The sequence below is a fragment of the Allobranchiibius sp. CTAmp26 genome, from assembly GCF_017565405.1.
Taxonomy (GTDB): domain Bacteria; phylum Actinomycetota; class Actinomycetes; order Actinomycetales; family Dermatophilaceae; genus Allobranchiibius.
Genome location: NZ_JAGEKR010000023.1, coordinates 1 through 47833, shown reverse-complemented (window position 1 = coordinate 47833; position 47833 = coordinate 1). Strand labels below are relative to the sequence as shown.

General features: G+C 69.6%; 42 protein-coding genes. 20 read left to right on the top strand and 22 right to left on the bottom strand.

The window, feature by feature from the left end; genetic code table 11:
* Positions 1-102 precede the first annotated feature (102 nt).
* Complete coding sequence (gene thrS, locus J4030_RS16225; protein ID WP_208050282.1) at positions 103-2085, bottom strand: threonine--tRNA ligase; 1983 nt, start codon at positions 2083-2085, stop codon at positions 103-105.
* Between the two features lie 151 nt (positions 2086-2236).
* On the opposite strand from thrS, the gene J4030_RS18600 reads away from it, so the two are divergent.
* The 5 genes from J4030_RS18600 to J4030_RS16200 all read left to right on the top strand — a co-directional run bounded on the left by J4030_RS18600 (position 2237) and on the right by J4030_RS16200 (position 6673).
* Positions 2237-3415 carry an alpha/beta fold hydrolase gene (locus J4030_RS18600; protein WP_307864746.1) on the top strand — a complete coding sequence of 393 codons (1179 nt, stop codon included), beginning with the start codon at positions 2237-2239 and terminating at the stop codon, positions 3413-3415.
* Between the two features lie 164 nt (positions 3416-3579).
* Positions 3580-4083, top strand: coding sequence for a hypothetical protein (locus J4030_RS16215; protein ID WP_208050280.1), 504 nt, complete (start codon positions 3580-3582; stop codon positions 4081-4083).
* 42 nt (positions 4084-4125) lie between these two features.
* Positions 4126-5304, top strand: a complete 1179-nt coding sequence (xylA, locus tag J4030_RS16210) for a xylose isomerase (RefSeq protein WP_208050279.1) — start codon at positions 4126-4128, stop codon at positions 5302-5304.
* Positions 5305-5359: 55 nt separating this feature from the next.
* Positions 5360-5782: a hypothetical protein gene (locus tag J4030_RS16205; protein ID WP_208050278.1), complete on the top strand. Its 423-nt coding sequence runs from the start codon at positions 5360-5362 to the stop codon at positions 5780-5782.
* A 60-nt stretch (positions 5783-5842) separates the two neighbouring features.
* Complete coding sequence (locus J4030_RS16200) at positions 5843-6673, top strand: SDR family oxidoreductase (protein ID WP_307864745.1); 831 nt, start codon at positions 5843-5845, stop codon at positions 6671-6673.
* 70 nt (positions 6674-6743) lie between these two features.
* On the opposite strand, the gene J4030_RS16195 is transcribed toward J4030_RS16200, so the two are convergent.
* Positions 6744-7109, bottom strand: coding sequence for an antitoxin (locus J4030_RS16195; RefSeq protein WP_243763484.1), 366 nt, complete (start codon positions 7107-7109; stop codon positions 6744-6746).
* 164 nt (positions 7110-7273) lie between these two features.
* Here J4030_RS16195 and J4030_RS16190 point away from each other — a divergent pair, with 164 nt between their 5' ends.
* From J4030_RS16190 to J4030_RS16175, 4 genes are all read left to right on the top strand, one after another.
* The gene (locus J4030_RS16190) at positions 7274-7546 is read left to right on the top strand and encodes a Rho termination factor N-terminal domain-containing protein (RefSeq protein ID WP_208050276.1); all 273 of its coding nucleotides are present in this window, start codon (positions 7274-7276) and stop codon (positions 7544-7546) included.
* Positions 7547-7550: 4 nt separating this feature from the next.
* Positions 7551-8165 (top strand): endonuclease, encoded by a 615-nt coding sequence (locus J4030_RS16185; protein ID WP_208050275.1) that lies wholly within the window; start codon positions 7551-7553, stop codon positions 8163-8165.
* Positions 8166-8205: 40 nt separating this feature from the next.
* Positions 8206-9000, top strand: a complete 795-nt coding sequence (locus tag J4030_RS16180; RefSeq protein WP_208050274.1) for a polysaccharide deacetylase family protein — start codon at positions 8206-8208, stop codon at positions 8998-9000.
* Between the two features lie 71 nt (positions 9001-9071).
* On the top strand, positions 9072-10013 hold the full coding sequence (locus J4030_RS16175) for an NYN domain-containing protein (RefSeq protein WP_208050273.1): 942 nt from the start codon (positions 9072-9074) through the stop codon (positions 10011-10013).
* Between the two features lie 107 nt (positions 10014-10120).
* On the opposite strand, the gene J4030_RS16170 is transcribed toward J4030_RS16175, so the two are convergent.
* Positions 10121-11413 carry a hypothetical protein gene (locus J4030_RS16170; RefSeq protein ID WP_208050272.1) on the bottom strand — a complete coding sequence of 431 codons (1293 nt, stop codon included), beginning with the start codon at positions 11411-11413 and terminating at the stop codon, positions 10121-10123.
* 161 nt (positions 11414-11574) lie between these two features.
* Between J4030_RS16170 and J4030_RS16165 the strand changes: the two genes are divergently transcribed.
* Positions 11575-15354 carry a helix-turn-helix domain-containing protein gene (locus J4030_RS16165; protein ID WP_208050271.1) on the top strand — a complete coding sequence of 1260 codons (3780 nt, stop codon included), beginning with the start codon at positions 11575-11577 and terminating at the stop codon, positions 15352-15354.
* 2 nt (positions 15355-15356) lie between these two features.
* Here the strand turns inward: J4030_RS16165 and J4030_RS16160 are convergent, their stop codons facing one another.
* A complete protein-coding gene (locus J4030_RS16160; RefSeq protein WP_208050270.1) occupies positions 15357-16220 on the bottom strand; it encodes an endo alpha-1,4 polygalactosaminidase in 864 nt (287 codons plus the stop codon).
* A gap of 93 nt (positions 16221-16313) precedes the next feature.
* On the opposite strand from J4030_RS16160, the gene J4030_RS16155 reads away from it, so the two are divergent.
* Complete coding sequence (locus J4030_RS16155) at positions 16314-16775, top strand: cupin domain-containing protein (RefSeq protein WP_208050269.1); 462 nt, start codon at positions 16314-16316, stop codon at positions 16773-16775.
* A 5-nt stretch (positions 16776-16780) separates the two neighbouring features.
* Here J4030_RS16155 and J4030_RS16150 read toward each other — a convergent pair whose 3' ends face one another.
* A complete protein-coding gene (locus tag J4030_RS16150) occupies positions 16781-17533 on the bottom strand; it encodes a YqjF family protein (protein WP_243763483.1) in 753 nt (250 codons plus the stop codon).
* Between the two features lie 68 nt (positions 17534-17601).
* Here J4030_RS16150 and J4030_RS16145 point away from each other — a divergent pair, with 68 nt between their 5' ends.
* Positions 17602-18054, top strand: coding sequence for a TspO/MBR family protein (locus J4030_RS16145; protein ID WP_208050268.1), 453 nt, complete (start codon positions 17602-17604; stop codon positions 18052-18054).
* A 32-nt stretch (positions 18055-18086) separates the two neighbouring features.
* Here the strand turns inward: J4030_RS16145 and ygiD are convergent, their stop codons facing one another.
* From ygiD to J4030_RS16130, 3 genes are all read right to left on the bottom strand, one after another.
* Positions 18087-18965, bottom strand: a complete 879-nt coding sequence (ygiD, locus tag J4030_RS16140) for a 4,5-DOPA dioxygenase extradiol (RefSeq protein WP_208050267.1) — start codon at positions 18963-18965, stop codon at positions 18087-18089.
* Between the two features lie 95 nt (positions 18966-19060).
* Positions 19061-20521 (bottom strand): benzaldehyde dehydrogenase, encoded by a 1461-nt coding sequence (locus J4030_RS16135; RefSeq protein ID WP_208050266.1) that lies wholly within the window; start codon positions 20519-20521, stop codon positions 19061-19063.
* A 65-nt stretch (positions 20522-20586) separates the two neighbouring features.
* Entirely contained in the window at positions 20587-21318 is a 732-nt protein-coding gene (locus J4030_RS16130) for an SDR family oxidoreductase (protein WP_208050265.1), read from the bottom strand.
* Positions 21319-21751: 433 nt separating this feature from the next.
* Between J4030_RS16130 and J4030_RS16125 the strand changes: the two genes are divergently transcribed.
* Complete coding sequence (locus J4030_RS16125) at positions 21752-23503, top strand: hypothetical protein (RefSeq protein WP_208050264.1); 1752 nt, start codon at positions 21752-21754, stop codon at positions 23501-23503.
* 102 nt (positions 23504-23605) lie between these two features.
* On the opposite strand, the gene J4030_RS16120 is transcribed toward J4030_RS16125, so the two are convergent.
* From J4030_RS16120 to J4030_RS16110, 4 genes are read right to left on the bottom strand one after another with little or no spacing between them, the layout of a single operon-like run.
* Positions 23606-24511 carry an NAD(P)-dependent oxidoreductase gene (locus J4030_RS16120; protein ID WP_208050263.1) on the bottom strand — a complete coding sequence of 302 codons (906 nt, stop codon included), beginning with the start codon at positions 24509-24511 and terminating at the stop codon, positions 23606-23608.
* 42 nt (positions 24512-24553) lie between these two features.
* Positions 24554-25240 carry a response regulator transcription factor gene (locus J4030_RS16115; protein WP_208050262.1) on the bottom strand — a complete coding sequence of 229 codons (687 nt, stop codon included), beginning with the start codon at positions 25238-25240 and terminating at the stop codon, positions 24554-24556.
* Positions 25228-25428, bottom strand: coding sequence for an ATP-binding protein (locus tag J4030_RS18695; protein WP_374222006.1), 201 nt, complete (start codon positions 25426-25428; stop codon positions 25228-25230). Before J4030_RS18695 ends, J4030_RS16115 begins: the two co-directional genes overlap by 13 nt.
* Before the next feature lie 32 nt (positions 25429-25460).
* A complete protein-coding gene (locus J4030_RS16110) occupies positions 25461-26516 on the bottom strand; it encodes a sensor domain-containing protein (protein WP_208050261.1) in 1056 nt (351 codons plus the stop codon).
* Positions 26517-26695: 179 nt separating this feature from the next.
* On the opposite strand from J4030_RS16110, the gene J4030_RS16105 reads away from it, so the two are divergent.
* On the top strand, positions 26696-28021 hold the full coding sequence (locus tag J4030_RS16105; protein WP_208050260.1) for a serine hydrolase: 1326 nt from the start codon (positions 26696-26698) through the stop codon (positions 28019-28021).
* A 110-nt stretch (positions 28022-28131) separates the two neighbouring features.
* Here J4030_RS16105 and J4030_RS16100 read toward each other — a convergent pair whose 3' ends face one another.
* The 4 genes from J4030_RS16100 to J4030_RS16085 all read right to left on the bottom strand — a co-directional run bounded on the left by J4030_RS16100 (position 28132) and on the right by J4030_RS16085 (position 32022).
* On the bottom strand, positions 28132-28728 hold the full coding sequence (locus tag J4030_RS16100) for a cation transporter (protein WP_307864744.1): 597 nt from the start codon (positions 28726-28728) through the stop codon (positions 28132-28134).
* A 25-nt stretch (positions 28729-28753) separates the two neighbouring features.
* Positions 28754-30211: an HNH endonuclease signature motif containing protein gene (locus J4030_RS16095; RefSeq protein ID WP_208050258.1), complete on the bottom strand. Its 1458-nt coding sequence runs from the start codon at positions 30209-30211 to the stop codon at positions 28754-28756.
* A 274-nt stretch (positions 30212-30485) separates the two neighbouring features.
* A complete protein-coding gene (locus J4030_RS16090; RefSeq protein ID WP_208050257.1) occupies positions 30486-31028 on the bottom strand; it encodes an NADPH-dependent F420 reductase in 543 nt (180 codons plus the stop codon).
* Positions 31029-31089: 61 nt separating this feature from the next.
* Positions 31090-32022 carry an NAD(P)-dependent oxidoreductase gene (locus J4030_RS16085; RefSeq protein ID WP_208050256.1) on the bottom strand — a complete coding sequence of 311 codons (933 nt, stop codon included), beginning with the start codon at positions 32020-32022 and terminating at the stop codon, positions 31090-31092.
* Positions 32023-32152: 130 nt separating this feature from the next.
* Between J4030_RS16085 and J4030_RS16080 the strand changes: the two genes are divergently transcribed.
* Positions 32153-33073, top strand: coding sequence for a LysR family transcriptional regulator (locus J4030_RS16080; RefSeq protein WP_208050255.1), 921 nt, complete (start codon positions 32153-32155; stop codon positions 33071-33073).
* A 43-nt stretch (positions 33074-33116) separates the two neighbouring features.
* On the opposite strand, the gene J4030_RS16075 is transcribed toward J4030_RS16080, so the two are convergent.
* On the bottom strand, positions 33117-33920 hold the full coding sequence (locus J4030_RS16075; RefSeq protein ID WP_208050254.1) for a thioesterase family protein: 804 nt from the start codon (positions 33918-33920) through the stop codon (positions 33117-33119).
* Positions 33917-35377 carry an MFS transporter gene (locus tag J4030_RS16070; protein WP_208050253.1) on the bottom strand — a complete coding sequence of 487 codons (1461 nt, stop codon included), beginning with the start codon at positions 35375-35377 and terminating at the stop codon, positions 33917-33919. The genes J4030_RS16075 and J4030_RS16070 overlap by 4 nt, the downstream gene beginning before the upstream one ends.
* A 54-nt stretch (positions 35378-35431) precedes the next feature.
* On the opposite strand from J4030_RS16070, the gene J4030_RS16065 reads away from it, so the two are divergent.
* From J4030_RS16065 to J4030_RS18360, 4 genes are all read left to right on the top strand, one after another.
* Positions 35432-35893 (top strand): helix-turn-helix domain-containing protein, encoded by a 462-nt coding sequence (locus J4030_RS16065; RefSeq protein WP_208050252.1) that lies wholly within the window; start codon positions 35432-35434, stop codon positions 35891-35893.
* A 95-nt stretch (positions 35894-35988) separates the two neighbouring features.
* Entirely contained in the window at positions 35989-36699 is a 711-nt protein-coding gene (locus tag J4030_RS16060; RefSeq protein ID WP_208050251.1) for a spermidine synthase, read from the top strand.
* 85 nt (positions 36700-36784) lie between these two features.
* Positions 36785-38224, top strand: coding sequence for a sugar porter family MFS transporter (locus tag J4030_RS16055; RefSeq protein WP_208050250.1), 1440 nt, complete (start codon positions 36785-36787; stop codon positions 38222-38224).
* Between the two features lie 91 nt (positions 38225-38315).
* Positions 38316-38720 carry a universal stress protein gene (locus tag J4030_RS18360; protein ID WP_208050249.1) on the top strand — a complete coding sequence of 135 codons (405 nt, stop codon included), beginning with the start codon at positions 38316-38318 and terminating at the stop codon, positions 38718-38720.
* Between the two features lie 135 nt (positions 38721-38855).
* Here the strand turns inward: J4030_RS18360 and J4030_RS16045 are convergent, their stop codons facing one another.
* The 4 genes from J4030_RS16045 to J4030_RS16030 form a co-directional block, all read right to left on the bottom strand.
* Positions 38856-42269, bottom strand: coding sequence for a hypothetical protein (locus tag J4030_RS16045; protein ID WP_208050248.1), 3414 nt, complete (start codon positions 42267-42269; stop codon positions 38856-38858).
* 148 nt (positions 42270-42417) lie between these two features.
* On the bottom strand, positions 42418-43089 hold the full coding sequence (locus J4030_RS18595; protein WP_307864743.1) for a response regulator transcription factor: 672 nt from the start codon (positions 43087-43089) through the stop codon (positions 42418-42420).
* Entirely contained in the window at positions 43086-44327 is a 1242-nt protein-coding gene (locus J4030_RS16035) for a hypothetical protein (protein WP_208050247.1), read from the bottom strand. Before J4030_RS16035 ends, J4030_RS18595 begins: the two co-directional genes overlap by 4 nt.
* Entirely contained in the window at positions 44324-46450 is a 2127-nt protein-coding gene (locus J4030_RS16030) for a hypothetical protein (RefSeq protein ID WP_208050246.1), read from the bottom strand. Before J4030_RS16030 ends, J4030_RS16035 begins: the two co-directional genes overlap by 4 nt.
* Positions 46451-46774: 324 nt before the next feature.
* Here J4030_RS16030 and J4030_RS16025 point away from each other — a divergent pair, with 324 nt between their 5' ends.
* The gene (locus tag J4030_RS16025) at positions 46775-47614 is read left to right on the top strand and encodes a hypothetical protein (protein WP_208050245.1); all 840 of its coding nucleotides are present in this window, start codon (positions 46775-46777) and stop codon (positions 47612-47614) included.
* Positions 47615-47833 lie beyond the last annotated feature (219 nt).

The window sequence follows — 47833 nt, the reverse complement described above, 5'->3', positions numbered from 1 at the left end:
GCTGTGGACAAGGCCCTCGTCAATCAAGGGGTGTGGACGGGGCCAAAGAATTGGACATGCACACCGGGGCAAATTTGCCCCGGTGTGCATGTCCAAATTCGGTTAGACCTGGGCGCGGTCGGTGATCGCCTGCTGCACCAGCTCGATCGCCTCGTCGACCGGGACGCCGTTCTTCTGCGACCCGTCGCGGTAGCGGAACGACACCGCGCCCGCGGCCCGGTCCTCGTCCCCCGCGATCAGGGTGAAGGGCACCTTGGACTTCGACGCGTTGCGGATCTTCTTCGGGAAGCGGTCGTCCGACACGTCGAGCTCGGTGCGGATCCCCTTCTCCTTCATACGATCCAAAACGCCGCGCAGGTAGTCGTCGTACTCGGCGGCGACGGGCACCCCGAGCACCTGCACCGGCGAGAGCCACACCGGGAACGCGCCGGCGTAGTGCTCGACGAGCACCCCGAGGAAACGCTCGATCGAGCCGAACTTGGCCGAGTGAATCATCACCGGCTGCTGACGGGTGCCGTCGGCCGCCTGGTACTCCAGCCCGAAGCGCTCCGGCTGGTTGAAGTCGTACTGGATCGTCGACATCTGCCAGGTGCGACCGATGGCGTCGCGTGCCTGCACCGAGATCTTGGGCCCGTAGTACGCCGCGCCGCCGGGGTCGGCAACCAGCTCCAGCCCCGACTCGGTCGCGACCTGCTCCAGGATCGCGGTGGCCTCGTCCCACTGCTCGTCGGACCCGATGAACTTGTCCTTCTTCTCGCCCTCGGTCTCGCGGGTGGACAGCTCCAAGTAGAAGTCGTCCAGCCCGAAGTCGCGGAAGAGCCCGAGGCAGAAGTTCAGCAGGTGCTTGATCTCAGCGGGCGCCTGCTCACGGGTGACGTACGAGTGCGAGTCGTCCTGCGCGAACCCGCGCACCCGGGTCAGACCGTGCACAACACCCGACTTCTCGTTGCGGTAGACGTGGCCGAATTCGAAGAGCCGCAGCGGCAGTTCGCGATACGACCGGCCGCGCGACTTGAAGACGAGGTTGTGCATCGGGCAGTTCATCGCCTTGAGGCGATAATCGACCCCGTCGAGGTCGAACGAGGGGAACATGCTCTCCGCGTAGTACGGCAGGTGCCCGGAGGTGTGGAAGAGCGCCTCCTTGGAGATGTGCGGCGTCCCGACGTACTCGAAGCCCTCCTCGATGTGGCGACGGCGTACGTAGTCCTCCATCTCCCGCTTGATCACACCGCCCTTGGGGTGGAAGACGGGCAGACCCGAGCCCAGCTCCTCGGGAAAGGAGAAGAGGTCGAGCTCGGCGCCGAGCTTGCGGTGGTCGCGCTTCTCGGCCTCCGCGAGCCGGTCGGTGTACGCGCGCAGCTCCTCCTTGCTCGGCCACGCGGTGCCGTAGATGCGCTGCAGCTGAGGGTTCTTCTCGCTCCCCCGCCAGTACGCCGCCGCCGACCGCATGATTTTGTACGCGTTGCCGATCAGCTTGGTCGACGGCAGGTGCGGGCCACGGCACAGGTCACCCCAGGCGACCGAGCCGTCGCGCCGTACGTTGTCGTAGATCGTCAGCTCACCCGCGCCGATCTCCGCCTCGGCGCCGTCCGCGGCCTCTGCCGCGCCGCCCTTGAGGCCGATCAGCTCCAGCTTGAACGGCTCGTGGGCGAGCTCGGCACGGGCCTCGTCGTCGCTCACGACGCGGCGGGAGAAGGTCTGACCCTCGTTGACGATGCGTTGCATCGCCTTCTCCAGGGCCTTCAGGTCCTCCGGGGTGAAGGGGGTCTCGACGTCGAAGTCGTAGTAGAAGCCGTCGGTGATCGGCGGGCCGATGCCGAGCTTCGCAGCGGGGTTGACCTGCTGGACCGCCTGGGCCAGCACGTGCGCGGTGGAGTGCCGCAGCACGTTGAGGCCGTCGGGTGAGCCGATGTCGACCGGCTCCACAGCGGCGCCGTCCGGGACCTCGCGGAAGAGGTCGCGCAGCTGCCCGTCGACCCGCATGGCGACGACGCGCCGGTCCTCGCCGAACAGATCGGTGCCCGTCGTCCCCTGCTGCACCGATCGCTCGTCTCCGGCGACATGGATGCTGAGCTGGGCAGACACGGGGATCTCCTCGGGGGTTGCGCGCCGGCGGGCTGCCGACGACTGCGTCAGCAAGGCTAGTGGGCCGCCGCGGCGTGTTTCACCCGCGTTTACCGCTGTACGGCGCGACCGCCATGCTGCACTGACCCCGACCTACCGTGAGGACGCACCCGTGACCGCTCCCGACATCTCCGCCGTCCGCCTCGGCGGCTCCCCCTCGCTGCCCCTCCTTGTGCTCGGGCCGTCGCTCGGCACCAGCGCCCGTGCCCTGTGGTCCCGATGCGCCGCGGGGCTCGGTGACCGCTTCGAGGTGCTCGCGTGGGATCTGCCTGGTCACGGTTCGAACACCGAGGTTTCTCAGCCCTTCTCGATCGCCGACCTGGCGGCCGGGGTGCGCACCCTCGTCGACGACGTACTCACCGACCGCGGCGAGCCGGGTGGGTCCTTCAGCTACGCCGGTGACTCCGTGGGCGGTGCGGTCGGGCTGCAACTCCTACTGGACCTGCCGGCCCGGGTCGACCGCGCCGTCCTGGTGTGCACCGGCGCCGTCATCGGCACTCCGCAGTCGTGGCACGAGCGGGCCGCGCTGGTGCGGGCCTCCGGCACCGTGGCGATGGTCGAGCGGGCCACCCGTACGTGGTTCGCCCCCGGTTTCCCGCACCTCGAGCCGGCGGTGGCCACCGATCTGCTGCAGTCGCTGCGGGATGCCGACGACGAGGGCTACGCCCAGGTGTGCGAGGCACTGGCCGGGTTCGACGTGCGCGACCGGCTGTCCGGCATCAGGACGCCGGTGGTCGCGGTGGCCGGCTCGATCGACCCGGCGACCCCGGTCGCCGGCCTGCAGGAGATCGCCTCCGGCGTCCGGAACGGCCGCCTGGTCGTGCTCGACGACGTGGCGCACCTGGCGCCCGCAGAGATGCCCGACCGGATCGCGCGCATCATCCGGGATGATCCCGAGACCACGAGCACCGTTGCCGCGGAACCGCGTTCGCCCGGAATGACCGTTCGGCGCGAGGTGCTCGGCGATGCGTACGTCGACCGCGCGATCGCCGGCTCCACCGACCTGACCCGCGATTTCCAGGACTTCGTGACGGACTACGCGTGGGGCGGCGTGTGGACGCGGCCCGGCCTGGACCGCCGCAGCAGGTCGATCGTCGCGCTGACCGCCGCGGTCGCCGGCGGCCATCACCAGGAACTCGCCGTGCACGTCCGCGGCGCGCTCACCAACGGGCTCACCCGTAACGAGCTCAGCGAGGTGCTGCTGCAGACCGCCGTCTACTGCGGCGTGCCCGCGGCCCAGTCCGCGTTCCGGGTCGCGCAGCAGGTCTTGGACGAGATCGACGAGGAGTGAGTCAGCTCGAAAGCCGTTGACGCGAGCGCTGATCGGTCGGTCCGACGCGAACCCGCACGCCCGGCCCGACGTCGCCGTACGATCCGACCGTGGACGACCGCCTCCGATACTTCCCCCGGGAGGACAGATCGAGGCTGGCGACGGCGGTGCAGTGCGCCGGGGTCTTGTTCTTCGGGTGGTGGGTCGTCGCCGCGATCGTCCACCCTTCAAGCGACGAGATCTTGCGGGGTCTGATCGGCCTTGTCTTTCTCACCAAAGTGGTGCTCGACGAGGCGCGCGGCATCGTCGTCGACCGGGTCGGTGTGCGGCGACCTCTGCAGCGGGTCATCCGTTGGGAGACGGTCGAGGGTGTCTACACCGGCGACGTCTGGCTGTCGCTGCGTTGCACCGACCGCAACTACAAGCACGCGCGATTGCCGACCCGCTACGCCGCCGACGTGGCGCGCGTCGGCGACAAGCCTCTCGAGACCCATTTCTCGCCGAAACCATCGCAACCCCTGCGGCGACAAGAGATTCGCGCCACCTGGCAGCAGGAACAGGACGCCTTCGCGACTCGCAGCGAACGCGTACGCGCGAGAAACGCTGAGCTCTTGGGTGACACCGAGACGGGCGAGGCGGGTCAAGTATCGAAGGCACCTGACCTGCACGAGCCGCGCGCGGGCGAGTAGACATACCTGGCAACCGATTCGACCATCGACGTAAGGACACCCATGGATCTGACGCCCCGCCCCGAGCACAAGTTCTCCTTCGGCCTCTGGACCGTGGGCTGGCCCGGCGTCGACCCGTTCGGGATCGCGACCCGCCCGATGCTGGATCCGTGGGAGTACGCCGAGCGGCTGGCCGAACTGGGCGCCTGGGGCATCACCTTCCACGACAACGACGTCTTCGCCTTCGATGCCACCGACGCGCAGCGTGAGCAGTCGACCCGCCGGCTGAAGCAGGCGGCCGACGACGCCGGGCTGGTCATCGAGATGGTCACCACCAACACCTTCACCCATCCGGCGTTCAAGGACGGTGGCCTCACCAGCAATGACCGCGGCGTACGCCGTTTCGGGCTGCGCAAGATCATCCGCGCGGTCGACATGGCCGCCGAGATGGGCGCGAGCACCTTCGTGATGTGGGGCGGGCGCGAGGGCGCCGAGTACGACGGTTCGAAGGACCTCTACGGGGCGTTCGAGCGCTACAAGGAGGGCCTGGACACCGTCGCGGGCTACATCAAGTCCAAGGGCTACGACCTGCGCATCGGGCTGGAGCCCAAGCCGAACGAACCCCGCGGCGACATCTTCCTGCCGACGGTCGGCCATGCGCTGGCCTTCATCGCGCAGCTCGAGCACGGCGACATCGTCGGCGTGAACCCCGAGACCGGGCACGAGCAGATGGCCAACCTGAACTACACCCACCAGCTCGCCCAGGCCCTCTGGAGCGGCAAGCTCTTCCACATCGACCTCAACGGTCAGCGGGGCCTCAAGTACGACCAGGACCTGGTCTTCGGGCACGGCGACCTGGCCTCGGCGTTCTTCACGGTGGACCTGCTGGAGAACGGCTTCCCGGGCCAGCCGGACGCGCCCCGGTACGACGGTCCGCGGCACTTCGACTACAAGCCCTCCCGCACCGAGCACCTCCTCGGTGTCTGGGAGTCGGCGAAGGCCTGCATGCAGTCCTACCTGCTGCTCGCCGAGAAGGCCCGGGCATTCCGCGCCGACCCACAGGTGCAGGAGGCCATGGAGTACGCCGGCGTGTCGAACCTGCGGGTGCCGACCATCGCGGCCGACGAGACCCTCGAGCAGTTCCTGGCCGGCGACGACGGCTTCGACCCCGACGAGGCGGGTCGGCGCGACTACGGGTTCGTGAAGCTGCAGCAGCTCGCCATCCAGCACCTCGTCGGCTGACCCGTTCGACATGCGCGCGGCGCGGGATCACGATGACCCGAAAGACAGTTTGATCGTGGTCCCGCGCCGACCGCGGCGGTGGGTGCAGATCGCTGTCGGCACGGTGTTCGTCGTCTTCGTGCTGGGTTCGGTCCTGGACGTCATCTCGAACTTCAGGTGGGATTCCCCTCTTCGATTCTTCACCCCCGTCTACCTGTGCGTCTTTGCTTGGATCCACTTCCGGACGCTGCGTGCCGACCGCGACGGCATCACCCGACGGGACACGTTGCGAGCGACGCCGTGGAGTCAGGTCGACGCACTCATCGAGCCCGGTCGGTGGGACACCACCGTCCACCTGCGGATGTCGGGCGGGAAGGACTCCCCCACGGGGTACCCGGCCGAACACCTGGAGCGACTGGTCGAACTCAGCGGCAAGCCGGTGGAACGACGTCCGTCGACATCATCGACGGCAGAGGTCGGGTCGTCGCGCCGGGAATGAATGACGCGACGCCTAGTTGAACGATGTAACCGACTTTTCACAACCGTCCGAGGAGGACACGTGGCTTCGAAGGTTTGGTTCATCACCGGCGCATCCAAGGGCTTCGGCCGCGAGTGGGCGATCGCCGCGCTCGAGCGCGGGGACAAGGTCGCCGCCACCGCGCGCAAGACCGACACCCTGGATGACCTGGTGCAGAAGTACGGCGACGCGATCCTGCCGCTGCAGCTCGACGTGAACGACCACGACGCGGACTTCGCGGCGGTCAAGGCGGCCCACGACAACTTCGGCCGCCTCGACGTCGTGGTCAACAACGCCGGCTACGGGCACTTCGGCATGGTCGAGGAGCTCAGCGAGCAGGAGCTGCGCGACCAGCTCGAGACCAACCTGTTCGGCGCGATCTGGGTGACCCAGGCGGCGCTGCCCTACCTGCGCGAGCAGGGGTCCGGGCACATCCTGCAGGTCTCCTCGATCGGCGGCATCAGCGCCTTCCCGATCGTCGGCGCCTACCACGCGTCGAAGTGGGCCCTCGAGGGCATCAGCCAGGCCCTGGCGCAGGAGGTCGCCGGCTTCGGCGTCCACGTGACGCTGATCGAGCCGGGCGGATTCTCCACCGATTGGTCCGGCCCGTCGTCCAAGCACTCCACCGAGCTCAGCGCGTACGACGAGACGCGCAAGAAGGTCATGGAGCAGCGTCAGCAGCGCAACGCCGAACCGGGCGACCCCACGGCCAGCGCCACCGCCGTCCTGAAGCTGGTCGACTCCGACGAGCCGCCCCTGCGGGCGTTCTTCGGCAGTGGCCCGATCCAGATCGCCAAGGCCGACTACGAGTCGCGCATCGCCAACTGGGAGAAGTGGCAGCCGCTGGCCGAAGAGGCACAGGGCTCCAAGTAGACCCCTGCACCACACGAACAGGCCCTCCCACCATGTCGGTGGGAGGGCCTGTTGGCGGCGGGCGATCGGCTCAGATGCCGCCGGATCCCGGAGTCTGCGGGTTGCCGGTCGACGGCGGGTCGTCGAGCGGGCTCGCCGCCGGGTTGAACGGCGCCTCAGGATCCTTCTGCGGTGCGGAGTCGAACGCCGACTTGGTCTCGGCCGTCGTGCCACCCGCCTGCTTCTGGATCGTCTGCTCGGCCTTGTCGCTGGCAGTCTTGATCTTGTCGGCGTACTTGCCCTTGGTGGCGTTGTTCACGGCCCCACCGACCTTGTCGATACCGCCGCGGACCTTGTCGGGGTGGTCGGCGGCGGCCTTCTTGGCCTTGCCGATGTTCTCCTCGGCGGCCTTGGTCGCCTTGTCGAGGGCTTCCTTCGCCTTGTCCATGAAGCTCATCGTGTGCTCCTTCGTTCGAGGTAGTCCTTCATCCTGCACCAACGACCCGGTGTCCCGAAACCTCCCCACGGGGGGTCTGCCCCACCGCTTCGCAGGGGCCGCGCGCAGTCGCGTCGTCGCGCTAGCGTCGCAAGGAGCGCACCACATCGACAGGAGCACCTGACATGGCACCACGTAAGGATCCCGGACCGTCCGTCAAGGACGACGAGCTGTACGAGAAGCTGCGCGACGAGGGCAACAGCAAGGAGAAGTCTGCGCGCATCGCGAACGCCGCCGCCAACTCCTCCCGCTCGAAGGTCGGCCGCAAGGGCGGCTCGCACCCGCCGTACGACGAGTGGACCAAGGCCGACCTGCTGGCCCGCGCCCGCGAGATCGGCGTCGATGGACGCTCGAGGATGTCCAAGGGCGAGCTGATCGAAGCCCTACGCGACCACTGACCGGATGAGTCCGACACAGCAGCAGCGGGTCCGCGATCTCCTGGACGCGCGTGGCCGCACGTTCGCCGACGAAGCCGGGATCACGTTGCGGGACAAGCCCGCTGCGCTCTACCAGTTGCTCACCCTCACCACGCTCTTCTCGGTGCCGATCTCGGCGGGGGTGGCGGTGTCAGCGGCGCGTGAGCTCTTCGCGGCCGGGTGGCGCACCCCGGCACGTCTGCTGGAGTCGACGTGGCAACAGCGCGTCGACGCCCTCGGCCGCGGCCATTACCGCCGCTACGACGAGAGCACCGCCACCGCGCTGCAGGAGTCGGCCGAGCACCTGCGTGACACCTGGGCCGGCGACCTGCGCAGGTTGCGCGACGACGCCGCCGGCGACGCGGACGGCATCCAGGAACGCATCGCGCAGTTCCCCCGCATCGGCCCGACCGGTGCCGCCATCTTCTGCCGCGAGGTGCAGCAGGTCTGGCCGTCGGTGCGGCCGTTCTTCGACCAGCGCGCCCGGGACGGCGCCCGCGACGCCGACCTGCCGACGGACGTGGAGCGCCTGGCCGCACTGGTCGACGAGGACGATCTCGCACGGTTCGCCGCCGCGCTCGTACGGCGAGAACTGACCTGACATCCGGGCCTTTCCCAGACGGCTCTGGGATAAAGGGCTCATGGAGCGCCGAACCCTCCTCACCGCCCTGGCCGCAGGAGTCGCCGCCGCACTCGCCGGGTGCAGCAGCGCACGACCAGCCGCGAAGGCCACCCCACCGCGCCCGTCGTCGTCGCCCACGAGCACCGGCGCCGCGACCGCACGCGTCTTCCACGCGCCGCGCGGGATCGTGAAGGTGCCCGTGCCGCGCGGCACCCTCTACATGCTGCCCGGCACCGGCGACAACGTCGCCCTCACCGTCGACGACGGCACCGACCCGCGCGTGGTGGCCGGTTACGCCAAGCTCGCGAAGGACACCGGCCTACGTCTGACCTTCTTCTGCAACGGGGTCAACCCCAGCTGGACGGAGTCCGCGCCGGCGCTGCGACCGCTGCTCGAGGAGGGCCAGATCTTCATGGCCAACCACACGTGGTCGCACCCGAGTCTGCTGAGCCTGAGCAGCGCCGAACTGACCGATCAGGTGCGCCGCAACGAACGCTTCCTGAAGAACACGTACGGCGTGCTGGGCCGCCCGTTCCTGCGGCCGCCGTTCGGTTATCGGAACGCGCGGGTCGACGGACAGCTCGCCGACCTCGGCTACCCCGCGGTGACCATGTGGTACGGCAGCCTCGCCGACTCCACCGTGCTCAACCCCAAGCGGATCGTGGTGCATGCCGAGGAGTCGCTCAAGGCCGGCCACCTGGTGATCGGCCACGCCAACCACGACCCGGTGCTCAAGGTCTACGACAAACTGGTCGAGATCATCACGTCACGGCACCTGCAACCGGTGCATCTGGGCGACGTCTACCAGGTGTGAGCGCCTGGGAGCGACGGTGCCGGATGGGGCACACTGGCGGGAGTCGCTGACCGAACGCCCGAAGGAGCCCCATGCCGGAACAAGGTGACACCCGTGTCGCTGTTTATCTCGACTTCGACAACATCGTCATCTCCCGGTACGACCAGGTGCACGGTCGTCAGCGCTTCTCCAAGGACAAGGTGCGCACCGCCGATCGGCAGAACGACCCCGAGATCGCTGACAAGCTGGCCCAGGCAACGGTCGACGTCGGCGCCATCATCGACTTCGCGTCGTCGTTCGGCACCCTGGTGCTGACCCGGGCCTACGCCGACTGGTCCGCCGATGTGAACGCCGACTACCGCGGCCAGTTGGTCGGACGCGCCGTCGACCTCGTCCAGCTCTTCCCGGCAGCGGCGTACGGCAAGAACGGCGCCGACATCCGGCTTGCGGTCGACGCCGTCGAGGACATGTTCCGGTTGCCCGACCTGACGCATGTCGTTCTCGTTGCCGGCGATTCGGACTACATCGCCCTCGCGCAGCGATGCAAGCGCCTCGGCCGGTACGTCGTCGGCGTGGGGGTCGCCGGGTCGACCAGCCGGTCGCTCGCGGCGGCCTGCGACGAACTCGTCACGTACGACGCGTTGCCCGGTGTGGAGCCCACGCCGGAACCGGAGCCCGAAGCGCCCGCGGCGACCGGCGTGGTGGCCGACGAGAGCCCCGAAGCGGAGACGGAGCCGACCCCGACGAAGCGCAAGCGCGCCACCCGCAAGCAGACCAAGAAGGACGAGGACGACCCGCAGGTCGCCGCGACGCGCCTGCTGGAGCGCGCCCTGCGCCTCGGCCACGAGAAGAACGACGACGAGTGGCTGCACAGCTCGGCGGTGAAGAGCCAGATGAAGCGGATGAATCCGTCGTTCAGCGAGAAGGCCCTGGGCTACAAGACGTTCTCCGGTTTCGTGATGTCGCGCGACGACGTGGCCGAGCTCGACGACAGCTCCCCCGCGCGCCAGATCCGCGCCCGCAACCGCGACTGATCCCACCCCCGCCCGGCCGGGCGCACAGCCACCCGGTGCGCAGGGTGCAGGTGTCCGTCGAGGGTGACGTTCTGCGCCGCTCGTGTGTCTTGTGCTCACCGTGCGCCTCACCGCGTGGGTCGCACCGGATCCCGCACCGCCGGCCCGTTGATCTGCCACCAGCGCTCTGACTCTGAGGCCTCAGCGGTCTCACCGCCCACAGCGGTCTCGCCGATCACGAGATCCTGCTCGGCGTCCCCGGTCTCCAAGTAGGAGAGGAACACCACGTCGGTCTCGTGCCGCAGATTGTCCGCGGCAACCTGCGCCATCACATCGGCGTACGGCGTCGCACCGATCAACAGGGCTGCGTGTCGGCGTCGCTCGTCCCGGTACTCGTCGAGGGCCTCCCAGAGCAGCCGCTCCAACATCGGGTCCGCCGCGTGAGCGACCTGTCGCCCCGCCTCCAGATAAGGACGCATCCGCTGCTGCTTCTCGGCGTCCGTGACCGGTGCGACGCGGGACCTCACGACCCTGCGCACGGCCTGGTGCAGGTCGGCACTGACCCGACAGGCCACGCTCAGCGCCAGGTCGCCGCTGCCCGGTGCCGCCGCCACCTCCTCCACCGCCGCCTGCAGAGCGTCCGCGACCATGGGGCTGAGGGACGAGGTCGAGAGTGCCTGCACCAACCCGCGAGCCGCGCCCGCCTGCAGGTGGCCGTGCCCGTGGCGCAGATCCGAGATCAACCGCAGGTGGGTCCGTGCGTCCTGTGCGCACCCCAGTGCGGCCACGGTGTCCGCCACCCGCGGCGCACCCGGCTCGAGCGCCGTGGCCCGGACGGTCTCGGCCACGGCGCGGGCGATGCTCGGAGTGCAGAGCAGGCGCGCGAGCGCGGCCGTCCGTGCGGCGTACGCCCCGCCGGTCGACCGCATCCGCTCCCTCACCAGAGCACGGACCCAGGTCTGTAGGACGGGCACGGGCACCACCGTGCGACGACCGACCAGCAGGTCGCTCAAGAGAATCCAGTCGGCGGCCGTCGCTGTCGCCTGATGCACCGCTTCGGCGAGTCGGTCGAGATCGCGCTGCCAGTCCACCTCCGGGTCCGGCGCAGATTCCCGGGGAGCGGGGCGCACCGGGCGCAGCATGGCGCGCAGGTACCGGGTGGTGCCGAGAAGGTGACCGTCCGGTATTCGCAGCTGTCTCTCGACGGCCGCGAGCAGCTCCGCCGAGATGGTCAACGTGCCCGTCTCGCGACGTGACAGACCACTCGTGGTCATGGGGCAGCCGTCGTCGGCGAGCCGACGGACGAAATCGTTGGCGGCACCACCGAGCGGTGACCCCGCCCGATTGACCCGCAGGAGCCACGCGATTCGTGCATCGACGTCGACGACGAGACCACGCGGGTCCGTCGAGTCCGACGTCATCCGATACGGACGACCACTGAGGGTGGACCAGGCCATTGCTCACTCCCGGGGACTTGTTCAGGAGTTCCAGATTCGGCCATCTCGGCGCCGTCGCGTCCCGTCCGAAGTCATCCCGGACAAAACCCGGACGGACCTGCGCCGAACCGCTAGTTTCCGAGGGCATGGGGGACAAGATCGACCGGGATACCGATGGCGGACGCGTGGGAGCGAGCGAGCGACCGAGGTCAGAGCCGGCAGATGCTCCGGCAGCGACCGACATCCACTCCCCCGCCGATTTCGGATCCGCACTCACGTCGGCCCGGCTGCGGTCGGGACTGTCCGTACGCGAGGCGGCGACTCTGTCCGGGCTGAGTCCGAGCACGGCCGGCGACTACTTCACCGGTCGGCACCTGCCACCCCGGAACCGACCCGAGGTCCTTGCTGCCCTGCTCCTCACCCTGGGGGTGGAAGCCGATGCGCAGAGCCCGTGGCACGAGGGCCTGATCCGTGCGCGTGCGGGTCGCCGTCCTGCGCGTAGAACGGCCACCCGCAGCCCGTATCACGGCCTCACCGCCTTCGATGCGGGCAGCGCAGATCTGTTCTACGGGCGCACCGACCTGACCACCGACCTTCTCGCGAGGGTGGACGCCCTGTCCGGGTCCGACGACTCCCGCCCCGGCGCGGCCGCCGTCGTGGGTCCGTCCGGCGCCGGCAAGACCTCCCTGCTCCAGGCGGGTCTCTGCGCCGGGGTGCAGGACCTGGCGGGGTGGAACGTCCAGACCATCACGCCCGGGCCGGACCCGCTCACCCAGCTCAGCACCGCACTCGCGGCCGCGGGTGCGGAGGGACGGCGACTGCTCGTCATCGACCAGTGCGAGGAACTGTGGACGCTCAGCTCCGACCAGGCGATGCGTACGCAGTTCCTGTCGAGGGCGTTCGACTGGTCGCGTGCTCGCGGGGCGGTACTCGTCATCGGGCTGCGGGCCGATTTCACCGGGGCCGCGACGACTCACCCGCAGCTGCTCGACGCACTCCGGGGAGAACTGGTCCTCGTGGGTCCGATGAGTCGCGCGGAGATGATCTCGATCATCATCGGTCCGGCGGAGCAGGTGGGACTGCAGGTCGACATGGCGCTGGCGGAACTGATCGTGGACGAGGCGGTGAGCGGCAGCGGGAGCACCGGCGCCGCCGGCATGCTGCCGCCCATCTCGCACACCCTCGCCACCATGTGGCGGCACAGCGATCGCCGCGTTCTGACGCTGGCCGACTACCGGGCGAGCGGCGGGGTGATCGGCGCGATCCGGCATACCGCGGACGCGGCGCTCACCGAGCTGGCACCACAGGACGTCGGCACGTGTCGCCGTCTGTTGCTGTCCCTCATCGTGGTCGACGACGCCGGTCACGCCACGTCCCGTGCGGCGCCGATCGAGGACCTCGAGGGTGACGACCCCGGCACCCGTCGTGTCCTCGCCCATCTGCTAGACCGCCGATTGCTGGTCAGCAACGGTCGGACGGTCCGGTTCAGCCATGAGTCCGTCATCGATGCCTGGCCCCAGCTACAGGACTGGATCGCGGCCGATCGGGCCGACCTGGTCGTCGCGCGCGACGTCAGCACTGCGGCCCGGTCCTGGGATCGGTCCGGACAAGATCCCGACCTGCTCCTACGCGGGAGTGCGCTCGCCGCCGCGACCGACTGGAGCAGGAGGCATGCCAAGGAGAGCGGCAGCATCGTCTCCGCGTTCGTCGACGCGTCCTCCGCGCGCGCGGAGCAGGACCGTGCACAACGCGACCGCGTCCTGCGGCGGACCCGACTGATGCTGGCGACGGTGAGCGTCCTGGCCCTGATCGCCGCTGCCGCGGGTGGGTTGGCGATCAGGTCCCGCAGCGACGCGACCACCCAGCGGGACAGCGCCGTCTCGGCGGGTCTGGCACTGCAGTCCCGGCTGCTGCGCGCACGCGACCAACCGTTCGGCGACCAGGTCGCGGCCGCCGCGAGCCGGGTCGCGAACGACACCGACAGTCGCTCAGCGGTGATGGACGCCGCGACGGACCCGATCCTCACGCGCCTCGCCGTGCACCCCGGCTATCGGGTGCTGGCGACCTCCCCGCGCCGAGGCCTGATCGCGATCGCCGGCGACGGGGACCAGCTATGGGTCTACCAGCAGCGAGGCGCGGCCGCCACGCTGCTCCGGACCATCACCATGCCCGCGACCACCGGAGGGCCGACGACGTTCGTCCTCGCGTTCGACCCGTCGGGGACCCGGCTCGCCGTGGGTGGGGGCGCAGGCCGCGTCCTGCTCTACGACGTGAGCGATCCCCGGTCGACACGCCTGCTGGGCACACCGCTCAGCGCGCCCGGGACGACGTACGCGCTCCTCTTCAGTCCCGACGGGAGACAGCTGATGGCGAGCAGTCAGTCGGCCGGCGTGCGTCGCTGGAGCCTGGACACCGCCTCGGCGACCCCGCTGCCCTCGGTGCCCGCACCGGGCACCATCGACAGCCTCGCGTCCATCCCCGGCCGACCCTGGATCGCCGTGGGTTCCGAATCAGGCAGCGTGAGCGTCTGGGACGTGGGCTCGACGTCACGCCTCCTCGGGCGGGTGCAAGTGGGCCAACAGAAGATCTACAGTCTGTCGGCGCAGAGCTCGGCCGAGCTCATCGTCGGCTCTGACGACGGTTCGGTCGACCGCGTCGCGATCAAGGCCGACGGATCACCGGGTTCGGCGTCCTCGGTCGGCATGCTGCAGGGGCCCGTGAACCAGGTGCTCGCCCTGCACGGCGACGTCTTCGGCGCCAGCAGCGACGGATCGGTCACGCGCTACCTCCCCGGTGGCGGGAGGCAGACGGCCGACATCTCCTCCCCCGTCACCACCGTCGCGCCCCTCGACGACGACCACGTCGTCTTCGCGACGATCGCCGGAGGCATGGGCGAATGGACGCTCGCAGGGCCGGAATTCAGTCTCACGCCATCCTCGGTGGTGGCCAACCTGTCGACCAGCGCGAACGGCCGGGTGCTCTACACCCCCGCCACGACAGGGGGTGTCCTGTGGTCGATGGCGGCACCTGGTCGGGTCGGGCGTGCGCTCGCCACGTTGATCCCGCCGACCGCCGACGGGGAGCCCAGCGGCAACGGTGCGTTGAGTGCGGATGTCACGACAGCGTGGATCGGCACCTACACCGGGCATGTCATCGGATGGGACGTGTCTGACCCGCGACACGCACGGAAGATCTTCGACGGCCCGGTCGCCTCGGCGACGATCGAGTCCATCGTGATCTCCACGGACGGGCACCACGTGTTCGTGGCGGACGATGACCACCTGGTCCACCGGGTGGATGACGTCGACGGCCGGTGGAGCGCGGGTCCTGCGTACCGGGGCGCGCGCAACTACGTCCTGGGTGTCGCGGTGTCGCCTCGGGGCGACCTGGTCGTCGGCACGACGGCCGACGGAACGACCCTGATCTGGAGCTTCGACGGGCACCTGCTGACCACGATCCCCGGCACCGGATACATGTACTCCACGGCATTCACGACGGACGGGCGCCGCCTCGCGGTCGGCAGCGGCACCGGGGTGGTGCGGGTGTACGCGGTCGATCGGCCCTCCGCGCCGCGGCTGGAGCAGACCCTGACCGGACCCACCAACGCGACCCTGGGGTTGGCCTTCAGTACGACGGGCGCACTCGCCGCCGGATCCTCCGACAGCACCGTCTGGATCTGGCATCGGGTGGGCGCGCGGTACGAACGTTTCGCGATCCTCAACCCCGGCCAGCGCATCTTCGCGGTCGTCTGGTCAGCCGACGGCCGCGAACTCTTCGCCGGCGGCAAGGAGGGCGGCAGGGTCTGGCCGGCATCGCCCACGGACGCTACCGATCGCATCTGCTCCCAACGGGGCATCGGAGTCACCGCGACCGAGTGGAGCATGGATCTGCCCACCAGCCCCTATCGGAATCCCTGCCCGTCCTGAGCTCAGCAGGTGCGGCTGAGGTAGCCGGGCTGCCCTTTCGGGACGACGTCCCGGTCCCGCAGGAGCAGTGACACCCGGCCGCGGCGAACCTGGCAAGCCTGGGTGAATCGGGTTGCGGTGTATTCGATCTCGATCACCTTGGTCCCGTAGGCGCTCGTGTAGGCGCCGCACTCGTCGTACTCCTGACATTCCTCGGCCACCGCGAAGTCGTAGCCCGATCGGTGCAGCTGTGCCGCCAGCTCCGAGGCGTTCTTCTGCCCGATGAGCAGCGTGTGCCGGTGGGCAGCCCTGGCCAGAAGTGCCGCGAACGCGACTGCGTCGGCCGCGGTGAGCCGGCCCTGGGAGCGCGTGTAGGAATCGAGGTTGTCCGGCTCGATCGCGTCGTACCCGCTGCGCGCGCATCCGGCGAACCACCCGCCGACGACCGTCGCGACCGCATCGCGCTTGGCAGGGGTGGAGATGTCGAGCAGCGCCTCGTTCCAGTCCCGGTCGATGATCAGGGCGCCGTGCGCATCGCGCAGCAGCAGGCTCGGATGGTCGCGCTTCCACCACGAGAGGTCACCTGGCTGAGCCTGGTAGGCGTTGACGTAGCAGATGTTGTACCGACCCCTCGCCGGCGCGGAGGTGCGGTCCCGGTCCACGATCCGCACTCCGGCGGCGGGCGGGTAGGTACCCCCGATTTGATAGTCGAAGACACCGGTCGCCGGGAAGGCCTTCGCCGACGTCGCCGTCCGAACGGCAGCGCTGCCCGCGGCGGTCGCCTTCGTGCTCGCGTGCGAATGGTCAGCGGCGGTCGGGGCCATGCCGCATCCGCTCAGGATCAGCGAGACGACGCTCATCAGCATCCCGATCCGCCCACCAGTCACCCGACCATCATGGTCGACCGATGCCGCTGGAAGGGCTGCGTCGGTGGGGGCTTCCGCTCTAGGGTTGAGCTTCCGCCGCCGAGAGGATCCGCGATGAGTCAGCTGTATCTCGCGCAACCCGCCGACCAGCAACAGTTGGAGTGGTTGGACAACGGGACGCTCGCGATCCTGCTGGACGGTGCAGCCACCGACGGGCAGTTCATGATGGGCCGGTTCGCGGTGGCCCGCGGTGAGGCCCCGCCGTACCACAAGCATCTGCACGAGGACGAGATCTTCATGCTGATCAAGGGCACCGCGCTCGTCTGGTACGACGACCACCAGTACGAGCTGCAGGAAGGAGGAGTGGTCTTCCTGCCGCGCAACGTCCCGCAAGGGTACCGCATCACCTCCGAGCGAGCCGACCTGCTGATGATCAACACGCCGGCAGGCATCGAGGGGATGTTCCGCGCGACGGGAAGGGACAAGTCGCAGCCGCGCCCTGAAGGTTTCGAGGTCCGTCCCGACCCCGATGCCGCCGAGCGCTACGGCAACGTCGTCCTCGGCCCGCCGCGCTGAGCGCCTCAGCCCACCAGTGGTCGGCGGGCGTCGTACGGCACCGCGAAGCGGGTGCGCACGCCCCGCGAGAACAGCACGGAGTCCGGCCGACGGGTGGTCACACCGGGCAGACCGCACAGACCCACGAGCGTCTCGTCGAGGTGCAACAGTTCCGCGCTGCGCAGTGGCCAGACCTGGTGCTCGTTCGGGACGTAAAGTGTGCGGCCGTACGCGCGGGTGTGCAATCCCCAACGAGCTGTGAGGAATTCGGCAACCGGATCGCCCTCGGGAACGACCTCGCCCGGGCGTACGACGATCGTCGTCACGGCATCGCGGGGCGCCGGCCAGCGTCGACGTGACGTGTAGGTGAGGACGCCACCGGTCTCCACCACCCGCATCCGCGCCCAGGTGTAGGGCAACGCGAAGATCGCCCGGGCGCCCAGGACGACGGCGAGCCGGGACGCCTCCAGGGTGCGGAAGACGATCCCGCGACGCCCCTGCTCGTCGACCGAGTACAGCCTCACATTGGTCTCGGCGAACGTCCCGAGCCACGGCACCGCGCGTCCTGCCCCGATGCCGGCGTCGACCATCCGGAACGGGATGAGCCCCACCCAGCTGGTCCCGTCGTGCACATCCGGCCGGGTCCCCGGCGGCAGGAGCGGGGCGACCGCCTCGGGCGCGACCCGCCAGTGCAGGAACGTCAGGTCGAGCCAGTCCTGACTCATCATCTGCGCGCCGGTCAGGACCGGGGCGGTGGCGCTCACCGACTGCACGGACATACCGCCACTGTGCTCCAGCCCCCAGTACGGCACGCGCGCGACCCGCGGAGCACGGCGATACTGCAGGGATGGATCTGAGGCGCACCCTCTTCGCCGTCGCACCGCCGATCGCCGCCGCCGCCGTCGGCGGGCTGGGGTCGCGGGACGCGCCCACGACGTACGCGCGGCTGCGCAAACCTGCCTGGGCGCCACCGGCGAGCGCGTTCGGCCCGGCCTGGTCGGCGCTCTACGCGACGATCGGATTGGCCGGCTGGCGGATGTACCCGCGGGTCTCCACCACCTCCCGGCGGTTGCACCTCGCGCAGCTGGGGATGAACGCCGCCTGGCCGGGGGTCTTCTTCGGTATCCGCGACAAGCGCGCGTCCCTGGCCGTGATCGCCACCCTCGACGCGCTGGTCGTCGCGGAGCTGTGGTCGCTGCGCCGGTCCGATCCCGGGTCCGCCGCGATCCTGCTGCCGTACGCCGGGTGGATCTCCTTCGCGACCGCCCTCAATGCGGCGGTCGGCGACCCGGGCGACTGACCCGTCGGATCGCCATCACGACCGGCCGGGGCCTACAGGTTGGTCTCGTTCGTGGGGATGCTGGTGGGGAGCGCAGCGGCCGGCTGATCGTCGCCGGCGCCGTCGGGCGGACAGTCGACCCCGATCGTGTAGCTGGCCATGCTGATGGATCCGGCGGCGTGTCCCTTGACCAGCGAGCTGACCCGCTCGCCGCTGTCGGCCGCCAGGCCGGCGAAGTACAGCAGCGGCAGGAAGTGGTCCGGCGTCGGGACGGCCAGTCGGTAGTCCCGGTCGGCGTCGAGGCCAGTCACGTCGATCGGCCGGTCCAGCAGGATCTCGCGGGCGTGTACGTCAAATCGGGTGGCCCAGTCGTACGCGCTGTCCGGACGGGAGAAGTCGACCGCGCCCAGGTTGTGCACGATGTTGCCGCTCCCGACCACGAGGACGCCCTCGCGCCGGAGCGCCGCGAGCTTCTGGCCGAGCTCCAGGTGATAGTCGATCCCCTTGTCGGCGTTGATCGACAGCTGCACGACCGGGATGCTGGCGTCGGGGAACGCATGCACCAGCACCGACCAGGTGCCATGGTCGATGCCCCAGCTGTCGACGTCGCAGCCGACCCACATCGGCTTCGCGACCTCCGCGACCTGGTCGGAGAGCTCCGGCAGCCCTGGCGCTGGGTACTCCACGTCGAAGAGCTCCTGCGGGAAGCCGTAGAAGTCGTGGATGGTGCGCGGGCGCAGCATCGCGGTGACGGCGGTGGCGTTGATGTACCAGTGCGCGGAGACGACCAGGATCGCCCTCGGCCGGGGCACGGCGGCACCGAACGCGCGCCACGCCTGCGTGTACCGGTTGAGCTCGAGCGCGTTCATCGGGTTGCCGTGGCCGATGAACGCGGCGGGCATCATCGGCCGGGTGTCGCTGGTCGCCGTCATCGTGTTCCCGTCGCCGCACGTGTGGTGGGCAGACGCTACCGCCTTCTCGCCCGATCAGGCGGCAACCGGGCGAGATGACGAGCTGGTGGACCCGGTCAGAACGGGTACGCCGGGATGCGGCTCTGCATGGTCACCCACTGCGTCTCGGTGAACGCCTCGATATTGGCCTCGACGCCGCCGAACCGGGCGCCCGTCCCCGAAGCCGCCGTGCCGCCGAACGGCGCCACCGCCTCGTCGTCGACCGTCTGGTCGTTGATGTGCACGATGCCCGTCGGCACCCGGTCGGCGACGGCGAGACCGCGCATCACGTCCTGGGTGAGGATGCCGAGCGACAGCCCGTACTCGGTGCGACTCGCCAACTCGACGGCCTCGTCGACGCTGGAGAACTTGGCCACCGGTGCGACGGGGCCGAACACCTCTTCGTTGAACGCCGGGTGGGTCACGTCGCAGTCGGCGATCACCGTCGGGCGGTAGAAGAGATCCTCGTACGTGCCACCCTCCACCAGTCGCGCACCGGAGTCCGTCGACCGAGTGACCAGGTCGTGCACGTGGTCGCGCTGGCGCGCATCGATGATCGGGCCGAGCGGGGCGTCCGTGGCGGCCGGGTCGGCGACCTGGATCCCCGCGGCGCTCTGGGCGAGCCGCTCGACGTACTCGTCGTAGATCGCCTCGTGCACGATGTGACGACCGGTGGTCATGCAGATCTGGCCCTGGTGCAGGAAGGATCCCCACGCTCCGGCCGCGACGGCGGCGGGCACATCGACGTCGTCCATCACGATGAGCGCGTTGTTGCCGCCGAGCTCCAGGTGGGCGCGCTTCAGCAGCCGGCCCGCCGCCTCGCCGACCTTGCGCCCCGCTGCGGTCGATCCGGTGAACGAGATGATGCGCACGCCCGGGTGTTCCACGAGGGCACTGCCGACGTCCGCTGCTCCCGGCAGCACGTGCACGAGCCCCTCGGGCAGTCCTGCCTCGGCGAGGATCGCAGCCAGGAAGAGACCGCCGGACACGGCAGTGCGCGGGTCGGGTTTGAGGATGACCGCATTGCCGGTGGCCAGCGCGGGGGCCACCGATCGGCTGGACAGGATCTGCGGGAAGTTGAACGGCGAGATCACGCCGACCACTCCGGCGGGCACTCTTCGGGCCATCGACAGGCGCGGTGCCCGGGTGCGCAGCAACTGCCCGTACGGCGCCTCGACCGTCGCCGCCCCTGTCCAGTACTCCGCAGCGACGAGCGACGCTTCGAAGCCCGCCTTTCCCTTGCCGGAACCCGCTTCTCGCACAAGCCAGTTCGAGAGCTCGCCGGCGTGTTCCTCGATGAGGGTTGCCGCTCGTCGCAACGCCGCGGCGCGCTGGTCGTAGGGCAGTGCCGCCCACTCCTTCTGCGCCTTCGTGGCCGCCTGGACGGCGTCGTCGACGTCCTGCGCGGTGGCCACCCCGACGCTGCCGATCACCTCTCCGGTCGCGGGCTCGTGCACCTCGGCGGTGCCACCGGCGCCTGAGCGCCACCCGCCGCTGTGGATCTTCCCGGCCCATTCACTGGAATCGAAGAACGGCATGGAGCACCTTCCGTAGGGCGGGATCAGATCGCCGGTCGGGTTCACCCCGACGGCACCTTCGGATACTAGGGCTGCACGGTCGGACGCACGAGGATCTCGTTCAAGCTGACCGACTTCGGCCGCGTGACGGCGAAGGCGATGATCTCGGCGATGTCCTCGGGCGTGATGGCCATCTGCTCGTACATCTTCTCCGCACCGCGCTTGGTCTCCGCGTGCGTGATGTGGTCGGTCAGTTCGGTGGCGACGGCGCCGGGCTCGACGACGATGACCCGGACGTCGGGCTGCAGCTCCTGGCGCAGGGCCTCGGACCAGCCGTTCATCCCCCACTTGGTCGCGGCGTACACGCTGTTGCCCGGTCGGGCCGTGCGCCCGGCGACCGACGACAGGTTGACCAGGTCGCCGCCGCCGTCGCGCAGCAGCGGCAGGAACACCTCGGTGGTGGTGATCGCCCCGAGCAGGTTGACGTCGAGCATCTGCTTGTAGTCGTCCTTGCGCTCGGCGTCGAACGGCCCGAGGAGCATGACGCCGGCGTTGTTGAGCAGGACGTCGACGCGTCCCAGCTCCGACCTGACCCGCTCGGCGGCGGCGACCAGGGCCTCCCGGTCGGTGACGTCCGCGGTGATGGCGATGCTGCCGTTGTCCAGTTCCTCGACCAGCGCCTGTATCCGGTCGGCCCGGCGCGCGATCAGCGCCACCCTGTACCCGGCAGCGGCCAGCGCTCGGGCCGTCGAGGCCCCGATGCCCGAGGACGCTCCGGTGATGACCGCGACCTGCTGGGTGTCCTGTGATGTGGGCATCTCTTGCTCCTCATGACGTTCGTCGGTGGTGGTGCTCATTCACGCGGACACCGGGGTCGACCAGGATGTCGCGACGGGAGCGCTGGGGCTCGCACCCCAGCATCTCGCGCCTCCTCCCGATCGGGTAACCGGCGATCGACCGCAGATCCGACCGAAGGGGCGAGGAGCAATCCGCGGACCAACCAGGTCGCGTGGAGCGGACACGTCCGCTGCAGCGCGATCCTCGCCGATCGGACGGCCCACGACGCGCGCCAAGGATTCCGGAGACCGCCATTGACGGGCCGTGAGGAGCGGGAGTAGAAGAGGGTGATTCGTCTGTTCGTGCCGGCTGGAACGGACGACCTCCAGGCGCTGTATCGCCAACCGGCACTTCCGCCAGGGGCGGTGACCCCGGGCTCACGTCACACATTCGTCCTGCCCAGGGGAAGAGCCCATGATCGATCTCACGACGTCGCCACGCCATGCCTGGCGGCTGACCGTTCTCGTCTCGTGCGTCCTGTTGTTGGTCGCCTCCGGTGGTGTCTGGGGTGGCGCCACTGCCGCACCGGCGGCTCGACCGTCCATCGCGGCGCACACCGCCGTACGCGGTCAGGTGCGGCTGGTCGCGACGACGACTCCACACCAAGCTCGTTCCGCGGCGGCGAGTCAGGGCGCCAAGGTGCGCATCGCGCCACTGCTGCGTCCGCACCGTCGGACCACATCGGCATCGGCCACGCGGCGCCTCTCCGCGCCGCACGCCACGGGGCATGCCCGTCAACTCCTTCAGGGCGCTCTCCCGCCGTCCGTCGAGTTCGACGGTGTCGACGCGATCCAGAGCAAGGCGGTCGCGGGGTACGACGTCGAGCCGCCGGACGAGGGCCTGGGCGCCGGCAACGGCTACGTGGTCAACTTCGTGAATCTGGCCGGTGCGATCTACCGCACCGACGGAAGCGCTGTGACCGCACCGTTCTTCCTAAACACGTTCTTCGCCGAGTCCGCCAAGGCCAACACGAGTGACCCCCGGGTCTACTACGACCCGACGAGCCGCACCTGGTTCGCCACGATGGTGGAGTACGGACTCACCAGCGACGGCTCCGCCGTCACCGAGTCGCACGTCGACCTCGCCGTCAGCCGCACCGCCAATCCGGCCGGTGCCTGGCACATCTACCGGATCCCCACGAGCAACCTCAACCACGCGGGATGCCCCTGTCTTGCGGATTACCCGATCCTGGGCGTCAGCCGGTCGAACGTCTACCTGTCCACCAATGAGTTCACCTCCAACGAGCAGGGATTCAACGGAGCGCAGCTGTACGTGCTGTCCAAGTCGCAGCTGGTCGCCGGCCGCGCCACGGTCAACACCGCCACCTTCCAGAACCTGGCAGCCGGCGGGACTCTCGGGTACCACGTCCAGCCCGCCAACACGGTCGCGAACGCACCGGCCGAATTCCTGCTCAGCTCGCTCGACCCCAACAGCACCTTCGACAACCGGTTGGCCGTCTGGGCGGTCACCAACGAATCCTCGGTCACCACAGGACACGGGACGCCGTCCCTGACCGTGCGGATCATCGAATCGGAGGCGTACGGCTTGCCGCCGAACGCGCAGACACCTCCCGGGTTCTGCAACGGGAGCGCCTGCGGCGCGGGCCTTCCCACCACCGGCGTCCTGGCGACCGACTTCGATGCCATGCAGGAGACCCAGTACATCAACGGTCGACTCGTCGGAGCGCTCAACACCGGTATCACCGTCGCCGGCGACACGACGGCACGATCGGGTGTCGCCTGGTTCGTCATCAAGCCGACAGTGAACGGCGCGACCCTCGGGAGCAGCACCCGCGTGACCCGCCAGGGGTACGTGTCCACGAGCGGTGAGTACCTGCTCTATCCCCACGTGAACATGACGTCGAACGGCGCCATGGCACTGGTCTTCGGGCTGGGTGGACCGGGCACCTACCCGTCCGCGGCCTACGCGACGGCGCGCGCCGGCCGCGACTTCGGCCCCATCCAGATCGCTGCTGCGGGCACCGGACCCGACAACGGGCTCACCGGCACCGCGAAGTTCGGCGGGGTCGGCCGATGGGGCGACTACTCCAACGGCGAGATCATCCCGGGGACCAACCGGGTCTGGCTGGCCACCCAGTACATCCCAAATACCGGTGACGGGAACGCCAACTGGGGGAACGCCATCTTCCAATTGCGCCTGCCCTGACCTCGACGGCTCTTCCCACCGGGCGCCGCAGTGCCCGGCGGGAAGCCGGGGTGATCGCGGCGAACAGGCTGATGAACCACGGGTCCGCGGCGGGTCCTCTCGTCAGTCGCGTGCCGCGCCCGGGTCCGTCAGCACGTCGCGCCAGGAGTGCTGCGGGTCGAAGCCCAACAGCTCCCGTGCCTTGTCGATGGCATAGAACGTCTCGTCGCGGCCCATCTCCCGCCGCACCGGCACCCCGTCGTAGAAGCGGTCCCGGACCTCCTGGGTCGTCGCGGCGACCGACATATCGGCATTGGCGACGTTAAAGACCTCGTAGCCCAACCCATCGGTCTCCAGACAGCGTTGCACCATCTGCCCCAGATCGCGGGTGTCGATGTAGGCGAAGACGTTCCGGCGCCGCAGCGAGGGGTCGGTGAGGAACGGCGGGAACAGCTCGGCGTACTCGTAGGGCTCGATGACGTTGTTGATCCGCAGTCCGTAGATGTCCGCCCCGGTGCGGGCGTGGAACGAGCGGGCCGTCACTTCGCTGGCGACCTTCGACATGGCGTAGGAATCCTCGGGCACCGTCGGGTGCTCCTCGTCGACGGGCACGTAGAGCGGGCGCCGCTCGCCCTGTGCGAAGCAGATCCCGTACGTCGTCTCGGACGACGCGAAGATGATCTTGCGCACGCCGAGCCGGGTCGCCGCCTCCAGCACGTTGTAAGTGCTCAGCACGTTCGTCGCGTAGGTCGCAGCGTCCGGCCGCAGCAGGATCCGTGGGATCGCCGCGAAGTGCACGACGGCGTCGTAGCTCGGTTTCGCGGGCAGGTCCAGGTCCTCCATGGCCGGCATTCCCGCGAGAGCCGAGTAGGTCTCCCCCGCGTCCGTGAGGTCGACCCGGAGGTCCGTCACTCCCGGATGATCCAGGGGGGCGAGATCGGCGTTGGTGACCTGGTGGCCCTGCTCGGCGAGGTACGGCGCGACGTGCTTGCCGGCCTTGCCGCTGCCACCGGTGAAGAAGATACGCATGCCTCTTCATACCCCGAGCGCCTCAGCGTGATTCCCCCGCGGTCATCGAGCGGTGTCCCGCTCCCCCCATCCGCCGGACCGGCGCGCGTGGTCGAGGTGCCGCAGCACGGCCGCGACTCGGCGATCGGTCTGCTCGGTGGGCGCCAGGTCCAGTTTCGCGAAGATGCTGCGGATGTGCTTGTGCACGGCGCCCTCGGTCACGACGAGGCGATCCGCGATGGCGCTGTTTCCCAGGCCTTCGGCCATGAGCGCCAACACCTCCGTCTCGCGCGGGGTCAGCCGGTCCAGACCGGCGTCCGGTCGCGTCGTCGTGAGCAGCTGAGCCACCACCTCGGGATCGATGGCTGTGCCCCCGTCCGCGACCCGGTGCAAAGCGTCGAGGAAGCTCTCCACCCGGCCCACACGTTCCTTGAGCAGGTAGCCGAGGCCGGCCGCACCCGCGATCATCAGATCGGTGGCCAAGGCCTGCTCCACGTAGGCCGACAGCACCAGGACACCGAGCCCGGGCTGCCGCCGTCGAGCCTCGACGGCGGCGACGATGCCCTCGTCGGTGTGGGTGGGCGGCATCCGTACGTCGACCAGGGCCACGTCCGGGTGGTGCGCCGCCACAGCTTCGAGCAACGACGGGACGTCCTGGGCCGTCGCCACGACGTCCAGCGATTCGGCGCGAAGTAAGGCCGCCAGACCCTCCCGCAGGAGCGAGTCGTCCTCGGCGATCACGATCCGCACGGCAGATCCACCTCAAGTCGAGTCGGTCCGCCGGGGGGACTCGAGATGCGCATGGTGCCGTCCAGCGCCTGGGCGCGGCGCCGGATGCCGGTGAGCCCGGATCCGCTCCCGCCCTCCGCGCCACCCCTGCCATCGTCTTCGACGGTGACACTGAGATGTTCGATACCACTTCGCACCGCTACCACGATCTGCGTCGCGCCGCTGTGCCGCGCGGCGTTCGTCAGCGCCTCGGCGACCGCGAAGTAGGCCGTCGCCTCGGTCGCCGCGGCACACCGCGTCCGCAGATCGATCTGCAGACGACACGGGATCGGGCTGGCAGCGGCCAGTCCGTCGAGCGCCCCCGCAGGCCTCGATCGGTGAGCACTGGCGGCAGGATCGTGCGAGCGACCGACCTCAGCTCCGCTAACGCCGCCTCGGTCGCGGTCTGTGCCCGCTCGATCGTCTCCAGGGCGGTCGCCGGAACGCGCAGGACCGCCTGCCGGACCCCGCCGAGTAACACGTTCACGGCGACCAGCCGGTTCTGTGTGCCGTCGTGCAGCGCACGCTCGATGCGACGTAGCTCGACGGCGTGCGCATCCAGCGCCGCGGCGCGGGTCGCGGTGAGCTCGGCGATCCGGATCGACATGTCTCCCTGGTCCGGCGGCGCAAGCAGGAGCCTTCCGGCGACAGCCTGCAGCCAGGCGAGGGCGGGTGCGACGAGCAGGATCGCTACGACCAGTACGCATCCCAGTGCGGTCACCACCAGAGCGTGCGATCGGTCGTCCAACACCCAGCTCACACCGTCGGCCCATGCCGGGATCGGCTGTCCCACAGCCAGATCCAGCCAGAGCGGGAAGGTCAGTGCTCCGAGCGCGGCGATAGGCAGAGCCAGCCCGATGATCCCGAGTGCCACATCGACCGTGCCGTGCAATGCCGACCAGGCCAGCTCGCGCCGGGCTGTGGGGTCCACCAGGTGATCACGTGGAGCCGGTACCGGCGCGGCCGGCGACACGATCGGGTCACCCCAGCGGGTCAGCCGCAGCCGCTCGCGATCCGCGAGTGGCCGCACGGCGCGCAGGCAGACCGGCAGCACCAGAAAGCCGATCCCCACCACGCAAAGGATCCAGCTCGCGACGAGGGCTGCGAGCAGCAGCATGGCGAGTGTCCCCGTGCACAGACCTCCGAAGAGCTGCTTGAAGGAGACCACCGCCGGCCGGACGAAGTGGGGCCGCGTCTTCGGACCGGCGCCCGGGGTATCGGTGCCGGGCGTGCCGGCGAGACCTGTCGTCGCGTCCACCGACTCAATCCCCTCGCGGTCATTCGCGGCCGCGCGCCGCGAAGCTTCATCGTTCCAGCCCGGCTGCCTCCGAGGCAGTACAGCCTGCTGCACCATCGACCGGCCCGCAGGCGGGATCGCCTGGCACCACGATCCTCGGAAACGTAGTGGTCATCCGCACATTCGATGAAGGAGCGACCATGACCGGCGATCACACACCATCGACCCAGACCGACCCCACCGAGGAGCACCCGCGACGTACGCCGCGCTGGATGCGCAGCCGGAGGGCAGGTGTCGCGGGGATCACCGCGATCGCGCTGGTCGGAGGCTGGGCGGTGTCCAGCACGCCGGCAGCGCGAGCGTCGTACGAGCGGGCTGATGCCGTAAACCATCAGCTGGACCGGACCAGCGCGAGCCTGGACCGGTTGACGGCGGACCATCACGGAGTAGGAGGCGTCAGGAACACGGCTCCGAGGGACGCCGCGTTCCAGCGCTCACTGAACGTGTTGGTCACCCAGGACGGGATCCCGGGCGTCGAGGCGTTCGTGCGGCAGTCCGACGGGAAGGTGCGCAGCTACACCGCAGGCGTGGGGAACCTCGCTACTCGGACGCCCGTGCCCGCAGACGGTGAAGTGCGCATCGCGTCCAACACCAAGACCTTCACGGCGACGGCCGTCCTGCAGCTGGTCGGCGAGGGGCGGATCGGCCTGGACAAGCCCATCGAGACCTACCTCCCAGGCCTCGTACGCGGGAAGGGCATCGACGGCCGCCGCATCACGGTGCGCAATCTGCTGCAGCAGACCTCGGGTCTGCCCGACTACGACACCCTCGTGGCCTCCAAGGGCCTGCTCGCGGTGCAGCACACCTACTTCGAACCGCGACAGCAGTTGGACGCGGCCCTCACCGCCCCCGCGGAGTTCAAGCCGGGGGCCAGCTGGGCCTACAGCAACACGAACTACCTGCTGGCTGGTCTGATCGTGCAGCGGGTGACCGGCCGCCCGATCGGAGAGGTGATCACCCAGCGGGTCATCGACCGCCTCGGGCTGCGCCACACCTACTGGCCGAACACGGGGGTGCAGACGATCCGCGGACGGCACGCGCAGGCCTACTTCAGCGCCAAGCCCGGAGCCGACCCGGTCAACGTGACCGTGCTGGACCCCTCCCTCGGGTGGGCCGCGGGGCAGCTGGTCTCCACACCGAGTGATCTGTCGACGTTCAACCGGGCCCTCCTCGACGGCCGCCTGCTGGCGCCGGCCCAGCAGCGGGAGCTGCTGAGCACCGTCGCAGCGCCCGGGTTCGAACCGGAGAAGGGGTGGTCCTACGGCCTGGGTTTCGCCGAGCGCACGCTGTCCTGCGGGGTGCAGGCGTGGGGCCACGGGGGCGACATCACCGGCTTCGAGACGCGCAACCTGACTACCCGGGACGGGCGCAGCGTGGTGGTCGCGACGACCGCGCTGCCGACCAAGATCGAGGGGCTGGTCCACGTGAACGCAGCTGTGCAGCAGGCGATCTGCGACGTGCGGTGACCTTCGCTCCTCCAGTCGGGGGCGGCGTGGTCGACTACTTCGCGTCGCCCCGGGTACGTGGGGCGCAACCGGTCGTGAGGCTTCGCGCGCTGACTGTATTGGGGCCTGAGTTAGGCACCAGTGAAGATCTCGCGGACTTCTTTGAGCGCGTAGTAGACCAGGACGTACCCGGCGACCGGATCTGCCCACCAGAACCCCACCAGGAGATTCAGCAGCAACCCGAGAAGCACAGCGGTCGCAAGCAGCCCGTCGACGAATGTGACTCGGCCCTCGGTCCTCAGCACAGGGTTGCCCAGAGCCGCGCCCGTGCGGGTCTTGCCCGCCGCGAGAACGAACATGACAACCGCGGTCACTCCCGTCCAGATGATGCCCAGTGGCGAGTGATGCGGGTGATACCCGATGACCAGCACCCACGTGGACTGCACCAGGAGATAGACCGCGAGAGCACCGAAGGCACCGCCGATGAGACGCATCGCGAGACGCTGACGCGTTTCACCGCTGCCGGCCAGTTCCCAGATCACGACGGTCGACGCGCCGATCTCAATCACCGAGTCCAGCCCGAAGCCCGCGAGAGCCACCGAACCGGCAGCGATCGCGACAACCGCGAGTACGACAGTCCCCACGACATTCCACGCCAGCGTCACGTACTCCAGCCAGAAGCCTCGACGAAGGAGCGCCCCCCGACCGGAGGCATCAACAGCAGTCACGACCGAAGTATCGCCGCCGCGGTGGTCAGCTTCCAGACAGCACCTGTGGGTCATCACCTTGCCCTGCGTTAGCAAGGCAAGCGGGCCGGGAGGGCATGAGCCCGGGTATGAGGTCCCAGGTGACCCCGGCGTTGGTGACGGTGGCGGTGAGCAGGTCGCGGTGGACGATGGTGTGGTGGCGTGCGCACAGCAGCGCCGCGTTGGTCAGGGTTGTCTCTCCGCCGGCCCACCAGGGCCTCACATGGTGGGCGTCGCACCAGTCCGGTGGCCTGTCGCAGCCGGGGAAGGTGCAGTGCTGATCTCGGTGGATGATCGCGGTGCGCAAACCGCCGGTGAAGAGGCGTTTGGCCCTGCCGACGTCGAGGGGTTCGGACTCCCCACCGAGGACGACGGGGATCAGGTCGGCGTCGCACGCCAGCCGGCGCAGAGTGCCCGCGTCGAGGTAGTCCCCGTCGGTGGTGTGTCCGATCCCGGGCAGGTACGTCGGTGCGGATTCGGTGTCTTGTGAACCGAATTGGTCGAGTCGGCCAGCGTCGCGGAGACCTTCGTACAAGGTCGCGTAGTCCATGGTGACCAGGAGCTTCGCGGTCCCACCGAATTCCCCGACCGGCCGCGGTGCAGTGCCGTCCAGGACCCCGGCTGCGGTGTCGACCAGCCGCACCAGGGCGTCCGCGCGGCGCTTCGCAGGCGTGCGCAGGTCTCGCTCGGGAACGGTTTCGAGCGGAGCATGAGCGTCGCCGCTGATCGGGCTGGGGTCGGTGCCGGTCGGGCAGGGCTGCGGTGTGGGTGCGGACAGGGCGCGCAGAGCGTGCTTCACCACCGCCGCGTGCCCGGCGGAAAGTTCGGCGACGAACCGGGTCAACCCGGAAGGTAGGTCGGCCCAGTACACCGATTCGCACTCCTGCTGACGTTCTTCGTCCCGTACGAGGCGTTCGGGGGCGTACTCCCCCAGGATCCGGGTGCTGAGCTCCCGCAACGTCCGTGGCCCGTGGTCGGACAGCGACAGGTAGCGACCGAGCAGGTCGTCCCGGTCCGCGGAGGGTAGTTGCGGCAGGATCAGCGGTACCTGCCGCAACGCGGCCGCCGCGACCGGGACGGTCGCGGACCCGGCAGCCAACGCCTCCGCCACGACCTGGTTGCTCGGGTCGGCACACTCCACACCCACCGCCCCGACCCGCCGCACCACGACCGGGTCGACACCCGCCGCGTGCTGGGCGACCCACGCCGGAGCCCCGGTCGCGGTCGAGTTCGCCACGGTCCCCCGACCCAGCGCGTCCGCGGTCGCCAACGCAGCGACGTTTTCTCCCCGTGTTCCGATCTGCAGCATCGACCCGACGACCTCGCCCAGCTCGGTCTCATCCAACTGGTACAACGCAGCGGGCCACTCATCTAACGCGCCGCTGAACTCCCTCAGCAGCGACACCAGCCGGGTGCCCGCCCCGGGCGCCGCAGGCACCCGCGTGTCGGTCGTCGACTGCGCCATGACCCCTCCCGCGATCGCTACTTCCACCTCTTCCCTCCACTCTGAATCATACGTGTGTTCGATACGCTTGACAAGAGCTCATGACACGAAAGTTATTGTGAATGTTGATGATTCGAGCCCGGTTATCCACATCTCCCTCCACGCGGTGGGGGGTTTATGGGTTATCCACACTTCGCACTGAACACTTGGTTCCGACGCTGACGGCGTTCGCGTTCGTTGACGGTGTTCGAACGCCGTCAACGAACGCGAACGCCGTCAGCCTCAGGTGTCGTGCTCAGAGCTGGCCGGCCTCGGCGAACCGGTAGAAGACCCGACCGACGGGCTGCACACCCATCAGCAGCCAGACCGCGTTCTCCAGGTCGCGCGCCCGGGACAGGTCGCCGACGCGTACCGGGTCGTAACCGGCGTCTCGGATCAGCTGCTCGGTGACGTCGCGGGCGTCGTCGTCGGCGACGTACCAGTTGCTCGGCCGGACCCGCTGCTCGCGGATCTTGTCGAGCATCATCCCGAAGTTCATGTTGAAGCTCTTGGCCACCGGCCCGCGGGTGAAGGACTGGACCTCGTGGGCGTACGACGGGAAGTCGCCGTGCCTTGCGGGCAGCACGTTCGTGGCGTCGATGGCGGTCTTGCCCTCGAGCCCGGTCACCGCGGACAGGGCCTCCGAGATCTTGTCGCCGGGGACCGCGACCAGGACGACGTCGGCGCCGGACGCATCGCCGCCATCCCTGCCCAGCTCGGTGACCTCGTGACCCGCCGTGCGCCAGAGGGCGGCGAGCCCTCCGCCGATCATCCCTCTGCCGATCGTGACGATCTTCATGATTCAGGTACCTCTCTCGTAGTGGTGCATCTGATGACGTCGGTCGACCGCGGATGAGCGGTCACGAACGCACGCCTGCGGCGATATTGCGAACGATCTCGAGGCCCTCCGGCGGGGATACGACGGGCCAGTAGCCGAGCTCTGCGACCGCCTTGTCGGTGCGCAAGGTGCACGGCTGCCCGAGGAACCACCGCACGGGGACGGGTACGTCGCGGCGGGCGGTCTCGGCGTCCACGTCGGGGATCGCCGAGTCGACGCCGTGGATCGCGAACAGGGTCTCGAAGAAGTCGCGCAGGACCACGCGGTGACGATCGGTGATGAAGTACGCCTGCCCGGGTCGCCCGTGCTCCCAGCCGAGCAGCAGTCCTTCGACGGCGTTGTCGACGTACGTGACGTCGGTCAGGTGCCGCCCGCCGTCGATCCACGCGAACCGCCCCGCCTTCGCAGCCGCCACGAGGCCATCGGTCAGGATGCTCCCCGGACCCCACACGAACCGCGGCCGGATCGAGACCGTCGTGAAGCCGGGCGCGTTCGCATCGATCACGATCCGCTCGGCGACGGCCTTCGCTGCGCAGTACGCGGCGGCCGAATCCGGCCGCAGGGGCGCGGTCTCGTCGACATCGACGAGCGGCTCCCCGGCGAGCAGCGCGGCCTCGCTTCCGCAGCGCACGAACGTCGGTGTGCGCGCGTGCCGGGCAGCGTCCACAGCGGCCTGGGTACCGCGGACCGTGCTCGCCTCGTGGCGTTCACGGTCGGCGGTGACGTCCGTCTCCGCGGCCAGATGGAAGATCACGTCACTGCCCGCCGCCGCGTCCTGCCAGGTCGTGGCGTCGGTCAGCTCGGCGCGCACGGGCTCGGCACCCAGAGCGCGCACCCGGTCGGCGGATTCCGCGCTGCGCACCAGCGCACGGACCGTATGCCCGTCCTTCAGCAGACGGCGGATCAATACCTGCCCGATGAATCCGGATCCGCCAGTTACGAATGCCTGGCTCATGTGGACTCCTGTGTCGAGGTGGGCGTTCCGCGAGGTCGCGGTCAGCGCGTCAGTAGCTGCAGCGATCGCCTGCCCGCCGTTCTTCCCTCGAATCCATTGATGTCTCGACGTACAGCGATAGATTCTCCGAATGGCTTCGCTCCGCGCCCTCGAATGCCTGGTCGCCGTGGCCGACACCGGGTCCATCACGCAAGCCGCCCTGCTGCTGCACTCATCGCAACCCGCGGTCTCGCACCAGCTGGCCTCGCTCGAGCGCGAGGCCCGAGTCGCGCTGCTACGTCGCGAAGCCCGCGGGACGGTGCTGACGCCGGCCGGCCGCGCCGCCGTCGCGGACGCGAGACGAGCCGTCGGCGCGGCCGAGGCCGCCGTACGGACGGCCCGCTCCGTGGGCGAGGCCGCCGGCGGATCGTTGCGGCTCGCCTGCGCCCAGAGCCTGGTGACGGTGCTCGCTCCCGTGCTCCGCAGGTGGCACCGCCGTCACTCCGAGGTGGCGATCAGCCTGCGCGAGTCGACGGCGGTCGACGAGATGCTCGGCTTCCTCGATTCCGGGGAGGCCGACGTCCTGCTGATCCCCGCGGCGGTCGTGCCACAGCGCTACCGGATCTTCGTCGTGGCCGACGAGGAGATCGTCCTGGTCGCGCCGAGCGATCACCCTCTGGCCGCCAGGCCCGCAATCCCCCTGCGGGAACTGGACGGGGTGGGTCTGGTCCACTTCGCCGTCGAGAACAACCTCAGCGCCTGGCTCGACCACTCGCTCGCCGAGGCGGGCGTCCGCCCCGAGATCGTCATGCGGACAGCTGTCACCTCGGCGGCCCCGCTCCTCGCGGCGGCAGGCCTCGGTGTCGCCGTCTGTCCTGTCAGCGCGGTCGGCCCGGGCTCCCCCGGCGCGGTCAGGTCCTTCTCGCCACGGTGGGTCCGGCAGCTCGCCGCCGTCGCTTCGGGCGACCCCGACCCGTTGGCCGCACGCTTCATCGCCGACCTGCGCAACACCGGCGTACGCGTGCCGCGTGACGTGCGATCCCAGCTCATGCCAGGTGGATCCGGGGACTGAGACGTCTGCCGCGTCGGACGATCGATCGGGAAGAGCGGGATCCTCAGCCCGTCCAGCGGGTGTGGAACGTCTCGGCGACCGGGAGGCCGTCCGGCGTCGCCAGCGTGCCGTGTTCGAGGGCCAGACCGCCGACGTTCTGCGTGGTCGTGAACGCACCTTCGAGCCACAGGTCCGGGTCGGCGGCAAGAGTGCGATGCAGGTGCACGGTGTAGTCGACGCTGATGCCTCCGGCCGGGGGCGCCAGCCGACGGAACGGCGACGGCGGGAACCAGTCCCCCATGGCGACGAGCCAGCGAGCATCGATCGGACGCGCCTCGAGGGGTCGGATATGCCCCGCGATGCGCGCCTCGGCCGCGGGCTCGGACGTCGGGACCGTCGCGGGATCGATCCGGAACTCGGCCTGACCGAAGTGCGCGATGGACGGCGGCGGCTCGAACGGGAGGCAGCGATCGATCGGAGCGGGTCGGTCGTGCGTCATCGGCATCGTCCAACCGGTCGCGTCGACGGGGTTGAGCAGGGTGATGCGGCTGACGGCCACGAGGCGGCCCGCCTGATGGACCGATGCGGACAGGGTGTTGAACGACCGACCGGCGCGCAGGACCTCGAGGACCACCTCCGCCTCGCCCACGGCGGCCGGGCGCAGGAAGGAGGTGCTCACGGTGCGCACCACCCGGTCCGGGAGCATGAGCTCGGCCGTGTGCACCATCAGCGACGCGACGTACCCGCCGTGCACGCCGATCAGCGAGGACCAGGTCTCGTCGAGGGTCGCGGTGAACGACGTCGTCACCGCGTTCGCCTCGGCGGCGGGTGACGGATGAACGCGCGTGGTCCGGTCGAAGTCGGTCACGCCGCGTCCCCTGCAACGGGCACGGCGTTCGTCGTGACGGCCCTGCGCGAGGGCGTGATGCCAACGGAGACGAGAGCGCCCGCCACCCCGATCCCGGCGATGGTCAGCCAGGCGAGACGGAACACGTGGTGTGCGTGCGCGAGACCGATCGGGCTGCCGAGGATGGCGACCAGGATGGACACCCCGAGCACGGTGCCGATCTGTCGGTTCATGTTGATCACCGCGCTCCCGGTGGCCGTGCGCTGCGGCGGCAGGTCCGACGTACCGGAGGACAGGATCGTCGGTAGGGCGAAGCCGACTCCCCCACCGATCAGGAGCTGTCCGGGCAGCATCTGCATGACCCAATGTGGATGCACTCCCACCGAGAACGCGATGAAGACGTAGCCGGCGGCGAGCATCAGGCAGCCGAGTGCGGCGATCAGGCCCGCCGGCACACCGCGCCGGGCCAGCCGGTTCGAGATGAGAGCGGTCACCTGCACCATCGCCGGACCGGGCGCGATCGCGAGGCCGGACCGGACCGGACCGTAACCCCACACCTGCTGGAACCACAGAATGGTCGACAGCAGGCCCGCTCCGAAGGCGACGCTGAAGACCAGGGACGAGATGTTGGACCAGGCGAAGGTGCGCACTGCCAGCATCGCCGGCTCGACGACGGGCGCGGGGTGCCGCGCGGTCCGGTAGGCGAAGAAGGCGATTCCGACTGCGGCGACGACGAACCCGGCGACGTCACGGGCGTCCGACCACCCCCAGGCCGGCCCCTTCACGACGCTGAGCGCCAGCGCACCGATGGCCATGGCGAGGACGCCGGCCCCCAGCAGATCAGGCGTTCGTTCGACGCTCGCATCGCGGGAATCCGGGACCCAGCGGACGGTGCTGATGATCGCGACGATCGCGATCGGCACGTTGACGACGAACACCCACTGCCATGCGGCCTGCACCAGCAGACCGCCGACCACCGGACCGATGGCGGCGGCGAGTGCGCCCGTCGCGGCCCAGATGCGTACGGCGCGCGCCCTCCGGTCCGGCGGGGTGGAGCGCAGAAGCAGCGACAGGCTGGTAGGCGTGAGGGCCGCCGCACCGGTCGCCTGGAGAACGCGGAACGCGACCAGCCACCACAGACCGGGGCTGAGCGCGCAGGCAGCACTCGCCAGTGCGAAGAGGGCGAGCCCGGCGAGGAAGCCCTCCTTGCGGCCGTACCGGTCGGCGAGCCGGCCGAGCGGCACCAGCAGTGCGGCGTACGCGATGGCGTAGCCGTTGAGGATCCAGCTCAGGTCCGACAGCGACGCACCGTGGAAGTCGCGCCCGATCGAATCGAAGGCGACGTTGACGATGAACAGGTCGAGACTTGCCATGAACGCCGCTGCCGAGAGCACGAGGAGGATCCGACCTTGCCGGTCCCTCGGAGTCTGCTGATCGTCCTGCGACATGGACCGGTCGTCCTTACGGGTTGCTGGCACGTCTGGAGCCTGCCACCTAACTATGCAATTCACAAGCCAGGTTAGGATGGAGACATGGCATTCGCCCTTTCAGGCGTCATGAGGCGCCGCGCCCGCACCTCACCGGGTGACCGTTGCCCCATCGACCGCACCATGCAGGTCGTGGGCACCCGGTCCGCGATCCTGTTGATGCGCGAGGCGCTCTTCGGGACGTTCAAGTTCGACGACTTCGTCGCCCGCACCGGGCTGACCGAGGCGGTCGTCGCGTCCCGCCTGCGCGCTCTCGTCGTCGCCGATCTCCTGGTCCGGGAGCCGTACCAGGAACCGGGTCAGCGCACCCGGCACGGTTACACGCTCACCGACAGCGGGCGAGACCTGATGCCGGCGGTCCTCTCACTCGGGCAGTGGGGAGCCAAGCACGCGCCGGGGACCATTGCTCGCCAGTTCTCGCACGCCGACTGCGGCGAGCCCGTGCGGGCCGTCGTCGAGTGCGCCGCCCACCATCGCCTTGCGGTCGAGGAGATCACCGTCGAGTGATCTCGGGCGCCGTCTGCTCCCTCCGACCGGCGGGTACGTTGACCGCGTGGCATGTCCGCCGCGGCAGGCGTCGGCGGCGAGAGAGGTGACCGGGTGTGAGCGCACGGTTGGAGGAGCTGGCCTACAGCGAGACTCCGCGCGGCACGATCAGCCTGCGCCGCCGGAGGGAGCCGACGCTCGACGTCGACGTCTACGAGGTGAAGCTCGACGAGGAGTTCCTCATGTCGAGCCTGTTCACCGTCGCCGAGATCGAGCTCGCCCGGCTCGGACTCGCGCAGACCGTCAGTGCCGAGCTGGACATCGTGGTCGGCGGCCTCGGTCTCGGCTACACCGCGCGCGCCGCGCTGGAGGACTCCCGGGTGCGCTCGATGATCGTCGTCGACGCGATGGCCGAGGTCATCGACTGGCACGAACGAGCGCTCCTGCCCGGCGCCCAGGAACTCGTGAGCGACCCGCGCGCCCGGCTGGTGATGGCCGACTTCTTCGCGATGGCCGCGTCCGACGACGGCTTCGACCCGGGCGCCGCCGACCGCCGCTTCGACGCCGTACTGCTCGACATCGACCACACGCCGCGGCACGTGCTGCACCCTGACCACGCGGCGTTCTACAGCCTCGACGGGTTGCGCCGACTCGCCGGGCATCTGAAGCCCGGCGGGGTCTTCGCACTCTGGTCCGACGACCCACCGGACGACGACTTCGACGCGTTGCTGGCACAGGTCTTCGACTTCTCGAAGGCGCACGTCGTCACGTTCGCGAACTTCCTCACCGGCGGCGAGTCGGCGAACACGGTGTACGTCGCGCGCTGACCGGGACGAGGACGCGTCAGCAGCAGACCTCAGCGGCACCACAGGTCTAGCCTGACGGAACGCCCGAACGAACGGAGGACGCACGGTGACCGTGAGCGAGAAGGACACCGCGACGGGCGAAAAGGCGCGCGGGCACTTCACCCCTGCGTTGTGGCTGGCGGCGATCGCCTCGGCGATCTCGTCCTTCCTCTACGGCTACGACACCGGCATCATCTCCGCCGCCCTGCTGCAGATCCGTAAGGACTTCCACACCGGCCACAGTTCCGAGCAGGTGATCGCCGGCAGCATCCTCTTCGGTGCGGTGCTCGGCGCCCTCGCCTGCAGCCGACTCTCGGAGCAGCGCGGCCGGCGCGGCACCATCCTCATGCTCGCCTGCATCTTCATCGTGGGTGCTCTCGCATGCTCCCTCTCCCCCAGCGCGGCGTTGCTGTGCGTCTCGCGCGTCATCCTCGGCTTCGCCGTCGGCGGTGCCACCCAGACCGTCCCGATGTACGTCGCCGAGCTCGCCCCGGCCGCGCGCCGCGGCCAGCTGGTCCTCACCTTCCAGGTCGGCATCGGCACCGGCATCCTGGTCTCGACCATCGTCGGCGCGACGGAGAGCCTCAGCTGGCGCGTCTCGATCGGACTCGCCGTCGTGCCGGCGACGATCCTGCTGCTCACCGTGCTGCGGTTGCCGGAGAGCCCGCGATGGCTGGTGGCGCAGGATCGAGCGGACGACGCCCGAAAGTCGTTGTCGCTCATGCGCCCTCGCGATGCGTCACTGGATGCGGAGATCGACGAGATCACGCAGAACGTGACCCAGGAGCTCGATGTCAGTGCCAAGCAGCGGGGGTGGTCGGGGCTGCGGCAGGCGTGGGTGCGGCCCGCCGTCATCGTGGGCTGCGGCATCGCGATGTTCACGCAGCTGAGCGGCATCGAGATGATCATCTACTACGCGCCGACCATCCTCACCGATGCCGGTTTCACGACCAGCACCGCGCTCCGCGTGAGCGTCGGCCTGGCAGTGACCTACCTGGTGATGATGCTGATCGGCCTCAACATCATCGACCGCGTCGGCCGACGCCGACTCACCCTCGTCATGGTGCCGGGGACTGCAGCAGCGCTCTTCGTGCTCGGCTCACTCTTCGTGACCGGTCACAGCGGGCGGCACGACATCCCGTTCATCATCACCTGCCTGATCGTCTTCATGTTCTTCAACGCCGGTGGACTGCAACTCATGGGCTGGCTGACCGAGTCGGAGATCTACCCGTTGGCGGTGCGCGGTGCCGGATCGAGCCTGCAGGCGGCCGTGCTGTGGACCACCAACCTGGTCATCACGCTGACGGTGCTCACCATCATCGACGCCGTCGGTGTCGGACAGACGATGTGGCTCTACGCCCTCTTCAACGTCGCCGCCTGGATCTTCGTCTTCGTCAAGATGCCGGAGCTCACCGGCCGGTCCCTGGAACAGATTGAGCACGCCCTGCGCGACGGCCATTTCAGTCCGCGCGAGTTCGCTCGGGCCACGCGCGACGAGGCGACCTGACCGCCCGGCCGGCGATGCGCCGGCGCGTCACGCGTCGACCGGGCTACCGGCCCGCCGTACCTTCATCCACCCCGCCACCAGAGGAGAGCACGTGAACATCGTCGTCGGATACATCCCCAGCCCTGAGGGTCTGGCCGCCATCGACCACGCCATGGCCATGGCGAAGCTCGGCGACGAGCGAATCGTCGTCCTCAACTGCGGCACCCGCGGCAACGACGCCGACAAGAGCTTCGCCGAGGCCGCGGACTGGGACGCCGTCGACCAGAAGCTCACGTCGATGGGGCTCATCCACGAGATGCGCCAGCCCGCGCAGGCCCGGACGCCCGCCGACGAGATCCTCGGGGCCGCCGCCGACATCGATGCGGATCTCATCGTGATCGGCATCCGCCGCCGGTCGCCCGTGGGCAAGTTGATTGCAGGCAGCACGTCGCAGCAGGTCCTGCTGGAGGCCGAGTGCGCCGTCCTCGCCGTCAAGCAACCGCCCACCGCTAGCTGACCGCGGGGCCTCGACGGCGCCCTGGATCCTGCCGCCCCGCGGGTCCGTCGGGATCGGGCAGCGGTCCGGCTGGCAGCGCGACGCGCGGCCGGACTCCCGGTGAAGGGAGTCCGGCCGCGCGCCGCGCTGCGAAGGTCAGACGGGCAGCGAGGGCAGCACCTCCTTCGCAAGGGTCTGCGCCGACGCGGCCAGGTCGTGGAAGTCATAGCTCACGTGCACCATGTCCTCGGTGCCCTGGAACACCACGTCCGCGTCGAGGGTCACCGAGCCGCCCGACGTCGCGTCCAGGGTGCCGGTGAAGGACGCCGACTTCACGTTGAGCAGGCCGTCCAGCCCGTGTTCGGCGATGTACGCGCTGACCGCCGCGACGTCGCCGATGCTCGCATTCAGCTGGGTCAGCCCGGCGTTCGCCGCCTGGAGCGCCAGGGTGGCGGCCCCGAGCTGCTGCTGGAATCCGTCGACCGCCTGGCTCGCCGCCGTGACGGCCGCGCCGGTCGCCTGCTGTGCGGCGGCCAGGGCGGTCTGAGCGACCTGCAGCGCCTGCTGCGCGGCAGCCTCTCCACCCTGCAGCGCCAGGATCCGCGGGTCCTGATCGACCGGGTAGGTCGCCTGGGCGGCCTGCGCCGTGTTGACGGCCTGCTGTGCGGTCTGCAGGACGCCGTTCGCTGCAGCCAGCGAGCCGCGCAGACCCTGGATCGACACCTCGAGCCCGGCGACCTGGGTGCCGCGCCATCCGACTTCGGCGCCCAGTTCGGTCCAACCCCAGGCCTTGTCGTACCAGGCCAGGTTGTTGTACCAGTTGTTCCACCAGTTGATCTCTCCGTTGAGCTGGTCGATCTGCCCCTGCTGAGCGTTGACCTGGCCGTTGAGCGCGCCGGCCGCGCTCTGCGCCGCTGCCAACTGCTGCTGCAGGTTGCTCAACTGGGCGGCCGCGGAATTGCGCTCGGCCTGGATCTGGGCCCGCGTCGTCGCGATCTGCGCGTCGACCGCTCCCAGGGCCTGCTGGGCCTGGGTGACCTGCGCGGATGCTCCCTGGATCTGGTTCTGGGCGTCGGCCTGCTTGCTCGCCAGGTCGGCCTGCGCCGACTGCACCGACGCGGTGAACCGCTGCACGTCCGCCTGGGCGGCGGTGACGCCCTGCTGGGCGACAGCGATGCGCGACTGAGCATCGGCGCCCGCCTGCTGCAGCACCGCGGCCGCACGCCGGGCCAGATCCGAGAGGAAGTCCTGCTGGAGGTCGGCGTGCACCATGAAGCCCGCGCCGGACTGCAGATTGCCGCCGTAACTGTGCACGTTCGCAGAGAACAGCTCGAAGACCCTTCCAGCGCACTGGAAGTCGAAGCCGGAGTCCGACAGCGACACCGACGCGCTCGCAGTCACTCCGAGCAGATCGACCTGACCGTCGAAGGCGATCTTCGGCACCGCGCTGGTCGTCACCTCGATGTCCAGGTCGGGACCGTTCTTCGGGTCCGTGCCCGTGAGGGAGAAGACGTCGGCGATCACGATCGGGGAGAGCGATCCGGTCGCCTTGATCCCGTTCTGCTGGTCGATCTCGACGTCGGCCTGAGCGGTGAATCCGGAGACGTGCAGGGTGCCGCCGACGCGCAGCCCCTGCTGGTAGGTGAGGGCGCCGATCGAGGTGTCCTCCGGGACGTCGTACAGGTTCACGTTCTCCAGGGAGATGCCGGCGAGGGTGCCCTGGACGTCGGTCGGGATGTCGGTCGTGACCTCGGGCGGGCAGAACGTGTCGACGACGTCCATCAAGGACAGGTGGTTGAACGCCACGATGAGGACGCTCTGGGCCGGGTTCGCCGAGTTGAACGAGACGGCCGCCTTGCCCTGGAACGCACCGATGGTGAGGCCGCCGGCGATGCCGATCGACGGGACGCCCTCGAAATCGGATCCGATCTGCAAGGAGACGTCGGTGAGGGCGATTCCCTTGGCGCCGAACGGGTCCTGCCAGGTGCCCTTCATCGTGGCGAAGAAGGAGATGCCGTCGGGGACGACGCTGACCCCACCGATGAATTCCAGCGGGCTGGAGTCGATGGTCACGTCGACCGCACCGGACACCGAGACGGACACGTTCTCCGGGTCGGGGTGCAGCGCGAACTGCGCGTCCTTCAGCACGACGCCGTCGGTGATGGTGATGTCGCCGACTCCCGCGTCGAGTTCGAGATCCGCCAGTGACGGGCCGATCTGGGCCTTCACATCGAGGTGGGCCTCGCCGAGGAACTTGTCGGCGCCGAGCCCGGACAGGTCGAGTTGGCCGTCGAGCAGCACGCCCTCGCTGACACCCGTGCCGGCCACCGGCTGCAGCTCGTCGAACGTGAAGGTGGTGTCGTCGAACGAGGAGACGACGAGGAGTGCGTCGGGCAGGTGGACGGTGTCCAGCCCTGCCAGCGTCGGGGACAGTGAGGAGAACCGGTAGTCGTCGTCCAACTCGATGCCGACGGCGAATCCCCAGGACGTGCTCTTGCGGACGACCGCCTGGACCCGCTTGAAGCCGGGGCCGCTCGCGGCGAACGACAGCTCGGCCTGGTCGACATCGATGGCGAGCACGACGTCGGTGAGGGCCAGCGCGACCAGCTCGGGCGGCAGGTTCAGGGCGCCGACGCTCGTGGCGCCGACCACGTCCTGGATCAGGGCGAACGGCGCGACCGTGTCGATGGTCGCGTGCAGCGTGAGTCCGCCGGGCACGGCATACGTGATCGGGACATCGATCCCGCCCAGGTGCACGGTCCCGGACACAGACCCGGTGGATCCGGTCTCCGTGCGGCCGAACGCCACCGCGATCGCCCCGACAGAGATCCCGCTGGGGCCCACGGGGAGGGTCCATTGTGTCGGGGACGTGGCCGTGAAGGAGACGTCCGAGCCGTCCAGGGTGGCGTCCAGCGCACAGGCGGAGAGGGCGAGGTCCGGCAGGCTGCTCGGCACGGCGAGCCCGTACGCCGTGGCGACCGCGGTCACGTCCAGGGTCGCCCCGTCGGCGAGGCCGGCGTGCAGTTTCCACGCCGCCGCACCGGTCGCGGCAGCGTCGCGCGAGATGGTCACGGCGACGCCTGCGCCGGCGAAGGTGGCGCTGCCGGTGACGGCGACCCCGGTCCCGTCGGCGGTGCGGGTGAGCGCGACGCTGACCGCGAAGTCGTCCAGCTCGACGCCTCCGGGTGCCCACGAGGGGACGGCGTCGACGGTGAGTGCGCAGCCGACGAGTCGGTGCCCGGCCAGGTCGACGCTCACGGCGACGCTCGCGATCGCGGCCGACGACACGGCCTGCGCGAGTGCGGACGGGAGCGAGGCGAGGGGGTCTGCCGACCCGGCGTCCGCGATGAGCGCGCCCAGCGTGAGCTGCGAGAGGTCGGCCTGCACCTGGGCGGGTGAGCCGTCCGCGGGGGGCGTCACCTGGACCGAGACGCTGTCCGGTCCGACGGTCAGGGTGCCGGTGTCTCCCTGCACCTGCAGGGAGAGCCAGGAGACTCCGGGCAGCGTGTAGGCGGGGGCGGGCGCCGTCGGCAAGGGGGTGGCAACCGGGGCGGGCGTGGTGGTGGTCATTGCTGGATTCCATTCCGGGAGAAACGCCCTGCCGATCTGGCTGGGCTGATGGAATCCACGATCCGCTCAAGCGGCGTTCGAGCCGATGGTGCCGGCAGGCGTCTCCGGCAAGGGGTGCGCGCCTCCCGTCATGGGGGTGTGGGCACCCCTAGAGCCCACCCTCCGCGAGGAACATCAGCGCGGCGCGCACCCGCGGGTGCTGTCGGGTGTCGCCGGTCAGACCGAGCTTGGCGAAGATCGAATTGATGTGTTTCTCGACAGCGTGCTGGCTGAGCACCAGTTCGGCGGCGACAGCGGCGTTGGTGTGCCCTTGCGCGATGGCCGCGAGCACCTCGCGTTCCCGTGCCGTCAGCCGGGCGAGTCCTGCGTCGTCCGCGCTGGAGCGCACCTGGACCAGCACTTCCACGACCTTGGGGTCGATCGCCGTTCCGCCGGAGGCCACCGCCTCGATCGCGGAGGTCAGGTCGGCGATCGAGGCGACCCGCTCCTTCAGCAGGTAGCCACGACGTTCGGTGCCCTGGCGCAGGAGGATCTTGACGTAGGCGGCCTCGGCGTACTGGCTGAGCATCAGCACACCCATCCGCGGATGGGCGCGGCGGCAGTGGTCTGCGATCCGTATCCCCTCGTCGCTGTGATCTGGGGGCATCCGGATGTCGGTCAGGACGACGTCCGGCACGTGGGCGGTGATGGCCTCGAGCGCCTGGTCGAGGTCGCCGCACACGGCGACCACCTCCAGGGCATCCGAACCCTCGATCAGGCGTCGGACGCCCTCGCGGACGAGGAAGTTGTCCTCGGCGTACACGAGCCGGATCGGCGTCACGACGGGCCGTCCGTCCGCGTGGGAAGGGTTGCCACGAGGCCGAACCGGTGCTCGCCCCGATCGCTGTCCACGCTGCCACCGAACGCCTCGATGCGGTCGGTCACCACCTCGATCGTGTCCCGCGCGACCCGATCGTCGGCGTGAGCCTCGATACGCAACGACGGTGCTGGGCGATCGGCGACTCCGACACGGATTCCCGACGCCTGGTGCCGCGCGAGGTGCGCAAGCGACGTCACGGCGCAGAAGTACAGACATGCGGCGACACTCGGATCGATGCCGGGGAGTTCGGCGGGAGCGTCGAGGGTTGCGTCCACCTGCGCTCTGGCGAGCCACGACTGCAGCGACGCAGCCAGCCCGACCTCGGTGAGCGTCGGCGGATAGATGCCGCGCGCGACGATGCGCAACTCGTCCAGGGCCAGACCCGCCTCACTCGCGACCGTGCTGAGAGACGCCTCGCGCACACCGGTCGCGCCGCCGTCGAGCGCGGCAAGAGCCGCCGACAAGTGCGTGCCGACCCGGGCCTCGACCTCGGCCCGCATCCGCTGCTGTTCCCTCGCGCGGGCGGTGAGCAGCCGCTCCCGGGAGGCGGTCAACGCGACGGTGAGTCGCTCGAGGTCGCTCTTGCGCTGCCGTAGCTCGACCGTCAGTCGGACAGTCGAGAGCGCTGCCCCGGCCGGGCGGGCCAGCGTGTCGAGCATCCGGCGGTCCCAGGACGAGAGGGCACCCTGTGTCAGGTCGTCTCCTTCGACGGCGATCTCACCCAGTGCCGCACCACTGTGCCGCACCTCGACCGCGGTGCCGTTCAGGATCGTCGCCTCGGTCGGTGGCCACGAGCGCGCCCACGGGTCGCCGTCGGTCAGCCAGAGCCTTACTTCGGCTCGAGGCCGACCCGTGGTGCGGGAGGCGGCTTCGGCAAGGCGCGGTGCGACCTCGTCGACCGGAAGGGTGGCGGCGAGCTGTGCGGTCAGCTCGCGCATCACCTCGTAACCGTCGGCCCGCGCGCCGAGCACGGCCCGGGCAGCAAGGCGGTCGACCGGGTCCTTCAGCAGCCACAGCGCCAGCGCGACGACGACAGTGACACCGACGACCCCGGCGAACGGTGGTGGATCGGCGCCTCCCGTGGCCGCCTCGTACACAAGAGCGGCCGCACCGTAGAGGAGGCCGGCCACGACGAGCCGGCAGACGGCCCGCGTGACGGAGAGTCGCAGCGTCACCGCGCGACCCGTCACGGCCCTCATACGAGCACGTCCGCGGTACGTCGCATCGGCACCCAGCCGCGCAGCTGCGTTCCGCCGTCCGCGCCTCCCACCATGCTGACCTCGCCGCCCAGAGCGTCGAGGCGTGCGGAGAGGGCTGCCAATCCCCCGGCTGCGTCCTGCGCGATCGCCGAGGAGATGCCGGTGCCGTCATCGACGACGGCGAACGACATCTCCTGGTCGGTGCAGCCGACCGAGACGACCACCCGGGTCGCGTGGGCGTACTTGACGACGTTCTGCAGTCCTTCGACGCAGGCGAAGTAGACGGCCGTCTCGGCCTCCGTGGGCAGCGGACTCCGCGTGGGTCCGAGCTCGGCCTCGAGGCCGACCTCGATGCCGGTCCGTCGCGTGAGCCGGGCGGCACGCTCCAGCGCTCCCGCCAGCCCGAGCTGGCGCAGCGCCTCCGGTCGACCGTCGCCGCTGAGCTCGCGAACGTCGCGCTGCGCGGTGAGCAGCACGTCGCGCAGGCCGTCTCGATCCTCGTGTGAGAAGCGGCCCGCGTCGGCACCCGCCCGCGCCCCGATGATCGCAGCGACTAGGGCTTGCTGGGCGCCGTCGTGCAGTGCCCGCTCGAGCGTGTGCCGCTCGGCGTCCTGGGCCACCACGAGTCGGCGCCTGGACTCGGAGATCGCTTCGGCGTGCGCCGCCAGAGCGTCAACCTGTTGTGCCAAAGTGACGGTCAACGTCGCGTTGTGTACCAGCAATCCCGCATGTGCCGCGATCTCGCCACCCACCGTGTCGTCTGCGGCGCCGAGATCCTCGCCCGGCGGACCGTGCACGGCGAGCAGCCCGAGCAGTTCGCCCTGGTGACGGACGGGCCAACCACGCTGCGCACCCACCGCCCCGATGAGTGCTTCTACCGCCGGTTCCCCTGCAGGAAGGGCGATCTCGTCCGACGCCGATCGAGTGGATGCCGCCGAGACCAGCCGCTCCCCGTCGACCAGCCACAGCTCCGCCGAGCCGGCCCGCGTGGCCGCCACGGTTACGGCCACCACATGCTGCAGCTCCGACGCGGGGGTGAGATGCTCCAGCGCACCGGCCAGGCTGCGGATCGCCTCCGCAGGACTCAACACCTGACCGAACACCACTCTGTTCGCCCACCGACGGCCGGCGATCCGCAGAGGTTCGATCAGCACGGCGACGACCGACAGCGCCAGCACGGTCACCCACAGCCCGCCATCCGAGATACGACCGCCGACGGCGACGGCGAGCACGTAGGCGGCGCTGAGTGTCAGGGCCAGCAGGCCGTAGACCAGGACGCGACTGAGAAGACGATCGATGTCCCACAACCGGTAGCGCACGACACCGGCGAACAGCACGACGGGGACGACCGCGAACACGGCGGGGAACAGCCGCTCGATGTCCGTCTGCAACGAGGCCGCGTCGTTCGCAGAACCCGTGAGCGTCGTGGTCGCACGAGCCCCGAGCCAGATGAGGGCCACGGCAAGGGCAGGGAGCAGCGCGACGCCCAGCAGCCGAGCCGTCGCGCGTTCTCCGGAGCCGGTGTCAGGGCTGGTGATTCGCAACGCCTGAGCACTCACCCCGATCAGCGCGACGGCGATGCCGAAGAAGATCAGGAAGAACTGCGGGTGGTCCAGGAAGCTGCTGCGCCAGCACACCAGCGCCACCGCGGCGGTGGAGGCCAGGACGATGGCACGAATCGTCCACGGCGACAGTCGAACAGGTCGCGGGGGCCTGCCGTCCGGGAAGAGGATGACGGCCCACACGTACGCGACCCCGGAGACGATGTGGAAGGTGAAGTGGATGAGCGCGATAGGCCATGGGGAGCCCGTGAGGTGAAACGCACGGTGGCTGGGCAGGTTGAAGGTCGCGGCCGTGCCGAGCAGGGCGAAGGCGAGCAGACGCGGCACCCGCTCGTCCGGCCGCCGCAGGAAGAGCAGCACCCCGAGGGCGAGGTTGAGAGCGCTGAAGAAGTACTCGACACCGGTCTCCAGCGGCGTGGTCTCTTCGAGCGCTATCTTCGCCATGTCCGGGTGGGTGGCATGCACCGGCACGAGGCCGAGGGCCAGCCACACCAGAAGCCCCGACAGGTACAGCGCGAACGCGATCCGCACGGCCAGCCGGTCGACCCTGCGCCCCTCCATACGCCCTCCACCCGGTCGAGAACCTTTCCAGGGTAGGGCAGCCGGGCCGGTGGGACGGCTCGATCCGGGCAAGCAGTGCTCCGCTGCGGATCGGACTTTCCGCACGGAGGATCCACGACCGAACCTCCGTGGCCTGCACCTACGGCTTCCCTTGTTCGGGGGACGGTGAGCGGAGACCGGGTATAGCTTTTATGCGCTCGGAATCGAGGTCGGCGGCGTGGCGCGGACCGCCTCGCATCCTGATGATCGGCAACCTGCCGGTCGAGTCCTGCTGGACCATGCTCACTCGGAGACGACGAGCCATGACGTCGATGGTGTCGAGAGATGCGGGAGGGGCCGATGGCGCTCTTGTGGTGGTCATGGGCGGGCGGAGTGATCGCCTTCGTCGCTGTCGGCGTCGTGGTCGGGGTGGCTGTCCGAGGGACTGCTGGCGGCGTCCTGATCGACACTCGGGGTCTCTACAGCCTCACGCGTATCCAGCTGAGCATGTGGACCATCGCGATCCTCCCGTTGGTGGTGGCTGTGCTCATCGCGCGAAGCGCGCAACGGGGAGTGGATCCTCTCGACTTCACTGTGCCGCCGGAGGTCTTGGCTCTCATGGGTGTCTCGGTGGGGTCGGCAACGGTCTCGACCGCGATCAAGGCTCACAAGAATCGCGCTCGAGCGCCGTACGTGGCTGCAGCACCGGACGGCGGCGCGCGGTTGGTGCAGGCCGTTCTGGTGGAGGAGGGCCCGAGCGCCGACGAGACGGTCGACATCGCCAAGCTGCAAGGCCTGCTCGTCACCGTCGTGCTCGTTGCCGCCTACGTGCTCCTCGCCTGGCACCTGTACTCCGGTCGAGGTGCGCCCGTCATCTCCGGCCCCCGGAAGATCACCACGCTGCCCACTCTGGACAAGAGCTTCGTCACGCTGCTTGCGATCAGCCATGCCGGGTATCTCGGCGTCAAGCTGCCGAACCGAGGCCAAGCAAGCATGGAAGGCACGCCGCGCTACAGCATGAGCGACAGGGCCGCAGAGCTGGCGACCATCCAGAAGAATGCGATCGAGGCGAGGCTCCCGCCTCCCAACGCACGTGAGCGGCTCAGAGCGGTTCGTGCCGCGCGGGCCACCGCAGTCACCGTCGCAGCTGCAACGCCCGCACCACGTGCCGGACTGACGAAGTGACGGACTGGGTCCATCGGAAATCCGCCCAGGCCGAGGGCCGCGATCGCGCTCCGGTCATCGCCGGCGCAGGACCCTCAGGCGGCGAGTCGGGCGTAGACGACGGTGTTGTTGCGGAAGTGGCCGGTCGCGGAGTCGAAACTGCCCCCGCAGGTGATCAGGCGCAGTTCGGGGTCGGTGGTGTTGCCGTAGACGGCCTGGGTCGGGAACGCGTCCTTGGTG

Excerpts from the sequence above, each read along its gene's own strand:
- xylA (WP_208050279.1), top strand. The coding sequence starts at position 4,126 with ATGGATCTGACGCCCCGCCCCGAGCACAAGTTCTCCTTCGGCCTCTGG.
- J4030_RS16195 (WP_243763484.1), bottom strand. The coding sequence starts at position 7,109 with ATGAGCTTCATGGACAAGGCGAAGGAAGCCCTCGACAAGGCGACCAAG.
- J4030_RS16190 (WP_208050276.1), top strand. The coding sequence starts at position 7,274 with ATGGCACCACGTAAGGATCCCGGACCGTCCGTCAAGGACGACGAGCTG.
- J4030_RS16185 (WP_208050275.1), top strand. The coding sequence starts at position 7,551 with ATGAGTCCGACACAGCAGCAGCGGGTCCGCGATCTCCTGGACGCGCGT.
- J4030_RS16180 (WP_208050274.1), top strand. The coding sequence starts at position 8,206 with ATGGAGCGCCGAACCCTCCTCACCGCCCTGGCCGCAGGAGTCGCCGCC.
- J4030_RS16175 (WP_208050273.1), top strand. The coding sequence starts at position 9,072 with ATGCCGGAACAAGGTGACACCCGTGTCGCTGTTTATCTCGACTTCGAC.
- J4030_RS16170 (WP_208050272.1), bottom strand. The coding sequence starts at position 11,413 with ATGACGTCGGACTCGACGGACCCGCGTGGTCTCGTCGTCGACGTCGAT.
- J4030_RS16165 (WP_208050271.1), top strand. The coding sequence starts at position 11,575 with ATGGGGGACAAGATCGACCGGGATACCGATGGCGGACGCGTGGGAGCG.
- J4030_RS16155 (WP_208050269.1), top strand. The coding sequence starts at position 16,314 with ATGAGTCAGCTGTATCTCGCGCAACCCGCCGACCAGCAACAGTTGGAG.
- J4030_RS16150 (WP_243763483.1), bottom strand. The coding sequence starts at position 17,533 with ATGTCCGTGCAGTCGGTGAGCGCCACCGCCCCGGTCCTGACCGGCGCG.
- J4030_RS16145 (WP_208050268.1), top strand. The coding sequence starts at position 17,602 with ATGGATCTGAGGCGCACCCTCTTCGCCGTCGCACCGCCGATCGCCGCC.
- ygiD (WP_208050267.1), bottom strand. The coding sequence starts at position 18,965 with ATGACGGCGACCAGCGACACCCGGCCGATGATGCCCGCCGCGTTCATC.
- J4030_RS16135 (WP_208050266.1), bottom strand. The coding sequence starts at position 20,521 with ATGCCGTTCTTCGATTCCAGTGAATGGGCCGGGAAGATCCACAGCGGC.
- J4030_RS16130 (WP_208050265.1), bottom strand. The coding sequence starts at position 21,318 with ATGCCCACATCACAGGACACCCAGCAGGTCGCGGTCATCACCGGAGCG.
- J4030_RS16125 (WP_208050264.1), top strand. The coding sequence starts at position 21,752 with ATGATCGATCTCACGACGTCGCCACGCCATGCCTGGCGGCTGACCGTT.
- J4030_RS16120 (WP_208050263.1), bottom strand. The coding sequence starts at position 24,511 with ATGCGTATCTTCTTCACCGGTGGCAGCGGCAAGGCCGGCAAGCACGTC.
- J4030_RS16105 (WP_208050260.1), top strand. The coding sequence starts at position 26,696 with ATGACCGGCGATCACACACCATCGACCCAGACCGACCCCACCGAGGAG.
- J4030_RS16095 (WP_208050258.1), bottom strand. The coding sequence starts at position 30,211 with ATGGCGCAGTCGACGACCGACACGCGGGTGCCTGCGGCGCCCGGGGCG.
- J4030_RS16090 (WP_208050257.1), bottom strand. The coding sequence starts at position 31,028 with ATGAAGATCGTCACGATCGGCAGAGGGATGATCGGCGGAGGGCTCGCC.
- J4030_RS16085 (WP_208050256.1), bottom strand. The coding sequence starts at position 32,022 with ATGAGCCAGGCATTCGTAACTGGCGGATCCGGATTCATCGGGCAGGTA.
- J4030_RS16080 (WP_208050255.1), top strand. The coding sequence starts at position 32,153 with ATGGCTTCGCTCCGCGCCCTCGAATGCCTGGTCGCCGTGGCCGACACC.
- J4030_RS16065 (WP_208050252.1), top strand. The coding sequence starts at position 35,432 with ATGGCATTCGCCCTTTCAGGCGTCATGAGGCGCCGCGCCCGCACCTCA.
- J4030_RS16045 (WP_208050248.1), bottom strand. The coding sequence starts at position 42,269 with ATGACCACCACCACGCCCGCCCCGGTTGCCACCCCCTTGCCGACGGCG.
- J4030_RS16035 (WP_208050247.1), bottom strand. The coding sequence starts at position 44,327 with ATGAGGGCCGTGACGGGTCGCGCGGTGACGCTGCGACTCTCCGTCACG.
- J4030_RS16030 (WP_208050246.1), bottom strand. The coding sequence starts at position 46,450 with ATGGAGGGGCGCAGGGTCGACCGGCTGGCCGTGCGGATCGCGTTCGCG.
- J4030_RS16025 (WP_208050245.1), top strand. The coding sequence starts at position 46,775 with ATGCGGGAGGGGCCGATGGCGCTCTTGTGGTGGTCATGGGCGGGCGGA.